The following is a 55,954-nucleotide window of genomic DNA, read 5'->3' as shown; positions in this document are numbered from 1 at the left end:
CGAGGACCGCTAGCTGCCGTGCGCAGCTAGCACCTCAGTTCCCCTCAATTCCATTTGCAGCCGGTTTCGGTATACGCCGCGTTGTCTTGCGCAAACGCGATTTCCTTGCCGGTGCGCCGATTCTTGTAGTCGAAACCATAGACGTTGGCGCCCTGGGTGGTGACACGGTATTCACCCGATATCTGCCCGTCCACCACCTCCAGCCACACCGATTCAAACTCCATCGGGCGACCAGGCGCAGTCTCGGTCGCCTTGGTTGAGCGCAACACCAGCGAAATGGGTTGCTTGGCGCCTTTGTACTTCACATAGCTCGCCGACCAATTGCTTTTATCCTCGGAAAACAACCGCCATTCAAGCCGGATGGGCTTGCTCCCTTCGGTGGCCAGGCAGCGGAAGTCGACAGACACCGACTCTGCGGCGGATGCCGACAGGGCCAGTGCCATGCAGGGTGCAAGTAGCAGTGCGCGCATCAAATGCCCGTTACACCAAACTCGCCAAAGCCGCCGGCGAAAAGTCCGACAACTCATCCATGCGGCCATCGCGCACCTTCAGTGCCCAGTCCGGGTCGCTGATCAGTGCGCGGCCCACGGCCACCAGGTCAAAGTCACCGCGGTCAAAGCGGCGCAGCAGTTCGTCCAGCGATGCGGGCTTGGAGCTTTCGCCACCAAAGGCCGCTATGAACTCGCCACTCAGGCCCACGGAGCCCACAGTGATGGTGGGGCGGCCGGTGAGCTTCTTGGCCCAGCCGGCAAAGTTCAGGTCGGAGCCGTCAAACTCCGGCTCCCAGAAACGGCGTTGCGAGCAGTGGAAGATGTCGGCGCCTGCGTCAGCCAGGGGTTGCAGCCAGGCAGCCATCTCGTCGGGGTTTTGCGCCATGCGCACGCTGTAGTCCTGCTGCTTCCATTGCGACAGGCGAATGATGACCGGGTAGTCGGGTCCTACTTCGGCGCGCACGGCTTTCAGGATGTCGGCCGCAAAACGTCCTCGCGCCACCAGGTCGCTGCCGCCAAAGCGGTCGTCGCGCTGGTTGGTGCCGTCCCAGAAGAACTGGTCGATCAAATAACCGTGGGCGCCATGCAGTTCGATGCAGTCAAAGCCCAGGCGCTTGGCCGCGCCCGCAGCCTTGGCAAAGGCGGCGATGGTGTCGGCGATGTCCGAATCGCTCATGGGCGCGCCAAACTGTTTGCCGGGACGCGACAGGCCGGAGGGTGAGTCCACGGGCGGTGGCGCTGTCCAGGTGGTGCGGGGGTTGCGCGCGGCACCCACGTGCCAGAGCTGCGGCGCCATCACACCACCGGCACTGTGCACGGTGTTGATCACGTCTTGCCAGCCGGCCAGGGCAGCGTCACCCCAGAAATGGGGCACGTTGGGATCATTGGCGGCCGACGGACGCTGGACCACGGTGCCCTCCGACACGATCAGCCCCACAGCCGATGCGGCGCGCTTGCGGTAATACTCGCTTACCGCAGGGGTGGGCACGCCACCCGGCGAGAACGACCGCGTCATGGGAGCCATGACAATGCGGTTGGCGAGCGTGAGGCCCTTGAAGGTGAGGGGTTGGAACAGCGGAGCAGCGTGGGACATACAGACAGGGATAGATAAGTTGCAAGACAAACCAGTTTACGGGGACGCGCCCGACCCATGGGGCCGCAGGGTCACCAAGGCTACAGCCCCCCAGGGCCGGGGCGACCGCGGGGTTTTGCACCGTCCCGCCAAGGCAATCGCTATATTTTTAATAGCCGCTTGCGCATATTCCACGGGGGCTGCAGCCACTTTTAATGAAGTAAAGGCCAACTACCAGTCGTCCGACACGCTGATTCTGGACCGCCACGGTGTGCTGCTGCACCGCCTGCGCACCAACGCCACGGTGCGCCGTGGCCAATGGGTGGCTCTGGCCGATGTGTCCCCTGCCCTGCGCACGGCGCTGGTGCTGTCAGAGGACAAGCGCTTTTACGAACACAGCGGGGTGGACTGGCGCGCCGTGTCCGCCGCGGCCTGGGGCAACCTGTGGAACACCAAAACCCGCGGCGCCTCCACCATCACCATGCAGCTGGCCGGCCTGCTGGACGAGGACCTGAAGCGCGGCAGCGGTGGGCGCAGCGTGGTGCAAAAGCTGGGTCAAACCTTCTCGGCCCAGAGCCTGGAGCGCGGCTGGCGCAAGGACCAGATTCTGGAGGCCTACCTGAATCTGGTGCCGTTTCGCGGCGAGTTGGTGGGCATCGACGCGCTGAGCCAGACCCTGTTTGGCAAGGCCGCCCACGGCCTGGACAACCGCGAGGCCGCCGTAGCAGCGGCCCTGGTGCGCGCACCCAATGCCAAAGAGCCGCAGGTGGTGCAGCGCGCCTGCAGCGTGATGAAGACCCTGGAGCCAGCGGGTGCGGCCAATTGCGACGCCATGGACCTGTTCGTGGCCGGCGCGCTGCAGCGGCGCGACTACGCGGCCAGCGAGGGCATTGCCCCACACGTGGCCAGCCAATTGGCAAGGTCTGCTGCCAGCAACACCCATCGCATCACCACCACCCTCAGCGCGCCGTTGCAGCGCTTTGCGGTGCAAACACTGCAAACCCATGTGCGCGAACTGGCCGGCCGCCATGTGGAAGACGCGGCCCTGTTGGTGCTGGACAACGCCACCGGTGAGGTGCTGGCCTGGGTCGGCTCCAGCGGGCCACTCAGCAACGCGGCCGATGTGGATGCGGTCACCGCACTGCGCCAGCCCGGCTCCACGCTCAAGCCCTTCCTCTACGCGCAGGCCATTGCGGAGCGGCACATCACGGCGGCGTCTCTTCTGGAAGACTCCGCCACGCAGATCCAGACCACAGGCGGCCTCTACATTCCGCAGAACTACGACCGGCATTTCAAGGGCTGGGTGTCGGCGCGCACAGCGCTGGGGGCCTCGCTGAACGTGCCCGCGGTGCGTACGCTGGTCATGGTGTCGCCCGACGCCTTCCAGAAACAACTGGTGCGCCTGGGCCTGCCGCTCAAGGAAAGCGGCGACTACTACGGCTACAGCCTGGCGCTGGGCAGTGCCGAGGTTTCGCTGTTGAACCTGACCAACGCCTACCGTGCGCTGGGCGATGGAGGCCGCATCAGCCCCACCACACTATTGCCCGGCAAAGCCGCACCTGCGACCCAAGTGCTGGACCCGCGCGCGGCCTTCATCGTGGGTGACGTGATGAGCGACCCGCTGGCACGTGCCCGCACCTTTGGCACCGACAGCGTGCTGGCCACGCGCTTCTGGACCGCGGTGAAAACCGGCACCAGCAAAGACATGCGCGACAACTGGGCGCTGGGCTACTCACAGCGCTACACCGTGGGCGTGTGGGTGGGCAACGCCAGCGGCGCCCCCATGTGGGACGTGAGCGGCACCACCGGGGCGGCGCCCATCTGGGCCGCGGTGATGAATTTTCTGCACGCCAAGCAGCCCAGCCGCGCGCCCAAGCCGCCCGCAGGCGTGGTGCAAAAGGCCGTGCAGTTTGCCAGCGCTGACAACGCGCCCAGCCTGGAGGCCGCCCGCACCGAGTGGTTTGTGGACGGCACGCAGCAAACCGCATTTGCTATGGATTCAGGAGCTGCTCGCGCAATGAATACGGGGGCTAGAGACCAAAAACCCTCAAAATCTGGCGCGGCACCCACGGCCCGCATCACCGCGCCCACCACGGGCACCATCATCGCGCTGGACCCCGACATTCCGCCCAACCGCCAGCGCCTGACGCTGCAGGCCGAGGGCAGCAACCTGCGCTGGCTCATGGACGGCAAACCGCTGGCCAGGGGCAACACTGCCCAGTGGGCCCTGTGGCCAGGCCGCCATGTGGTGCAGATTGCCGACGCCAAGGGCCAGGTGCTGGACGAGGTGCGCTTGGAAGTACGCGGCGCCGGAGTGAGAATGCGGCATGAATGAAGAACTGAAGGCGCTCGAATCCATGGGCCTGGTGCTGCCCAGCCCGGCTTACCTGGTGGGCGCGCTGCTGTTTGGCATCGTGGGCTACATCGCGTTTCGGCGCGGTCGCAAGACCACGCAGCCCGTGCTGGTCTGGGCCGGTGTGGCGCTGATGCTCTACCCTTATGCCGTGCCGCAGGTCTGGTTGTTGTGGGGCATAGGGCTGGTCCTCACCGCCTGGGTCTACCTCAAATGGAACTGACGCAGCCCGGCCCCTGCACGGGTGGTATGGTCAAACCATGAAAACACAAATCGATCATCTGGTGGTGGCCGCGTCCACGTTGGAACAAGGCGTGCAATGGTGTGAAGCCACGCTGGGCATCACCCCAGCCCTCGGCGGCGAACACCCGCAGTACGGCACCCACAACCGCCTCTTCAAAATCGCCACGCCCGCACACCCGCTGGCGTACTTTGAAATCATCGCCATCGACCCTGGCGCCAAGCGCGCGGCCAACGCGCCCACCCGCCGCTGGTTTGACCTGGACGATGCCGCCCTGCAAGCCGCCGTGGCCAGCGAGCCACGCCTGGTGCACTTTGTGGCCAACACCGACGACATGCGCGCCGCGCGCGCCGCGCTGAAAGCGCTGGAGATTGACCGTGGCCCCGCGATGCCCGCCAGTCGCCACTCGCGCCGCGGGCTGCTGCAGTGGCAGATCACCGTGCGCGAAGACGGGCAGCGCCTGTTCAACGGAACCCTGCCCAGCCTGATCCAGTGGGGCAAGCCAGACGATGCCGAGCCCCTGCGCCTGCACCCACGCAACAGCCTGCCGCGCTCCGGCGTGGCGCTGCATGGCATCTCCATCACCCACCCCACGGCCGCCAAGCTGCAAGCCGCCTATGACGCCGTGGGCCTGACGGGCATCGACATCACCACTGGCCCTGCCAACCTGACAGCGACGCTGAAGACCCCCAAGGGCCTGGTCACGCTGCACAGCCAGGGCGTTTAGCACCTGCAAGCCATGGCCACCCTCGCCTATGCCGTGTTTCCCACCCCGTTGGGCACCTGCGGCATTGCCTGGGGTGCGGCCGGATTGACCGGGGTGCAACTGCCCGAGGCGGATGAGGCCGCCACGCGGGCCCGCATGGCGCGACGCTTTCCGGGCTGCGCAGAAGCCCAAGCCCCGGCCGAGGTGCAAACCGCCATAGACGCCATCGTGGCCCTGCTGGAGGGCCACCCCACAGAACCCACCGATTTGTCCCACCTGCCGCTGGACATGGCGGGCGTTCCTGCGTTTCACCAGCGCGTGTACGAACTGGCACGCCGCATCCCCCCGGGCGAAACCCTGACCTATGGAGAACTGGCCCGCCTGATGGGGGAGCCCGGCGCGGCCCGCGCCGTGGGCCAGGCGCTGGGGGCCAACCCGTTTGCGCCGGTGGTGCCCTGCCACCGCATCCTCGCGGCACACAGTGGCGCAGGGGGTTTCTCGGCGCCAGGCGGGGTGTCCACCAAACTGCGCATGTTGCTGACCGAGCGCGCCCGTTTCAACGGCCCCGGCCTGTTTGACGACTGAAAAACTTACCCCGTATTCATGTGGGCCACGTTGTGGATAACCCACCGCACAACTGCCGGGAGCCGCGCCAGATGGGCCTTCCAACGCGGCGCCCAAAATTTAGACAGGTCGTGCTGCAGCGCCGCAAATAGTTGGCAGATTTGCCAATGGGAGAAAAATTTGTGGTATCGCTCATGACAAATTTGTGTATGTGGAGAAAACGATTTCCTTGACCAGCCAGTTACCCACCCAGACTGTGTGCCACTTTGTGGATAACTATGTTCACAAGCCTCAAAAACCGCGCCAGTACTGGGTTTGCAGACGGTGCCTCAGAAATGACCACTTGGGGAACCTTCCGCGCCCGGGCACACTCCACCAGCGTTGACCTTTTCATTGCCAAGCACCATGCCCCACACCCCTGCCTATCCCGCCACCAACCCCTCCCGCCGCCAACTCCTGGCCCTGCCCATGGCTGCCGCCTTGACCCTGAGCCTCGCCGCTTGCTCCCGGCAAGACGCCAGCCCCGCCAAAGCCGCGGCCACCGGTGTGCCACCGGCCCAGGCCTACGACAAGATAGCCGCCGAGGGCAAGGGCTTCACGGTCGGCGCGCTGATGAGCGCCAACCCGGTGTATGTGCTGTTTGACCCCCAGTGTCCGCACTGCGGCCACCTGTGGCAGGCCTCGCAGCCACTGCTGGGCAAGGTGAAGTTTGTGTGGGTGCCCGTGTCGTTCCTGAACGGCAAGAGCGCGCCGCAGGGCGCCGCCATCCTGAGCGCCAGCAGCCCGGCCGACTTCATGTCCGCGCACGAGGCGTCCATCCTCGCCGGCACAGGGGGAGCACCGCTGCCCGCCAGTGTCGCGCCCGAGCTGGAGGCCACCATCAAGGCCAACACCGTGTTGTTCAACAGTCTGGGGGTGGAGTCCGTGCCATTCGTTGTGGCCAAGAACAGCAAGACCGGCGCCGTAGTCAGCAACACCGGTGCCATGGACACGGCAGCGCTGGCCGATTTTGTGGGCGCGAACTAGGCAGGGGGCGCCTAGCGCAGGCCGTCCAGCAAGTCCTTTTGCAGTTCGGCCTGGGTGCCAATGCCATCATGCCGGCGCAGCAGCTTGCCGTCCTGGTAGGTCAGGAACACGGGCAGGCCACCCACGCCCAGTGCCTTGGCAAACGGGTCCTGGCCCACTCCCGTCCAGGGGCGGTACACCACGCGGATGAATTGCGCGTCGGCCGCGCTGTCCTTGGCCAATGCCTCATAGGTCGGATTGCCGCGGATGCAGAAGGAACAGGTGGTTTCGAACGAGGTGAGCTGCACCACCACCAGACCCGGCGTCTTGGCCAGGTGCGCTTCTACACGCGTGGGGGCAAAGAGGGCCAACGCCGGCACTGACTCCTGGCGCACAGCAACTGCTGCTACGGCTGGGGTTTCATTGGCCTGGGCCAGCATGCAGGCGCTGGCAAAGCAAGTCGCCAAAAGGGCTTGGCGCAGCCTTGGTCTGGTATGTTTCACGGTCCACTCCCTGTCTAGTCCAGTATGTTTGTTCTTATCTGGAGCGGCGAGTGTACGCATGCGCCCCGCCAGGTTCAAGAAAAAAACCCAAGGAGACCCCGTGAAACGCAAACTATTCCTCATTTTTGCCGTGCTGCTGGTCCTGGGCGCAGCGGTGTTCTTCACGCTGCCCGGCATCGTGGACCAGCGCATGAACGGTATCGCGCATGCCGCGCCCTATGCCGCCAGCGCCCGTGCCACCGCCCTGCACAACACGCTGTTCGTGGCCGACCTGCACGACGATGCCCTGCTCTGGTCGCGCGACCTGCTCACGCGCTACCGCTATGGCCACTCCGACCTGCCCCGCCTGCAGGAGGGCAAGGTCAGTCTGCAGGTTTTCAGCACCGTGACCAAAAGCCCCAAGGGCCTGAACTTCGAGCGCAACGCCAGCGATACCGACAGCCTCAACGCCTTGGTCATGGCCCAGCGCTGGCCGGTGCGCACCTGGAACAGCCTGCTGCAGCGCGCCCTCTACCAAAGTGAGAAGCTGCACACCGCCGCGACCAACAGCGGGGGCGCCATGCAGGTGGTGCACAGCCAGACCGAACTGGCGGCGCTCACCCAGGGGGCAGCACCCACCGGGGGCAAGCTCATTGCCGTACTGGCCACCGAGGGCCTGCACCCGCTGGAAGGCAAGCTGGAGAACATCGACACGATGTACGACGCGGGCTTCCGCATCATGGGCCTCACCCACTTCTTCGACAACGAGGTGGGCGGCTCCGCGCATGGCATGGAAAAAGGCGGCCTCACCCCGTTTGGCAAGCAGGTGGTAGCCCGTCTGCAAGAGAAAAGTCTGTTGGTGGACCTGGCCCACGCATCCCCCAAGGTAATTGACGACGTGCTGGCCATGACCCAACGGCCGGTGCTGGTCTCGCACACCGGCGTGCAGGGCACCTGCCCCGGCCCACGCAATCTCAGCGATGCCCATATCAAGGCCATTGCCGCTACGGGAGGTGTCATCGGCATTGGCTATTTCGAGGGTGCAGTCTGCGGGTTGAACACCGCCGCCATCGTGAAGGCCATCCGCTACGCGGTGAACCTGGCCGGCGTGAAGCATGTCGCGCTGGGTTCCGACTTTGACGGCGCCACCACCGCGGCGTTTGACACCACGGGCCTGGTGCTCATCACCCAGGGACTGCTGGAGGCGGGGTTTTCCGAAAGCGATGTGGCGGACCTGATGGGTGGCAACGTGCTGCGCCTGCTGCAGACCCAGTTGCCCGCCAAGTGAGGCCAGGCGCTACAGCACCGCATAGCGCCCGGGCCGGTGGTTGATGGCGATGAACAGGTTCATCACCACCGCGGCCAACACCGAATAGGCCACGCGCACCGGGTCCACCACGGTCAGGGCCAGCAGCACAATGGTGCAGTCCATGCCCATCTGCACCACGCCGGCGCGCCAGCCGCGCGACTGCTGCAAGTACAGCGACACGATGGTGGCCCCGCCCAGGCTGGCCCGATGCCGGGCCAGAAACAGACAGCCCGAGCCCAACAGCAATCCGCCCAGCACCGCGGCATAGGCCGGGTGCAGCCGCTCAATGGCAAACAGGCGTGGTGACCATTCGGCCATGGCAGACAGGAACGTGATGGCCACAAAAGTCTTGAGCGTGAACTCCCGCCCCATGCGCTTCCAGGCAAACCAGTAGAACGGCAGGTTGATGAGGAAGAACAGCTTGCCCAGGCTCACACCCGTGGCGTAGTGCAGCACAAAGGCCGCGCCGGCCGTGCCCCCGGTGAGCAGGCCCACCTGGCCAAACAGGATCAGCGCCAGGCTGACAAACAGGGTGCCGGTGAAGATGGCCTGAGCGTCTTCAAACAGCGTGTGCGTCTGCACGGGGGTGGTCGGAGCGTTCATGTCAGGCATGGAGCAAGCATTGTGCCGCGCCCTGCCCGTGGGCCTGACGGCTTACCAGGTAGCCGGGTCGACCTTGAAGTAGCCGCGCAGCTCGGCGTACAGCGCGGGGTACTCGGCGGCCAGCGCGCGCCCCTGCTCAAAAAACACCTCGGTCACCACGGCAAAGAACTCCGCGGGGTCCTGCGCGCCATAGTGGTTCAGCAGCCCCTGCTCATGCATGAAGACCTGGCCGCGCAGGTGCTCATAGGCATCCGAGAACACCTGTTTCCAGCGCCTAGCGTTGTGCTGAGCATCGCCCCAGGCTGGCAGGGGTGCTCCAATGGCCTGGCCGTTTTCCTGGTCCAGTTGGTGGGCAAATTCGTGGATCACCACGTTGCGGCCATCGTCGGGCGTGGTCGCCCCTTCCAGCACGTCCTGCCACGACAAAATCACTTGCCCCTGTGACCACGACTCGCCGGCCAGCGCCTGGCGCTGCTCCTGCTGCACGCCAGCAGCATCGGTGTGGCTGCGGTTGACCGCAAAGGGGCCGGGGTACAGGAGGATCTGCCGCACCTGGGGGAAATAGTTGGCCGCACCGGGACGGTTAAGCAGCAGCAGGCAGGCCTGGGCGGCCACCACCACGCGCATGTCTTCGGTCACCTGCAGGCCGGCGCAACCAATGAAGGTTTTTTCGGCCACAAACACCTGCATGTGTTTTTTCAGCTGCAGCTGCAGGTCCACCGGCAGACGCCCCACCAGCGGCACGCGGCGGCGCAGCACCTTGCGCCAGTGCGGGGGGAACGGCTGCTGTTGCAGACGCTGGCGACGCCAGCGCTGCCAGCGTGGATAACCCAGCAGGCCCACCACCAGCAGGAGCGCGGCGAGACACATCACGAAAAAGGCCACAGGGCTCCGATCACAGGCGTTGGTGGAACCCTGTAACTGGAGGCCTGGTGGCCTTTTTCAAGCGCTAGCGCCTAACGCGCCACCAACACCGGCACCGGGCTCTGCGTCACGACCTTGGTCGCCACACTGCCCAACACCAGGCGCGCCACGCCGGAGCGGCCATGGGAGCCGATCACAATGAGGTCCGCCCCTTCGGTCTGGGCCGTTTGCACAATGCCATTCACCGCCGTAGCGTCCTCCACCAGACGCGCCTGCAACGCCACCGGGGCGCCACCGGTTTGGCACAGGGCATCCACCTGTGCGTGGGCCTGCGCCGCCAGCTGCTGGCCTGCCGCCGCATACGCCTGCAGGCCCATAGGGTTGATTTCTCCCACGCCCATGTACGGATAGGGATCGGCCACGTACAGCGCGGTCAGCTTGGCACCATGGGTGCGGGCCAGGTCCACCGCCAGCGCCGCGGCGTGGGCGGAAGATGCCGATCCGTCGGTTGCCAAAAGAATGTGTTTGAACATAGGAGTCTCACAAGGTAAGGGGTTGAAACAAGCCTCCATGCTGCAACCCGGCTGCGATACAGTCTTTGATCTGGGTCAGCGAAGCAAGAGACACCCTCACCCTCGCTGTTTGCTACTTTTTGTATAGCGGCTGTCGCACATAGCGTGCGGGCCAGAGTCATTTTTTGTTACCAATCGTCACTATGAGCACTACCCTTCTGCGCGGCCTGATGATGACCGCCCTTCTGACCCACGGCGCCCTGGCGCTGGCCGTGCAAGACTGCGAATTCAACGGCAAGTCCATCGACACCAATAACGGCAACGCCACCAAAGGCCTGAACGGCATGGTGCGTTGCAAGGACCGCGACAGCGGCGAGATCGAGCGCGAGTACGAGTTGCGCAATGGTGATTCGGTGGGCCTGTCGCGCTACTACCGTAAGGGCCAGCTCTACAAGGAATTCACTATCACCGCCAACGGCCCGCACGAAGGGCTGGAGCGCGAATGGGCGCCCAACGGCAAGCTGGTGCTGGAGTTCACCAACGTCAACGGCAATGCCCGCGGTTTGCGCCGCACCTGGTATGACGATGGCACGCCCAAGAAAGTGGAATGGGTGGCCGAGAACGAGCGTGAAGGCGCCTCGGTGCAGTACACGCCCAGCAAGCAGCTGGCCGCCCTGCGCTGCGGCCCCAAGCCACTGCTGGCCCCGCATGTGGATGACGCCGCGCTGTGCGGCTTCGGCGGCAAGCCCAGCACCGTGTCCACCTACAGCACCGAGGGCGTGGTGCGCAGCACCCAGACCCTGCTGGCCGGCGTGGTGCAAAAGGCCACCAGCTTCTACAGCAACGGCAAACCCCAGGACGAAGAAGAGCGCCAGGGCAGCAACCGCATCGAGCGGTTCTTTGCCGACGACGGCAGCAAGCGGCGTGAAAAGCTGTGGACTGAGGCCGAGAAACCCGCGGCGCTGCTGCGCGACTCGGAATACCACGCCAGCGGCACCCTGGTGCGCGAGCGCCTGTACGCGCTGGTGGATGTGGGTGGCCGCAAACGCAGCCGGCTGGCCAGCGAGGCCAGCTTTTATTTGAACGGCCAGCCGCAGACCAAGGACGTCTACACGCAGGAAGGCAACACCGAGATGCGCGACGGCCAGCGCTTTTCCGACAAGGGCACGCTGCGCGTCCAGGGTCGTTACGCGCTGGACGGCCGCTATGGCGAGCGCCCCGTGGGGGTGCACAAGTCCTACTTTGACAGCGGCAAGCTCGAACTGGAAGAGCACTACGACGACAAAGGCAACGTCAAACGCCAGCGTTTGTGGGACGAGGCCGGAAAACTGCTCAGCGACGATGAGTTGTTTGAAGACGGCTCACGCAAGGCCTACGCCCGATAGAGGCGCCCGCCGCTTCTGGCCTACACTGGGTGGACTGCGGCACCTGAGACCGAAGCATGAACCTGTCGTTGCGATTCCGCGTGGCCTGTGCTCTGCTGGCCTTGGCCCTGCCATGGCTGGCAGCGGCCCAACCCATGCGCTATGTCTTTCCGCCCCCCGAGAGTGGCGCCGATGTGCGCATGAACTATTACTGGGAGCTGCTGCAGGCCGCGCTCGATGAAACGGCGCCCAAGTGGGGGCCCTATACCCTGGCGCCCTACGCCAAGCAGATGAATTCGGGGCGCGCCGAAATATTGCTCACCAGCGGCAACGACATCACCGTGATGGCGCGTACCACCAGCGTGGCGCGTGAGCAGGTGTTGCATCCGATCCGCATCCCGCTGGACAAAGGCTTGACCGGCTACCGCCTGTTCCTGATCAAGGCCGGCACCCAGCCACGGCTGGACACCGTACGCACGCTGGCACAGCTGCAAACCTTCTCCATTGGCCAGGGTGCGGTATGGGTGGACACCGAGATCCTGCGTGCGCAAGGGTTCACCGTGGTCACCAGCCCCACCTACGAGTCCTTGCTACCCATGCTGGATTCCAACCGCTTCGACATGTTCTCACGGGGCGTGAATGAAATCGGCCCGGAATTCGCGGCGGGCAACAAAGTGTTTCCCAGCCTGGCCATCGAGAACAAGCTGCTGCTGTACTACCCACTGCCGCGGTATTACTTTTTTCCCCGCACGCCGGAGGGTGACCGTCTGGCGCAGCGCGCGGAGGAAGGCCTGCGACAGCTGATGAAGAATGGCAAATTCGAGCGGCGTTACCAGGCCTTCAAAAAATCGCTGCTCAGCGACCTGAACCTGGCGGGCCGGCGCGTGTTTTTCCTGACCAACCCCTACCTGCCGCCGGAGACACCGCTGGCGGAGCGCGAGCTGTGGGACACCCTGGATGCGGAGCTGAAACCCCGGCCCTGAGCCGCTATATGATCCCCCTGAAAAACAGAGGGCTGCCACAGGCCCCATTCACATTCAAGGAGGATCCCCATGACCCACGACAACCTGGACGCGCCCCAAGCACTGGATGTGCCGGAGGCCCAAGACACCCTGGTGGCAGCGCCACCTTCCACCAACCTGCTGCACTTGCGCTTCACCGGTTCGGGCAGCGAGTATTTCCGCATCTGGATCGTCAACCTGCTGCTCACCATCGTCACGCTGACGCTCTACCTGCCCTGGGCGCGCGCGCGCAAGCTGCGCTACTTCATGGGCAACACGCTGGTGGACGACCAGCCGCTGGGCTTCCACGGCAAGCCCCTGAAGATGTTCAAGGGCTATCTGCTGGTGTGTGTGCTGTTTGGCTTGTATTCGGTGGCCGGCAAGTTCTCCGCCATGGCGGGCTTTATTGCGTTGCTGGTGATTGCACTGCTGTGGCCTGCACTGTTCAAGTCGTCCCTGCAGTTCCGCCTGGCCAACACCAGCTGGCGCGGGCTGCGCTTCAGCTTCCGCGGCTCGCTGGCAGGCGCCTACCGGGCCATGCTGCCCGTCTTCGTTCCTGGTCTGGTGCTGGTGGGGGCGCGCTTCTTCGGGGTCGATGAAATCAACAGCCCCCAACGCTACCTGCTGGTGGCGGGCGTTGTAAGCCTGAGCGCGTTGCTCGTCGCGCCCTGGATCTTCTGGAACATCAAGCAGTACCAACACAACCACTATGCGCTGGGCAATCTGCAAACCACGTTCAAGGCCAGCGTAGGTTCGTTCTACGTGCTGGCGCTGAAGGTGATTGGCGTAGTTCTTCTGGTCACCTTGCTGCCAGCCGCGGTGGTGGGCGTGGTGGGCTTCGGGTTGGCGTCCAACTTCAAAGACGGTGGTGTGGGCGCCATGATCGTGGGCCTTGCCGTTGGCTGGGTCTTCATGGTTGTGGCCATGGTGTGCATCCAGCCCTACAGCATCTCGCGCCTGCAAAACCTGGTGTGGACCCAAACCGGCAATGTGCAGCTGCGCTTTGTCAGCGCCCTGCGTTTCAAGTCCCTGCTGTGGCTGACGCTGAAAAACACGTTCCTGATCGTGATCACGCTGGGCCTGTACTGGCCCTTCGCCATGGTCGCACTGACCCGCCTGCGGCTGGAGGCGGTTACCGTCAAAACGCGTATCGACCCCGCCCTGCTGGTGGCCGACGCCCAGGCGTCGAATGTGGACGCTGTGGGCGATGCCGCCGGCGACTTTTTTGGCCTGGACGTGGGCCTGTAAGGCATGGAACTGGACGCTACGTACTTTGATGGCCAGAGCGGCCGCGCGCACCCGGTGCGCATCCGCGTGGTGGCGGGCCAGCTGCACATAGACGGCGCGGGCATCGCACTGCGCGTGCCGCAAAAGTCGGTGGACTGGCCCGAACGCACCCGCCACGGCATGCGGGTGGCGCACTTGCCCAGTGGTGGCCTGGTGCAAAGCGAAGACAGCGCGGCCTGGGACGCCTGGGCCCGGGCCCAAGGGCTGGGCGAATCCATCGTGGTGAAGATGCAGCAGAACTGGCGCTGGGTGGCTGGCAGCGTGGCGGTGCTGGTAGCGCTGGTGGTGGGCCTGCAGCAATGGGGCCTGCCGTTGGTGGCACAGGCCGTGGTGGCGGTCACACCCCACTCCGCGGACGTGGCGCTGGGGGAGTCCACCCTGCGTGCTCTGGACGGCATCATGGCACCGACCGAGCTGCCACAGGCAGACCAGCAGCGCATCCGCGAGGCCTTCGCCCAAGCGGCGGCACTGCAGCCCTCCAATAGCGTGCCCGCCTGGAACCTGGAGTTTCGCCATGGCCAGCGCATCGGCGCCAACGCCCTGGCCCTGCCCGGCGGCACCATCCTGCTGACTGACGAAATGGTGAAGCTGGTGGACGGCGATGCGGCCGTACTCACCGCAGTACTGGCACATGAACTGGGCCACGTGCAACACCGCCATGGCATGCGCATGGTGGTGCAAGCCGGGGTGCTGGGCAGCCTGGGCGCGCTGGTGTGGGGCGACTTCAGCTCGCTGCTGGCGGCGGTGCCGGTGCTCATGGGCCAGGCCGCCTACTCGCGCCAGGCCGAACATGAGGCCGATGTGCATGCCGTGCGCTTCCTGAAAGCCGCCCACCTGTCACCCGCACTGATGGTCACGCTGTTTGACAAACTGGAGGCTGCGCGTCACCCCAACCAGGATGGTGACAAGGACGCAGACAAGCGCAGCCCGGACGACTCATGGCTGGGCATCGCGTTCTCCTCCCACCCTTCCGACACCGCACGCGTGGCATTCTTTCGGGCTGCAGCCCTCTAGAAATAAGCACGAGCAGCTCCTCTTTCAATAGCAAATTACTCTCCATGGCGCACAGCACACTCCAGGTCCACGGCACCGAAGTCTGGGTAGAGGGTACCGGGGCCGACACCATCGTGATGATCCACGGCTGGCCCGACACCCGCCGCCTGTGGGACGGCATGGTGACCGCGCTGGCGCCGCACTACCGCTGCGTGCGTTTCACGCTGCCCGGTTTTGAGACCCCACCACCCAGCGCCACACGCAGCCTGGCGCAGATGACGGCACAGCTGCTGGCCATCGTGGACGCCGTGAGCCCAGGGCAGCCGGTCACGCTCATGCTGCACGACTGGGGTTGCATCTTTGGCTACGAACTGGCCGCCCGACACCCGCAGCGCGTGGCACGCATCGTGGGCATCGACATTGGCGACCACAACAGCAAGGCCTTCCTGCGTTCGCTCACCGGCAAGCAGAAGATGCAAATCCTGGGCTACCAACTCTGGCTGGCACTGGCCTGGGGAATGGGCACGCTGGGCGCCACCGGCCTGGCCAACCGCATGACGCGCTGGATGGCGCGCACGATGCGCTGCCCCACACCGCAGGCGTCCATTGGCTGGCAGATGAACACCCCCTACGCCATGGCCTGGCTGGGCGTGGCCGGCGGCCTGCGCCGCACGGCGCCCGTGCGCCTGCAATGCCCCACCTTGTATGCCTACGGCGCGCGCAAGCCCTTCATGTTCCATTCGCCCGAATGGCTGCACACGCTGAACATCACCCCGGGCAGCGCAGTGCAGGAATATGCCTGCGGCCACTGGGTGATGGTGGACCGCGCCGCTGCGCTGCAAGCGCAGGTGCTGGCGTGGCTCGTGAGCACGCCGTCCTCGCCCAAGGCTTGAAACTCAGGCCGCGCCGCGGCCCTGCTGGCTGACAAAGTACACCGCCTTGCGGGCGCGCATCACATCGCCCAGGGGGCGGTGTGCGGCCAGGGCGTGCCAAGGGTCGAACACTGCCGCCTCGGCCTCCTTGGCAAAGGCCTGGGCCGCGGCACTGCCCGTGTCCTGCACCGGCAGCGTGAGCCGTGCCACCGTGGTGTAGGGCGTGGGCCAGTCGACCGAGGCGTCCTCAATCGGCGTCAAGGTCTCGTTCACATAGGGCTGCAGCTGCAGGTCCCACTGCAAGGCATGTTGCTTCAGGCGGCCTGCAAACTCGGCGCCCCAGTCGCCTTGCGCGCCCTGCACCGCGGCGCCATTGGACGCGGCTGGCACCAGGCGCACGCGCACGGCATATGGCCCGCACGCAATGGGCGCAGCGCTGAACATAGGATGCGCCGCAAAGCCCCCAAACGGCTTACCAAAGGTTTTGGCCGTTTGCGCCAGTTTTTTCACGGCGCCCAGCACGCCATAGCGCTGGACCATGAACTTGAGCAGCGCGCCGCCGCCGTGCGAAGCTGCCACCACAAAGTCCACGAACTCACCGCTTTGGGGGAAGGCAAATTTCTCCTGGTTGATCAGGGCAAAGTCCTGGCTCTTGCACGGGCCACCCAGGGCCGAATCACCCTGCACGCCCAGCACGCGAATAGAAAAGCCCCGGATGTCGGGCTTGCGGTCACTGGCGTGGTCCATGCCGCCGTTGGACAGGCGCAGCCACACGGGGTAGCTGGCCGTCTTGGCAAACAGGCCCTGCTGTGCAAACGCGGGCAGGCCGTCCAGCACTTCCAGCGTGCCCTGGGCGGCGAGGAGCTGCTTGCGGTGCAGCGCGCGGCCGTTGCCGTACTTCTTCGACTTGCGCGCCTGCAGCTCGGCAAACTGCCGGCCGTAGCCCGCGTAAAGCTGGTCTTCGTTCGGGGCGATCTGTTCTTTCCAATCGGTGCTGGGCGTGAGGGACTGGGACATGGAAGGCCTTTCCTAAAAAAGCTGCAGGGTTTGCGGGGGGGCGGGGATATCGGGGTTCAACGGTGCGGGCACGGCGGTCAGCTCGCTGGCGGGGGCAGCACGCATCATCTCCAGCGCCTGCGCCGGGCTGGCGTTCAGCCAGTCGGCGTAACGTTCGGGCGGCACGATGACGGGCATGCGCTTCTCTTCATCCGGACGGTGCATGCGGCCAGCGACCGCGTGGCCATCGGCGTTGACGGTGAGCACCGTGAAGCTGCCAGCCTGTGCACCCGAGACCGGGTCGGTCCAGCGGTCCCACAGGCCGGCCACGGCAAAGGGCTGGCCGTCCGCGCGGCCTATGCGCCAGCGCGTGGGGCGGCCACCGTTGGCGGGCGCGTCTTCCCAGCAGGGTTCAAAAAAGCATTCCATGGGCACCAGCACCCACTGGCCGGCGGCCCAGGCACTGCGAAAGCTGGGTTTGCTGGCGGCGGTTTCGCTGCGTGCGTTGTAGGTCTTGCGACTGATGTCGCGGGCCTGCACGGCATCGGCACACCAGTGCGGCACCAGGCCAAACTGGGCCAGGCGCAGTGCGGCAGTGCTGGCGCCCTGCTTGCGGCGGCGCACGGCCACGGGTGCGACGTAACCGGGGTAGATATCCTCCGGCCACTGGCCTACCGGCGGCTCCAGCGGGCCCAGGCGCTCGGCCATGTAGGCGGAATTGACCGCGGGCTGGAAGTTGATGCACATGGGTTTGCTACCAATTCAGGAGCTATTGGTGCATAGTTCACGGGGGCTAGAGGCCATTTTCATCCTCACTCTCCACCCGCGGCGGTCGCGGAATCTTCTTGAAACGGATCTGGCGATCCAGCTCGATCGCGTCTTTCTTGAGCTGGCGCTCGGCGTCCAGCTTCTGGCCCGCGGCCAGCCACTGGGCGAATTCCTCGGGCGTTTCCAAGGTAATGCGGCCCAGCACGGCGGCGCGAAAGTCGTGGATCACGATTTCGGCGGCCTTCTGCAGATTGATCTTGCCGCCGCTTTGCAGTGCGCCGCGCTTGCGGCCCACGGCGTCCAGCAGTTGCTCGTCGGTCATCTCGGCCACACCGCTCAGCTTGTAGCGCACCTCCAGTTCGGTCGCGTAGTGCTGGCGCAAGTAGTCCAGCAGCTCCAGAGCAACCTCTTCCTCGTCAAACGCATTCTTGCCAATGGCGCCGCTGGCGGCCAGGTTGTAGCCGCTCTTGGCCACGATAATGCGCGGCCACAGCACACCGGGTGTGTCGTAGAGGTAGAAGTCGTCCGCAATGGTGATGCGCTGCTCCAGCTTGGTCACGCCGGCCTCGTCGCCGGTCTTGGCGGCGCGCTTGCCCTTGAGGGTGTTGATCAGCGTGGACTTGCCCACGTTGGGGATGCCGCAAATCAGCACGCGCATGGGCTTGGCCATGCCGCCGCGGTTGGGGGCCAGTTCATGGCAGGCGGCCACCAGCGCACGCGCGGGGGTGGTCATGCTGGCGTCCAAAGACAGTGCGCGCACGCCAGGCATAGCGTTGTAATGGGCCAGCCAGAGCGCGGTGCGTGCGGGGTCGGCCAGGTCTTGCTTGTTAAGCACCTTGAGCGCGGGCTTGCCCGCCGTCATCTCGGCCAGCATGGGGTTGGCACTCGATCCGGGCAGGCGGGCATCGAGCAGTTCGATCACCACGTCAATGGCCTTGATGCGCTCTTGGATCGCCTTGCGGGTCAGGTGCATATGCCCGGGGAACCACTGGATGGCCATGCGCGCGTTCTTTCTTGGGTTGGTAAAGGGTCAGGGCAGGATTGTCGGGCAGTTTGGGGGCAACTACGCATTCCCCCGTCTGGGGGAGCAGGCTACACTTTGACGGACCAGAAGAATATCTGGAGGCACCCAGCGCGTCGCCACGCTTTTTAACAGGGACTCCCGCACGTGAATTCACTTTTAAGCGCCAGCGTGCTGCTGGTGGAAGACATGGAAGAGATGCGCAACATCGTGCGTCGCCTGCTCGGTGCCATGGGGTTCACCAACATCACGCTGGCACGCAATGGCGAAGAGGCCTGGCAACTCATCCAGTCCCACTCGTTTGACCTGGTGCTTTGCGACTGGAACATGCCCAAGATGTCCGGGCGCGAACTGCTGGAGCAGGTGCGCCAGAACCCTGACTACGCCCTGCTGCCCTTCATCATGATCACCGGCGAGAACGCGCAGACATTTGTCCAAAGCGCGATCGACGGCGGTGTGACCGATTTCATCCTCAAGCCCTTTACCGCCGCCCTGCTGGAGCAACGCGTACACCACGCGCTGGGCCTGCCACCGGTGCCCACCCCATGAGCCTGCCTGAGACGCCTGAAGGCACCGCGCCGCTGAACCCTGCACAGCTGACCGAAACCCTGCGCGAGCTGCAGGCCCGCGAGAGCCACCTGCAGGGCCTGCTGGGCTCCGCGCCCGATTCCATCCTGGGCATGGACACCGAAGGCTTGGTCACCGACTGGAACCCCGGCGCTGAACGCGTGCTGGGTTGGACGCGCGAAGAGGCCCTGGGCCAGCGCATGTCTGAGCTCATCATTCCCCACCGATTCCGCGAGGCGCATGAAAGCGGCATGCGCCGCTTCCTGCGGACCGGCCATGCACAGGTGCTGAACCGCATCATCGAGATCACGGCCTTGCACAAGGACGGGCGTGAGTTTCCCGTCGAGCTGTCGATCTGGAACATCAACAACGAACGCGGCCAGGGCTTTGGTGCCTCCATCCGCGACGTGACCGAACGCCACAAGGCCCAGGAGTCGCTGCGCAACTCCGAAGAGCGCTACCGCTCGGTGGTGGAGCACCTGGGCGAAGGCATGTTTGTGGCGCAGTACAACCGCATCGTGTTTGCCAACCAGCAGGCCAGCGAGATCTTGCGCGTGCCCAACGAGGAAATCCTTGGCTCCGACCCGGTGGAGTGGATCCACCCCGACGACCGTGCCGACGTGCTGGCCCTGCGCCAACGCCTGGCCAGTGGCCAGGAAATTGCCCGCCACTACGAGGCACGTCACATTGGCCGCGATGGTGTGGTGCGCTGGCTCCACATCCGCCCCACGCCTGTGGCCTGGGAAGGTGGCATGGCCACGCTAACGTTCTTCTCCGAGATCACCGAGAGCAAGCAGATCGCGCAGGCTCTGCAACAGTCCGAAGAGCGCTACCGGGCCGTCATCGAGCATGTGGACTCCGGCATGGTGGTGTTGCAGGGCGATAAGCTGGTGTTTGCCAACCGCCGCGCGGCCGAAATCACGCGCATGGATCCGACGGAAATTCTCAACGTCGGCTTCTTGCACCGGGTACACCCGGACGACCACACGCTGATCCTGGAACGCCGCCGCCGCAGACTGGCTGGCGAGAACGTGCCCAGCAGCTACGAGATCCGCCTGCAGTTTGACGACGGCAGCGTGTGCTGGCTGGAGCTGGGCGTGTCCGTGGTGCCGTGGGGCGGAGAGCCGGCCACTATCACCTTCTTCTCGGATGTGACCGCGCGCAAGAACATGACGCTGGCGCTGCACCGGTCTGAAGAACGCTACCGCGCCGTGATCGAGCACTCTGGCGAAGGCATGCTGGTGGTGCAGGACGGCCGCTTTGTGTTTGCCAATTACCGCGCTGCTGAACTGGTGCAAATGACGCGCGAAGACATGCTGCGCGAAGGCTACCTGCACCGCATCCACCCCGACGACCGCGCCATGGTGGACGACCGGCGCAAGCGCCGACTGGCGGGCGAGGATGTGCCCAACCGCTACGAGATCCGCCTGCTGCTGCCGGGCAATGTGGTGCGCTGGATCGACATCGGCGTGACCGTGGTGCCCTGGGATGGCGCACCGGGCACGCTCACCTTCTTTTCTGACATCACCGAGCGCAAGCAAGCCGAGGAAGACCTGCAGCGCACGTCGTCGGAGCGCGAAGCCATCCTGCACAGCGCACTGGTCGGCATCGTGCTGTCGGTAGACCGCAAGCACCAATGGGTGAACGACAAGTACGCCGAGATGGTGGGCTACACCCGCGAAGAACTGCTGGGCCAGTCCACCGCCATGGTGCACACCGACCTGGAAGCCTGGGCGCGCTGGGGTGAAGAACAACGCGTGGCACTGCAAGCTACCGGCAGCTTTTCCAACGAACGCCAGTTGAAACGGCGCAACGGCGAGGTATTCTGGGTGCAGATGGCGGGCAGCCGCGTGCGTGCGGACGACCCTGATTCGGGCGTGATCTGGACGCTGCTGGACATTACCGAGCGCATCAAGGCGGAACAAAGCACGCGCTTTGCCCTGGAGCAGCAAAAGGAGCTCAACGAGCTGCGCAGCCGCTTCGTGGCCATGACCAGCCACGAGTTCCGCACGCCGTTGGCCACCATCCTGTCGTCGGCAGAGCTGCTGAAGTACTATGGCGACCGCATGCCCGCGGCCGACAAGATCGACGTCATCCAGACGATCGAAAACGGCGTGCAGCGCATGACGCGCATGCTGGACCGCGTGTTGCTGCTGGGCAAGGCCGAGGCCCAGATGCTGGATTTCAAACCCACGCTGTTGGACCTGGTGGCGCTGGGCCACACCCTGGTGGAAGACGCCAAGACCCAGCAACCCGACTGCCGCTGCACCCTGGTCACCGACTTTGATGTGCACCCCCCCACGGGCCTGTACGACGAAAAACTGCTGGGTCACATTTTTGGCAACCTGCTGTCCAACGCCATGAAGTACTCGCCCCAAGGCGGTGAGGTGCGCTTCAGCATGCGGCGCGAGTCGGACCAGGTGGTACTGCAAGTGTCCGACCAAGGCATCGGAATTCCAACCGAAGAGTTGCCGCACCTGTTTGAGTCCTTCCACCGGGCCAGCAATGTGGGTGAGATTCAGGGTACGGGCCTGGGCCTGGCCATCGTCAAAAACTCCGTGGACCTGCATGGCGGCAGCATCCACGTGACCAGTGCAGCAGGACAGGGCACCAGCTTCACGGTGCGCCTGGGCTACACCAGTGGTGCTGAAGGAACGTCGGCATGAGCGCGAGGATCGTGATCGCGGAGGATGAAACCGATATCCGCAACAACCTGAGTCTTCTGCTGCGCCTGGAAGGGTTCACCGTGTTCGCAGCCCCCAATGGGCGTGAGGCGCTGGAGTTGATCCGCACCGAACAGCCCGACATGGTGCTCAGCGATGTGATGATGCCGGAGATGACCGGCCACGAACTGGTGCGTGCGCTGCGTGCCGACGCAGCGGTGGCCCACACGCCCATCGTGCTGCTGACGGCCAAGGCCGACCGCGGCGATGTGCGCCAGGGCATGAACCTGGGCGCAGATGACTACCTGACCAAGCCCTTCCAGCGCGACGAGTTGCTGACCTGCATCCAGGCGCAACTGGAGAAGGCAGCGGCCCAGCAAACGGCCAGCCAGCGCCGCGTGGAACAGGCCCACCATCTGCTGCACTATGACGCGGCAACGGACCTGCCCAACCGCGCGCATTTCTTGCTGCTACTCAACGACGCACTGCAAGCGCCGCCGGAGCCAGGGGTGGCGCCCGTGCTGCTACTGCTGGGGCTGGACAACCTCGCGCAAATGGCCCAGGTACTGGGTGCCGGGCCGATGGACGCCTGCGTGGGTGCGCTGGCACGGCGACTGGCTGCGCTCACACTGAGCGAACCCATGGCCGAGGCCGGGCGCTGCGTGCTGGCGCGGCTGGGCGATGACCGGCTGGCCGTGCTGGCACCACGCTGGCCAGAGGGCCTTTCGCACCACGCCATCGCCACGCACCTGTTGGGTGCCATGGCGCAACCCGTGGCGGTAGGTGACGAGGAACACTTCCCCACCATCTCGGTGGCCGCGTGCACCCAGATTGCTGCGGGCGACCGGCCCGAGGTGGTGCTGGCCCGGTTGGACTTGGCGCTGGCTGCGGCCCGCGCACAAGCCGGTCAGCGTATCGTGGTGCATGACGCGAGTACGGCGCCCGACCTCAGCTCGGCCTTTCGCCTGCACAACGACCTGCACCGCGCCGTGGACCGACAAGAGCTGGCGGCTTTCTTCCAGCCCCAGGTGCTGGCGATAGGCGGCGCGGTCAAAGGCTTTGAGGCCCTGATGCGCTGGCAGCACCCCACGCTGGGCCTGGTTTCGCCGGCCAAATTCATCCCCATTGCCGAAGACAACGGCCAGATCGTGGGCATGGGTGCCTGGATGCTGCAACACGCCTGCCAACAGGCCGTGGCCTGGCAGGCCCTGCGCCCCGCAAGCGCGCCGCCACTGCGTGTGGCGGTCAACCTCTCGCTGCGGCAGTTTGGCGACCCGCTGCTGCTCCGCCACGTGGAGGCTGCGCTGGAAACCTCCGGCCTGCCGCCGGAGCAGTTGGAGCTGGAGATCACCGAAGGCACGGCCATGCTGGACCTGCACCACACGCTGGAGCTGCTGCGCCGATTCAAGGCCATGGGGCTGAAGCTGGCGATTGACGACTTCGGCACTGGCTATTCCAGCCTGGCCTACCTCAAGCGCTTTCCGCTGGATGTGTTGAAAATCGACCAGTCCTTTGTACGCCAGATCTGCACCGACCGCGATGACCAAGTGATTGCCCAGGCCATCATCTCGCTGGCGCACAGCCTGGGCCTCTCCGTGATTGCCGAGGGCGTGGAAACCCAGGCCCAGCACACGCTGCTGCAGGACATGGGCTGCGAGGAAATCCAAGGTTATCTTCATGGTAAACCCATGCCAGGCAACGAGGTGGCGGGCTGGCTACACGGCCACGCCGCGGGCTGAAGGACTGCACAACTTAGGCAGTTGGCTCTAGGAAAGAGGCAGGTTTTAAGGTGCCTTCACTAGGGGGCCTTTGGAGAATGCAAGGCAGTGTTTCTCCATTCAACCTACCCTGCAGGAGTTTTCCATGGCTAACAAGAAGCTGTCCACCGTGACCAATGAACTGATCGAGTCCTACGGCAACACCGCCAAGAACGTGATCAACGCCTACCGTGTGGGCAACGCCCGTGCCGTGGGTTATGTAGACCAGTCCTGGGCCAATGCCGTCAAGAAAGCAGGCAACCGCATTAGCGCCGAAGTGCGCACCAATGCCGTGGCTGCCCAGAAGAAGATCACCTCGCTGTATACCCAGGGCGTGACGCTGACCACCGACAGTGCCGACACTGCCGTGAACAAGGCCGTGGAACTGGCCGGCAAGGGCTTGGAACAAGTGGCCGCCAACGCCAGCCGCTTTGAAAAGAGCACGGGCCTCACCACACTGAACACCATCGCCGTGGCCGCCGTGCCTGCGGCTGTGGCCGTGACCAACGTGGCTTCCAAAATCGAAGCCAAGAGTGGCGCCCTGGTGAGCAAGATCGCCGGCTCCAAGGTGAAAGCCAAAGCAGCGACGGCCAAGCGCGCCGTGGCCAAGAAGGCCACGCGCGCCCGCAAAGCCGCTTAATTCAGCGGCAGCGAAAGCCGGTCAGGCCAGTGCGGCTTTGACCGGCTGGGCCTGCAACCTGCGTGGGGCCAAGTACTCCTGCAGGTAGATGCCAAAGGGCATGGTGTCGGCCGCCTCAATGGCGCGCTGCGCATCCCACGACTTTTGGGACTCCTCAGCAAACCCAGTAGCAGCCTCGGGCGCCAGCGGGAGCTCCAGCATGGCCGCGCGCGTCTGTTCGGACTGGCTGCGCACAAAAGACACGAACGAACCGTCGTGGCGCTCGGTGATCTCGCGCAACACGCGGGCCGATGGCAAGGTGTCCGGATGCTGCAAACCGTGCTCTGCGGCGCGCAAGGCATCCTGGTACTGGCTGCCACCGTGGGTGGCGTCCAGTGCCTGTGCAAAGGGCAGCATGCCATGCAGCAGTTCCTCGCCCCAGGCCTTCAATTCCACCATGGCATCACCGCGCTGCAGCTGCAAGCCAGGCTCGCGGCCGCGCTCGGCCACGGCATGCTGGTTGCGCGCCACGGCGGCAATTTCCTGCGGCGTATCGGGCGCGCTGGCGGACGACAGGCAGTGCAGCAGGAACACATCGAGAAAGCGCATGGTCTGGCTGTTGATGCCCACCAGCTCGAAGGGGTCCAGGTCCATCAGGCGCACTTCCACATACTCGACACCGCGCTCACGCAGGGCGTGCAGCGGGCGCTCACCCGCAAAGGTGACGCGCTTGGGGCGGATGGTGCCGTAGAACTCGTTCTCGATCTGCAGTAGGGTCGTGGCCAATTGTTTGTAGCTGCCATCAGCCGCCTTGACGCCAATCGCCTCATACGGTGCGTAGGGCTGGGTCAGCGCGCCGTGCAGTGAATGGGCGTAACCCTCCAGGCTGTTGTAGCTCACGGCGAGGGAAGACTGCGCATCGCTCTGATAACCCAGGCGCCCCATGCGCAACGAGGTGGCGTAGGGCAGGTACATGGTGCCGCTGCTGAGCGACTGCAACTGGTGCTGGCGCCCAGCTACAAACGATGAACACACCGCAGGCGATGCGCCAAACAAATAGAGCAGCAAAAAGGCGTGGCGACGGAAATTGCGGATCAGCCCAAAGTACTGCTCGCTGGACACATCGGGCAGCGACCAGTTGTAGTGGATGCCCGAGATGGTTTGCATGCGCCGGCCATAACGATGGCCCAGACCCATGCGGTACACGCTCTTGGACTGCCCCACGTTGGAGCTGCCGTACTGGCCAATGGGAATGGCATCGTCTTCGGGCAGACAACAGGGCATGCTGGAGACCCACAGACGCTCGTCACCCATGGCGCTCAGCGTGAATTGCTGGACCTGGGTGAGTTCGTCCAGACAGGCATCGGGGTCGGCGTGGACGCCCGTGATCAGCTCCACCTGGGATTCGCTGAAGTCCGTGGTGATGTGCGGATGCGTGAGGGCCGAGCCCAGGGCCTGGGGGTGCGATGTCATGGCCAGCATGCCGCTGGGCAGCGCGCGCAGGCTTTCCTTCTCCACCCCACGGCGGATTCCGCGCAAACGCGATGCTGTCAGGGCGCTCAAGGCCACTTGATTACTGTCCATGCCTACGGGCCCTTCCTCTTTCTGTGGGGCGCAAAGGTACCACAGGCGGCCGTTTGCTGCTGACCAGTGGAATAATGCCGCCCATGGAAACCTCGGAACTCATCGTCTGGTCCTGCATGCTGGGGGGATTCCTCACGCTGGCCCTGGTGGCGGTATCCGACTTGGTGATCAATCCTACTGTAGGTGCCTGGCGTGCGCTGGTCTTTGTCCTGCTGACCGGCTGGAGCTGCGTGATCATGTCGGGCCTGGCGGGCCAGCTTTTCCCGGAAATTCCGGCTCTGACCATGCAGGTCATGAAAGTCAGCATGGCACCGCTAAGTGGTGCGCTCGCGCTGACCTACCTGGGCCTCTGGCTGGGGGTGAAGCGGGATGACCGCACGGTCTACCGCAGCATGGTGTTTGTGTCCATGGGACTTATCACAACCTCGGTGGTAGCGACAGCCTGCGTCTTGTATGGCGAGGATCCCCAAAGTTCATCGCCCTTGCTGGTCACCGGGCTGTTGAGCGTGGTGGGCGCGCTGGTGGGATTGGTCATCACCATCCGCGCAGCCTTGCTGGGGGATGATCTGGCGCGCTGGATGGTGCTGGCCTGTCTGTTCCTGGTGGCCATGGTGGTGGGCATGTTTGGGCAGGCCCTGTCGCCCGGTGCGCTGGACTGGCCACTGATGGCCTTGATTGCATTCTGCACGCTCTGCCACTTCTTGCTGATCACGGCGCTCACCGTGCAGCGCAACCGCATCAACAAGCAGCTGATCCGCCTGACCAAAAAGGCCTCTAACACCGACCCGGCCACGGGCCTGCACACCGGCTCGGTCCTGGTATCCAAAGTGGACGATGCGTTTTGGCGCAGCGCCCGCCTGAAGCGGGAATGTGCGGTGGTGTGCCTGCACCTGGGCAATCTGTATGAGCTGGGGGAGTCTGCCGGCCATGGCGTGGAGCAACAAATCCTGCAGGCCATGACGGCGCGCATCCGGCGTGCTGTGGGTTTTCGCTATGTGGTGGGCCTGTACCACCCGCGCTGCTTTGTGGTGGTGATCTCTGCTGCGAAGAATGCACAGGAAGTGGAGCGCATGGTGCTGCGTTTGCGCACCGTGCTGAACCGGCCGCTAAAGATATTGGGCCTCAAAGAGGCCAGCCACACCTTCCAGCCGCGCTTTGGCATTGGTATTGCGCACAAAAGTGCGGTAGAAACCGACCCTACTGCGGTGATGGATGTGGCCGAACGGCGTGCGTTGGCGCAGTCTGGCGCGCCCCGCACACCGGAAGAATCTGCGCCCACCGCAGCAGGCGCACTGTAGAGCCGCTCAGCCCGCCAGCCGCGCAGACGCTCTGCTCACCTCTTGCGCCCCTTGGGCTGCACCGCTTTGCGGCACGGCTTCACCCACGCGGTCCATGGCCTCTTGCAGTTGTGCAGCCAGGCGCTCGGGGCTTTGCGCATCCAGCCCTATCCAGGTGCCCTGGGTCAAGGTGATGTGGGCGGCCTCCACACTGCCAGCACCCGCACACAGCGTAGTACGTGTGGGCGCATCTTCACTCACCAGCACCAGCATGGCGGGCACCACGGCTTCGGGCTTCAAGGCCTCCAGCACCGCAGGCGGCATCAGGTCTTCGGTCATGCGTGTGGCGGCCGTGGGAGCCAGGCTGTTCACACGGATATTGTTCTTGGCGCCCTCAATCGACAGGGTTTGCATCAGCCCTACCAGCGCGAGCTTGGCCGCGCCATAGTTGCTCTGGCCAAAGTTGCCATACAGCCCCGAGCTGGAGGTGGTCATGAGGATGCGGCCGTACTTCTGCTCGTTCATGTAGGGCCACACGGCCTTGCAGCAGTGCACGGCACCCATCAGGTGCACGTCTACCACCAGGCGGAAGTCGGCCAGCTCCATCTTGGCAAAGCTCTTGTCACGCAGGATGCCGGCGTTGTTCACCAGAATGTCCACGCGGCCCCAGGCATCTACCGCCTGCTTCACCATGGCCTGCACGGCCTCAAAGTCGGTAACGGACGCACCATTGGCCATGGCCTCGCCGCCGGCCGCGCGAATCTCGGCCACCACCGCTTCGGCAGCCGACAGGGAGCCGCCCGAGCCATCGCGTGCGCCACCCAAGTCGTTCACCACCACCTTGGCGCCACGTGCGGCCAGGGCCAGCGCGTGCTGGCGGCCCAAACCGCCGCCAGCGCCCGTTACGATGGCCACACGGCCTTTGAAATCCAGATGCATTGCTTATCTCCTTGGGTGATTGAAAGGCTAAGGGCTTGTGCGTATGGCCCCGACCTGCTGCACGTACTTTAATTCAAGCAATTGCTCACTAAAAAACAAAACAGAAAAGACAGTCCCATGCACGACATGCTTGAACCCGCCACTGGTGCACCGCGTGATGCCGCCACCGTAGTGTTGCTGCGCGACCGACCCCAAGGTCTGGAGGTGTTTTTAATGAAACGCAGTGGGCTGTCGGATACCTTTGGCGAAGCCTATGTCTTCCCGGGCGGCAAGCTCGACGCCCATGACAGCTCCCCCGCCGCCGTGGCCGCACTGGATCTCCCGGTTGACACGTTGGCCCGGCAACTGGGCGAGCCCGGTCTGGGTGGCGATATCGCCGCAGGTCTGTATGTGGCTGCGCTGCGCGAGCTGTTTGAAGAAGCCGGCGTGCTGCTGGCCACTGGCGGCACGCGCCCCGTGAGCCCGCAACCCGATGACTGGCAGGCCTGGGTAGCTGCTTCTCGCGCCACGCTGCAAGGCAGCGCGCTGCTACCCTGGAGCCGCTGGATCACACCCCGCATGGCAGCCCTGAGCAAAAAACGCTTCGACACACGCTTCTTTCTGGCGCTGGCTCCCGGCGACCAGGAGGCCAGCCACGACAACTTCGAAACCACAGCCAGCATCTGGCTTGCCCCCAAAGAAGCCTTGCTGCGCTACCACCGTGGCGAGATCGAGATGGCGCCACCCCAGATCATGAGCCTAGCCCATCTGGCGCGCTATGCCAGCACGGCAGAGGCGCTGCAGGCCGCACAGCACCAGCCGCCGGCCTGCATTTGCCCGGAAAATTTCACCGACAGCGGCGAAGTGATCCTCTGCTACCCCGGCGACCCGCGGCATTCGGTGCCCACCCGCGCCCTGCCCGGTCCCACGCGCCTGGCCATCCGCGATCGGCGCTTTGTGCCGGTGGACGGACTGGAGAGTTTGTGGGCCTAGCGCCCGCTGCAAATTGCTATTAATTCAGGAGCTACTAGTGCAATACTGACGGGGGCTAGAGGCCTATTTTCTTCTAAACCGGGATGGCGGATCGTATCCAGGCATCCACATCGCTAGGTATGACCAGCGTGCGCACCTCATCAAACGCGGTCTGCGCTTGCGGGTAGTGGCGGCGCAGCAGGTTGAGCCATTGCTTCACGCGGCCGGCCTGCTGCTTCCGCTCCAACCGTGTGCTGGCCACCTGCCAGAAGGCGTGCATCAGCGGCCCCAGAGCCTCCCAGCTCCAGTCGTCGCCCGGCTGGGCAATACTGCCCGGCACCGTGCCCATGGCCGCCAGCACACTGCGCCCCAGCGCGGGCCGCGCCACGATGCCACGGCCCAGCATGAGGATGTTGCAACCACTCTGCGCGACGGCGGCCTGCGCGTCTTCCACGCTCCATATCTCGCCATTCACCGCCACCGGCACACGCACGGCTTCGCGCACATCGGCCACACGGTCCCAATACGCCGGGGGCCGGTAGCCCTGGGCCTTGGTGCGGGCGTGCACCACAATCTCCGCCGCACCACCCGCCTCCAACGCCCGCGCGCAGTCCAGCGCCAGGCTGTCGTCGTTGTAGCCCAGCCGCATCTTGGCCGTGACCGGAATGTGGGCCGGCACCGCCGCGCGCACTGCAGCCACGATGGTGTGGAGAATCTCCGGGTCTTGCAGCAGCGTGGCACCGCCGCCGTGGCGGTTCACCACCTTGGCGGGGCAGCCAAAGTTCAGGTCAATGCCGGGCGAACCCATCTCGGCCAGGCGGGCCGCGTTCTCTGCCATACACACCGCGTCTGAGCCCAGCAACTGAGGCCACACCGGCACACCCGCATAGGTTCGCGCGCCAAAAGCCAGCTCGGGCACCGTGCGCAACAGCGCCTTCTCCGACATCAGCGTGTGCGTGATACGGATGAACTCCGACACGCATTTCTCCACCCCGCCCACACGGGTCAGGATGTCGCGCAAGACAAAGTCGAGAAGCCCCTCCATGGGGGCCAGGTAGATACGAACTGGCACAGAAGTAAATGCAAATGGGTGGACGAGCGATTGTCCACCGGAAGCCCAGGGGGGCAGGCGGGGCCAAGTGGCGCAGTGTGGCAAAAGACACAGGGTGCCGCAGCACCCTGTGTTATCAAGGCCCAACGCCGCGCCTGCGCGCCACGCTCAATGGCGAATCAAGTGGTCAAACGCACTCAGCGCCGCCTTCGATCCCTCGCCCGCTGCGATGACGATCTGCTTGAACGGCACCGTGGTGCAGTCGCCCGCCGCAAACACGCCCGAGGCGTTGGTGTGGCCCTTGGCATCCACGATGATTTCGCCAAATTTGCTGAGTTCAATCGTGCCCTTGAGCCATTCGGTGTTGGGCACCAGGCCGATTTGCACGAACACGCCTTCCAGCTCCACGTGGTGTTCCACGCCGGTCGCACGGTCCTTGTACTTGAGGCCGTTGACTTTGCCCTCGGCACCGGTGATCTCGGTGGTTTGGGCGTTGGTGTGCACGGTCACGTTGGGCAGGCTGTTGAGCTTCTTGATCAACACGGCATCCGCCTTCAGCTGCTCGGCAAACTCGATGACGGTAACGTGGGCCACGATGCCGGCCAGGTCAATCGCCGCCTCAATGCCCGAGTTGCCACCACCGATGACCGCGGTGCGCTTGCCCTTGAACAGGGGACCATCGCAGTGCGGGCAATAGGCCACGCCCTTGTTTTTGTACTCCTGCTCACCAGGCACGTTCACATTGCGCCAGCGCGCGCCGGTGGACAGGATCACCGTCTTGGCTTTCAGCGTGCCGCCATTCGCCAGCACCACTTCGGCCAGACCACCAGCCTCTGTCGCGGGCACGATCTTGTCGGCGCGCTGCAGATTCATGATGTCCACACCGTAGGAGCGCGTTTGTGCTTCCAGCGCCGCGGCAAACCTGGGGCCATCGGTTTCCTGCACCGAGATGTAGTTCTCGATGGCCATGGTGTCGTTCACCTGGCCGCCAAAGCGTTCGGCCGCCACACCCACACGGATGCCCTTGCGGGCGGCGTACACGGCGGCCGCAGCACCTGCAGGGCCACCACCGACGATCAGCACGTCGTACGGGTCTTTGGCGGACAACTTGGCCGCATCCTTGTCAGCCGCGCCGGTGTCCAGTTTGGCCACGATTTCTTCCACCAGCATGCGGCCGGAGCCAAACACCTGGCCATTGAGGAACACGATGGGCACGGCCATGATTTCGCGTGCGTTCACCTCTGCCTGGAAGGCACCACCTTCAATCACCGTGGTCTTCACCTTGGGATTGAGAATGGCCATGAGGCTCAGCGCCTGCACCACGTCCGGGCAGTTGTGGCAGGTCAGGCTCATGTAGACCTCAAAACTGAAGTCACCGTCCAGGCTCTTGATCTGGTCAATCACGTCCTGCTCCGCCTTGGGTGGGTGGCCACCGCTCCACAGCAGGGCCAGCACCAGCGAGGTGAATTCGTGGCCCAAGGGCAAGCCAGCAAAACGCAGGCTGGTGGCAGTGCCAGCACGTTGCAACGTGAACGAAGGCTTGCGGGCGTCCGTACCATCGGTGCGCAGGCTGATCTTGTCGCTGCGCAGAGCTTGAATCGTCTGCAGCAAGTCCAGCATTTCGGCAGAGGTGCTGTCATCGCCCAGGGAAGCCACCAACTCAATCGGCAGCGTCACGCGCTCCAGGTAGGCCGCGAGTTGGGCTTTGAGTGTGTCGTCGAGCATGGTGGTGTCCTTTTCTCAATTCTTTCGGGAATAAAAAAGCCGGACGGCCTGGCGCACATGCACCAGGACGCTGTCCGGCGTCCTACGTCAGAACCTGTTTTGCCGCAGGACCGCCCCAAGGCGAAACGCGGCCCCTCGGGGGGCAGGAAGCTACACGTAGTGAGCGACCGTGGGGGCTATCAGATCTTGCCGACCAGGTCCAGGGAAGGCGTAATGGTCTTGGCGCCGTCGTTCCACTTGGCAGGACACACCTCGCCGGGGTGGGCAGCGGTGTACTGGGCAGCCTTCAGCTTGCGCACGGTTTCCTTGACGTCACGGGCGATTTCGTTGGAGTGGATTTCCAGCGTCTTGATCGTGCCAGTGGGGTCAATGATGAAGGTGCCGCGCAATGCCAGGCCTTCTTCGTCGATATGCACGTCGAACGCGCGGGTCAGGGCATGGGTGGGGTCACCGATCAGGGGGAACTTGGCCTTGCCCACAGCGGGGGAAGTTTCGTGCCACACCTTGTGGGCGAAGTGGGTGTCGGTGGTCACAATATAGACCTCGGCACCAGCTTTCTGGAATTCTGCGTAATGCTCAGCAGCGTCTTCCACTTCGGTGGGGCAGTTGAAGGTGAACGCTGCGGGCATGAAAATGAACACGTTCCACTTGCCCTTGAGGGTCTCGTTGGTCACGGTCACAAACTTGCCGTTGTGGAAAGCTTCGTTCTTGAATGGGACGACTTGGGTGTTGATCAATGACATGGTGGTTTTCCTCTAGAAGTTGCTGTTCTGAACATGAACAGCCTGAATCTTAGGGCCTGCGCACCATGTTTTGGTTTGATTGATCCAATCAATCGAATTGGCTTTTCCTATGACGACCGAAATACCCGGTGGTGCAGGCGACGCAGGGACCACCACACGCTGACCCCCGCCACCGGAATGGCGACCGCAGCCGTCATCTCCGGGCTCCAAGGCCAGCCCCAGTGTGTGGCGCCCTTGGCCAAGTAGCTCACCAGTCCCACGATGTAGTAGGTGATGGCCGCCACAGAAAGTCCTTCCACCGTGGACTGCAGCTTGAGCTGCATGTCCTGGCGGCTGTTCATGGTGGCCAGCAGGGCCTGGCTGCTTTGCTGCTGCTCAATCTCCACCCGTGTGCGCAACAGGTTGCTGATACGGGAGACGCGCTGCGACAGCGCATCCTGACGCCGGCTGGACCACGCGCAGGTGCTGCGCGCAGGCGTGAGGCGGCGCTCCATGAATTCGCCAATGGTTTGCATGCCGGCCAGACGCGACTCGGCAATGTCCTCGATACGCTTGTCCACCAGCTCGAAGTAGGCCGCGCTCGCGGAAAACCGGGAGTGCGTGGCCGCGTGCTGGCTCTCCACCTGCCCTGCCAGGCGGGTGAGCCGGTCCAGCAGCGCCGGTTCGTCGTCCCGCGTAGCACTGCGGATGGCTTCGGCCAGCTCCGCCAGCTCGCGCTCGGCCGATGCCAGCACCACCGAGGCCTCGCGCGCAGCGGGCAGGCCCAGCAGGGCTGCCATGCGGTAGGTTTCAATCTCCAGCAGGCACTGCACCAGCCGGCCCAGGCGGCGCGGGGTAACACCGCCGGCCAGCAGCACCATGCGCGAGAAGCCATCGGCGTGCACCGCAAAGTCGGTGTACACCTCGCCAAAACCATCGGCTACGGTGGAGGCCACCAGCGTGTCCTCATGCAGCAGCTGGCGTATCCAGGGGCCGGTGTCCACTTCGTTGGTGGACAACACCCACAGGTGCAGGCTTGCCAGGCAGCCGCCCGGCAGATTCGCCAGCCACTGCTGGGGGACTGCGTTCAACGCCAGTTCGGGCTCGCGCTCTGCCCCCACCTGGTTGCTGATGGGGCGCATGAAGGTCCAGGTCACAAACTCGGTATGCAACTCCCAGCGCAGGCGGTACAGCCCCAGGTCCATGCGGATATGGATGGAATCTGCATCGGGCGCAGCCAGATGGTGGTCGCGCGCCAGCGCAGCGATATGGGCGCGGCTGGCCTCTCGCTGCTCGGCATTGCAAACCATGACCACATGCGAGAGCGCCATGGGCGCGGCCATGGACTCCGGCGGGCGGGCGTGAACTTCGTTGTGAAGCGAGAGGCGTTGGGGGTGCTGCGCGGTCTGGATGTTCAAGGGATGGAGGGACTCAAAAATTAATCTTCAACAAACGCCTCTTCGCGCTTGGCCTTGATCGATGGCATGAGCACTACGATGAGCAGCAGCACGGCCGCAGCCAACAGGCCAGCGGAAAGCGGACGGGTCAGGAACACGCTCCAATCACCCCGCGAAAGCAACAGCGCACGGCGCAAATACTCTTCCATCATGGGCCCCAGGATAAAGCCCAGCAACAGCGGAGCAGGTTCTGTGCCCAGCTTGATGAACAGATAACCGATGACGCCGAACAGGCCCACCATCCAGATATCGAAGGTGTTGTTATTGGTGGAGTACACGCCAATGGCACAGAACAGCACGATGGACGGGAACAGCCAGCGGTAGGGCACGGTCAGCAGCTTGATCCAGATGCCGATCAGCGGCAGGTTCAGGATGATGAGCATCAGATTGCCGATCCACATGGACGCAATCAACCCCCAGAAAAGCTCGGGGTTGCTGGTCATCACCTGAGGGCCGGGCTGGATGTTGTGGATAGTCATCGCCCCGACCATCAGCGCCATCACGGCATTGGGCGGAATGCCCAGGGTGAGCAGCGGAATGAACGAAGTCTGGGCGCCCGCGTTGTTGGCTGACTCAGGCGATGCCACACCGCGGATATTGCCTTTGCCAAACGGAACTTCACCGGGGCGCAGCCTGGTCTTCTTCTCCAGGGTGTAGGCTGCAAACGATGCCATCACAGCGCCGCCACCTGGCAAGATGCCCAGAATCGAGCCCAGCGCCGTGCCCCGCAAGACCGCGGGGATCATGTTGCGGAAGTCTTCCTTGGTGGGCCACAAGCCGGTGACGTTGGCCACGAACACCTCCCGCTCACTCTCATGTTTGGAGAGGTTGCTGATGATTTCGCCGTAGCCAAACACACCCATGGCGATGACGATGAAGCCAATGCCGTCCGTGAGCTCCGGAATGTCAAAGCTGTAGCGGGCCACACCGGAGTTCACGTCGGTGCCCACCATTCCCAGCAGCAGGCCGAGCACGATCATCGCAATGGCCTTGAGGATGGAGCCCGAGGCCAACACCACCGCACCCACCAGGCCCAGAATCATGAGCGAGAAGTACTCTGCCGGGCCAAACTTGAAGGCGAGTTCGGTCAGCGGCCCGGCAAAGGCGGCCAGGATCAGCGTTCCCACGCAGCCGGCAAAGAAGGAGCCCAGACCTGCGGCCGCCAACGCGGGGCCGGCCCTGCCATTGCGTGCCATCTGGTAGCCGTCAATCACCGTCACCACCGAAGACGACTCGCCGGGCAAGTTCACCAGAATGGCGGTGGTGGAGCCACCGTACTGGGCACCGTAGTAAATGCCGGCCAGCATGATGAGCGCGGCCACAGGGGGCAGCGCATAGGTAGCGGGCAGCAACATGGCAATCGTGGCCAACGGGCCAATGCCGGGCAGCACACCGATGAGCGTGCCGAGCAGACAGCCGACAAACGCGTAAATCAGGTTCTGGACCGTGAAGGCCACACCAAAACCGAGCGCGAGGTTGTTAAACAAGTCCATGGTCAGTTTTCCTCAGACGGGGATCAGGCGGCCAGGAAAGCGGGCCAGACGGGGAACTGCAACTTGAGCAGGACGATAAACGCCAGGTAGCTGAGGACGGCCAGGATCGTGGCGAGAATGACCACCTCCTTGAACTTGAACTCATCGCCAGCGTTGCTGGAAATGAAGGTGAGCAGGTAAATCCCCACCACCATCCCCAGAGGGGGCAGGCCCACGCTGGGCAGGCCGCCAATGGCAGCGCCAAAGGCCAGGTTGGCCAAAATGATGAACACCAGAGGCTTCCAGGCAAAGGCACCAATCTTGTCGCCGTCCTGGGTTTCCACCACCAGCGATTTGAAGGTGATGACACCCCCCAAAATGCTGAGCAGAATGCCTAATACCAGAGGGAAGTAGCCTGGGCCCATGCGCGCACCATTGCCGATGGTGTAGCTGCTGGCGCCCCACGCAAAGGCCACGCCAACGCACATGAACATCAGGCCCGAGAAAAAGTCTTTTTGGCTTTTTATATTCATCGTCTGTCTCCTGGTTTTCAACCGGTTTCGCATTCTGCCTGCAAATGCAGGCGCTTCTCTCACCCCATTCTTCACCCGTTCAGTGGTGGTGTGGAGGACAGAACTTCCTCCATCACCGTCAAGCCTTCGGCCACCCGCAAAGCCCCTGCCAGCCGCAGAGGCCGCATTCCATCGGTCACCGCTTGGCGGCGCAAGGTGTCAATACCTGGCTCCCCGCTGACCCGTGCCTTGAAGCCCTCGGATACCACCAGCAACTCATACAGCCCCATGCGCCCCATGAAACCTGTCATGCGACAGTCCACGCAGCCCACGGCCTTGTAGGGTTTGTAGCCGCCGTTGATCTGCCAAGGCTTGACCATTTCGCTCAGGGCATCCCGGCTGGCCTCTTCGTCACGCACCTTGCACTGTTTGCACAGCGTGCGCACCAGACGCTGAGCCAGCACGCCCAACAAGGTCGCGTTGATCAGGTAAGGCGGGATGCCCAGCTCCATGAGACGCGTGACCGCTGACGGCGCATCGTTGGTGTGCAGGGTGGAGAACACCAAGTGACCCGTGAGCGCAGCCTGCACCGCCATCTCGGCGGTTTCCAGGTCGCGGATTTCGCCCACCATGATGATGTCCGGGTCCTGCCGCATCAGGGCGCGCAGGCCCTGCGGAAACCCGAAGTCCAGCTGCGGCTGCACCTGAGTCTGGTTGAAGGACGGCTCGATCATTTCGATCGGATCCTCCACCGTGCTGACATTCACCTCTTCCGTGGCGACACGCTTCAGGGTGGAGTACAGCGTGGTGGTCTTTCCCGAGCCGGTGGGCCCCGTCACCAGAATGATGCCGTGCGGCCTCTGCACCAGTTGCTCCCAACGCGTCGCGTCGTGGCTGGAGAAGCCCAGTGCGTCCAGGTCTTTCACCGCGTTGTCGGGGTCAAAGATCCGCATCACCATCTTCTCGCCAAATGCGGTGGGCAGTGTGGAAATCCGCATTTCGATTTCATCACCGCGCGGGTTGCGCGTCTTGATGCGGCCGTCCTGGGGGCGGCGCTTCTCGATCACGTCCATGCGGCCCAGCAGCTTGATGCGCGCCGTCATCGCGTTGAGCACCCCCATGGGCATCTGATAGACCGGATGCAGCACGCCATCGATGCGGAAGCGGATCACGCCCTGTTCGCGGCGCGGCTCCAGATGGATATCGCTGGCGCGCTGGTCAAAGGCGTACTGCCACAGCCAGTCCACCACCTGCACCACGCCCTGGTCATTGGCGTCGAGTTGCTTGTTGCTCTTGCCCAGCTCCACCAGCTGCTCGAAGCTGGCGCCATTGTTCACGCCCGACTTGGTAGCCGCTCGCACCGACTTGGCCAGGGCATAAAACTCGGCGGTGTAGCGCGTAATCTCCTGGGGACTGGCCACCACGCGCTTCACACTGCGGCGGCTCTGGCGCTCCACCTCGGCCACCCAGTCGGTGATGAACGGCTCAGCGGTGGCCACGGTGATTTCACTGGGCGTCACCGCCACCGGCAGGATGCGGTGGCGTTCGGCATAGGCCGCGCCCATGGCGTCCGCCACCTTGCCCACGTCCACCTTGAGCGGATCAATGCGCAGATAGTCCAGGCCAGCGCGCTGCGCCAACCACTGGGTCAGCATTTCAATATCCAGCGGCTTCTGGTCGGAGGCGCGGCGCATAGATACGGCCGCCAGCCGCACCAGCGGATGCTGCGCGCTCTCGGCCTGGGAACAGCGGCTGATCGTGCGCTGCGCCTCGTCATCCGCAATCACCTTGTCGTGCTGCAGCCACTCCACCAGGCGGCGCCAATCCACTGGGCCGGAGTGCGGTACGGGTCTTTTGGAGGTTGTGCTCATGCTTGCACCGGTTTGAAAACACGCACCCACTTGTCGGCAGGCAGCCCCCATTGCGACTGGATGAAATCAGCGCGTTCCATCAGCACGGCGCGATTGGGTTGGCTGGGGGTGCGCTGGGCCAGCACCACGGTATTGCCCTCGCGCGTGGCCTTGAAGGCCCAGATGGCATCGGCACCAAAAGCCTGGGCAATCTTGTCCACACTCTTTTGAAAGCTGGAGCTGCGCCCAAACAGGTTCACCGTCATGCAGCCTTCCTCAGTCAGCGTGGCACGGCAATCGGCATAAAACTCAGCACTGTCGAGTACAGGTGCAGCGGCCTCTTCGTCGTACAGGTCTACCTGCAGCGCGTCCACCGCGCCCAGCCAGTGGGCTTGCTTGATTTCTTGGGAAGCATCGGCCAGCACCACTTGCATGCGGCTGTTGTCGGCCGGCAGCTTGAACCAGCCGCGGCAGGCGTGCAGCACCTGGGGGTTGAGTTCGATGGCCGTGGTTTTCATCTTCAGTTCTTTATGGCAGAACTTGGTGAGTGACCCCGCCCCCAGGCCCAGCTGCAAGGCCTGGCGCTTGGGCACCGTAACGGGGTCTACAAACAGCAGCCACGCCATCATGCGCTGGATGTATTCGTGCACCAGCGCTGTAGGTGCATCCACCTGCATGGAGCCCTGAATCCACTGGCTGCCCAGGTGCAGGTGACGGATATCGCCTTCTTCGGAAAAATTGACTTCGGGGAGGGAGAGAGATGCTTTTCGTGCCATGGGGATTTATACCAGCAGCGCGGCCAGCTTCGGCAAGGCATCGCAGGCGTTCTGCGTGGTGGCGTCGGCCAGCTCGACCAAGGGCATGCCACGCAACTCGGCAATGCTTTGGGCGATGCGTGGCAACTCGGCCGGGGTGTTTCGGCCCTGGGGCGTGCCGGCTTCACGCTCCGCGGCGGTGGCGTACAGCCAATGCGGCGGAATGTCGGGCGCGTCGGTCTCCAGCACCAGGGCGTCCAGCGGCAGGGTTTGGGCCAGACGGCGCAGCTGGTGGGCGCGTTCAAACGTCACCGCACCGCCAAAGCCCAGCTTGAAACCCAGCTTGATAAATTCCTGCGCCTGCACCTCACTGCCATTGAACGCATGGGCAATGCCCTGCCAGCGGCCGCCGGGGCCGGCCACCTCGCGCAAGTGCTTGAGCAGGCGGTCCGCCGAGCGTCGCACATGCAGCAGCACGGGGAGGTCAAACTGGCGCGCCAATTTCAGTTGGGCGCGGTAGACAGCCTCCTGCCTCTCGCGCCAAGGACTCTGCGTGAGCTGGGGCACAAAGTAATCCAGCCCGATCTCCCCCACAGCCACCAGACGTGGATCCGTGTGGTGGGTGTTTAGTTGCTGCTCCAGCACGACCAGCGCGTCGTCCTGCGCCGTGGGCACGTACAGCGGGTGGATGCCCAGGCCGTAGCTGTGGCCGCCGCCTTGGGCCAGACCGCGCACGGCATCCAGATTGGCGACCTCCACGGCCGGAATCACGCAATGCACCACATTCGCCTGCCGCGCGCGCTGCGCAACGGACTCCCGTTCCGGGCCCGCGGCAAAGGCGTCAAGGTGGCAGTGGGTGTCGATCCAGCGCATGCCCCCATTGTCGGGGCTCTGGAGGGGTCTACCGTTTGCGCTGCACAAACAGGTTGCGCGTGCGGTCTTCGGGGTAGGCGAAGGTCACCAACCCGTTCTTCACCATGCCCATCACCAGCATATTGCTGGTAATGGCGTCTTTGTCGTCCTTGCTGAACGGCCGTTCGTGGGTGGCGGTGACGCCGTAGTAGACGCGGGGCATGTTCTCCAGCGCGTTCTTGACGGAGGGGCCGGACAGGTTGCCGTCACGGATGGAGAGCACGGCGTAGGTCAACAGGTAGACCGTGTCATAGGCCTGGGCTGCGGCCATGGGTACGGAGATCTTCTTGGTGTTGAACTTGCGGGCATAAGCGCTCAGAAAGGAAATGCGCCGCTCGTTGCTGGGTTCGGCAATGAAGGTCTGGGCCATCAGTGCACCTTCGGCGGCTTCCTTGGCACCATCAATGAAGAAGGGGAACGACAACGGCCAGGCACCGACCTGTGGCACGGTCCATTTGAGGGCCTGGCGGCCCTTGGCGATCACTGCGTTCTCAGGCCCTACGGTATAGCTGAACACCACATTGGCCCCCGCGGCCTGCGCGGCTTTCAGCTCGGCCTGCAGGTCTTTCACACCCAGGTCGAAACGCGCAACAAACACGGGTTGCAGGTTCTTGGCCGCCAACGCTTTCACCACGTCGTTCATGCCGCCTTCCCCGTAAGGCGTCTTGTCGGCAAAGATCGCGACCTTGGTCCACCCGCGCGAGACGATGTCATCCACCACAAAGGGGGCCTGGATACCGTCACGTGCCGAGGTGCGAAAGATGTAGCTCTCAGGCGCCGGGTATTTGGTGGTGATGGGGGTACCGGTAGCGCAGGGAACAATGAGTGGGGCCTTCGCAGCCTGGAAGGTTTCCAGTGACTTCATCGCCACCCCGGTGTTGCAAAACCCGATGGTGCCCACCACGCCTTCTTTCAGCACCTCTTGGGATTGCTGCAAACCCACGTCCGCGTTGGCGGTGTCGTCCCTGATCACCAGTTCCAGCGGCCGGCCCAGGTAGCCACCCGCCGCATTGATTTCGTCCACCGCCAACTTGGCGCCATTGAGCATGGGCAGGCCAAAGTCAGCAGACGGGCCGGTGAACGGACCAATGAGCCCGATGCGCAGCGGCTTGACCTCCTGGGCGGCCACGCCCCAGGACAGGCCCATACCCACCAAACACCCCACAACGAAAGACCAACGACGGCTCATAGTGCTTCTCTGAAAACTGGATGTGTCCAGCTTAGGACGCACCGCGCCTGCGCGTCATCCGCGGGAACCCTCGAACCGAGGGCTTGGAACCGGCACCGTCAGCAAACCGCAAGCCAGGCGCCCTGCCCGGCCAGCCCGGCGAACCTAGGTTGCGAAGCGGCCCGACACCAGCTGCAACTGACGGCGGCAGCGCGCGGCCAGCGTGGCGTCGTGCGTGACCAGCACAAAGGCCGTGCCTTGGTCCCGCGCCAGCGCCAGCATTAGGTCAAAGACACCATCAGCCGTGCTGCGGTCCAGGTTGCCCGTGGGCTCGTCGGCCAGCACGCAGTCGGGGTTGGTCACCAGCGCGCGGGCGATGGCCACCCGCTGGCGTTCTCCACCCGACAGCTCGGCCGGGCGGTGGTGCAGGCGGTGCTCCAGACCCACCAACGCTAGCATTTTTGTAGCTGCTTGCACAGCACCTACGGGGGCTACACGTCGAATTGTCAATGGCATGGCAACGTTGTCGAGTGCGCTGAACTCGGGCAGCAGGTGGTGAAACTGGTAGACAAAGCCCAAGTGCTGGTTCCGCAGGCGCCCCTGTGCTGCGGCATCCAGTCCCGCCAGTGCCTGGCCGCACAGCGTCACACTGCCGCCACTGGGTGCATCCAGTCCGCCCAGCAGGTGCAACAAGGTGCTCTTGCCAGAGCCCGAGGCGCCGACGATGGCCAGTGTCTCGCCGCGGCGCACCTCCAGATCAACACCGTGCAACACGGTGACATCGAGGCGACCTTCTTGGAAACGCTTGGTCAGGCCGGTAGCTTGCAGCAATACATCACTCATAGCGCAGGGCCTCGGCAGGGTTCACTTGGCTGGCGCGCCAGCTGGGGTACAGGGTAGCCGCAAAGGCCATGATGAGCGCGATCACCGCAATCGGCACGATGTCACCTTGCTGCGGCTCACTGGGCATGCGGCTGATCAAGTAAATGTCTTTGGGCAAGAAGCTGGCGCCTAGTGCGTGCTCCAGCGCGGGCACGATCACATCAATATTGAACGCCACACCCAGTCCCAGCAGCAGGCCGGCCAGCGTGCCGATGACGCCCACCATGGCGCCCTGCACCACGAAAATGCCCATGATGCTGCTCGGGCTGGCACCCAGGGTGCGCAGGATGGCGATGTCGGCGCGCTTGTCGGTCACCGTCATCACCAGCGTGGACACCAGGTTGAAGGCGGCGACGGCCACGATCAGCGTCAGGATGATGAACATCATGCGTTTCTCCACCTGCACCGCGGCAAACCAGGTGCGGTTCTGGCGCGTCCAGTCGCGCAGCAGCAGGTCGCCGGTCATGGTGTGGCTGAGTTCCTCGGCCACCTCGCGCGCCTGGTGCAGGTCCTTGAGCTTCAAGCGCACGCCCGTGGGACCTTCCAGGCGAAATATCCTGGCGGCGTCTTCCCATTGCATAAACACCAAGGCAGAGTCGTATTCGTAGTGGCCCGAATCAAAGGTGCCCATGACCGTCATCTGCTTGAGACGCGGAACCACGCCCGCCGGCGTGACCTGGCCGCTGGGCGCCACCAGCGTGACCTTGTCCCCCTTGGCCACCCCCATGCTGCGCGCCAGCTCACCACCCAACACCACACCAAACTCGCCGGGTACCAGCTGTGCCAGCACGGCCCCCTGGGCACCGGTGGCCACGTCGGACACCTGGGGCTCCAGCGCGGGGTCGATGCCGCGCACCAGGGCGCCCTTCATTTCTTCACCGCGCGCCAGCAGGGCCTGCGCGGCAATGAATGGCGCCGCGCCCACCACCTGCGGATTGGTCTTGGCCTGAGCAATGGTTTGGTTCACATCGGGCAGGGCCACGCCGCCCGCGGCATAGACCTCGATGTGCGAGACCACGCCCAGCATGCGGTCACGCACTTCCTTCTGAAACCCGTTCATCACGCTGAGCACGATGATCAGGGCCGCCACACCCAGCGCGATGCCCAACATGGACACGCCCGAGATGAAGGAAATAAAGCCGTTGCGCCGGGTGGCACGGCCGGCGCGGGTGTAGCGCCAGCCAATGGTGAGCTCGTAAGGCAGTTGCATTAATACGTGACAAAGTGCTGGGGTGCCCGGATTGTGGCATCCATGCGGGACAATCCTCCCATGCACACCGTTATTCCCCACGCTGCCCCGGCCGGACCCCAGTGCCAGGCGGCCATTGCGCAGCTGAGTCTTCCCAACCTGGGCGAGCTCATCAGCCTGCTGGACCCGACGCCACCCTTGCTGGGCTCGGTCGAGTCGCTCACGCCACTGCACGAGCGCGTGCGCGCCAAGAGCCTGGGCCTGCAGGGTGCCGATGGCCTGATCCCCTGGGCGGCGCTGGACGCCGAGCACTTGGGCCTGACCAAGGTGCACGGGGCCACCGGCTGGGCCTGGATCACGCCCTGCCACTGGCAGATCAACGCCGACCATGTGGCCATGGACTACCCCGACACGCTGGCGCTGGGTGCCCACGCATCAGACGCACTGCGCGCCACCATGCAGCCCTACTTTGCCGAAGACGGCATCAGCCTGCACGCCCTGTCCAACAGCACTTGGCTGGCGCACGGTGCGGTGTTCACCGACCTGCCCACCGCATCGCTGGCACGCGCCTGCGGTACCCAGGTAGACAACTGGATGCCCCGCCAACCCGAAGCCCAAGGCCTGCGCCGCCTGCAAAACGAGATGCAGATGTTGCTCTACACCCACCCGGTGAACGACGCGCGCAGCGCCCAGGGTCAGCCCACGGTCAACTCCTTCTGGATCAGCGGCACCGGCCGCCTGCCGGCCCACACCCCGCTGGCCCCCGAAGAGCGTGTGGACATGGTGCAGGCACTGGAAACTGCCGCGCTGCGCGACGATGCCTACCAGTGGCTCAAGGCCTGGCACACGCTGGACAGCACGCTGATTGCCACGCTGCTGCAACGCGCCAAGGCCGGCCAGCCCCTGCAGCTCACGCTGTGCGGCGAGCGCCTGGCCCCTACGTTTGAACTGAAGAAGGGCGCCTGGTGGAACCGCCTGCAACGCCGTTTCACCGCGCCCCCACCGCAAGAATTGCTGCTCACGCTATGAACATCGTCCACCGCGACATCCCTCCCCGCTCGGTCTGGGCCCTGGAACAGGCGGGCGTGCACCCGCTGCTGGCGCGCCTGTACGCCGCCCGCGGTGTACTCGGCCCCGATGAGCTGGACGATGCGCTGGCGAAGCTGCTATCCCCCGCCACCCTGCTGGGGGTGGACCGCGCCGCCGTGCTGCTGGCCGATGCCATCGCGCAGAACCTGAAACTCTGCGTCGTGGCCGACTACGACTGCGATGGCGCCACCGCCTGCGCCGTCGCCGTGCGCGGCCTGCGCTTGCTGGGTGCGCAGCGCGTGGACTACCTGGTGCCCGACCGCGTGGTGGACGGCTATGGCCTGACCGCCCCCATCAGCGATCGCGTCAAAAAGTCCGGCGCCGATGTGCTCATCACCGTGGACAACGGCATTGCCAGCGTGGACGGCGTGGCCCGCGCCAAGGCCCTGGGCCTGCAGGTGCTGGTGACCGACCACCACCTGCCCGCCGCCGAGTTGCCCAACGCGGATGTGATCGTGAACCCCAACCAGCCCGGCTGCACATTCGAAAGCAAATCGATTGCCGGTGTGGGCGTGATGTTCTACACGCTGCTGGCCCTGCGCGGCGAGCTGCGCAAGCGCGGCGTGTTTGACGCCGCCACCCAGCCCAAGCTGGATGCCCTGCTGCCCCTGGTGGCGCTGGGCACCGTGGCCGACGTGGTGAAGCTGGACGCGAACAACCGCCGCCTCGTCGCCCAAGGCCTCAAACGCGTGCGGGCCCTTGCCATGCCTGCGGGACTAGCTAGCCTTTTTATAGCAGCGGGACGCAAGGCCGAAGTCGCCACCACCTTCGACTTTGGGTTTGCCCTGGGCCCTCGCATCAACGCGGCGGGCCGCCTGTCGGATATGACTTTAGGCATTGAATGCCTGCTGACCGACGACCCGGCCCGCGCCGACGAGTTGGCCAAAACGCTGGATGGCATCAACCGCGAGCGCCGCGAGATTGAGGGCGATATGCGTGAGCAGGCCATGATGATTGCGGAAAGCCTGTTTGACGAAGGCGACGAACCGCCGCCCGCCATCTGCGTGTTCGACCCCGACTTCCACGAAGGCGTGGTCGGCATCGTGGCCAGCCGCATCAAGGACAAGCTGCACCGCCCCACTTTTGTATTTGCCGCCAGCGCCGCTGAAGGCAAGGAGCACGAACTCAAGGGCTCAGGCCGCAGCATCCCCGGCTTCCATTTGCGCGACGCGCTGGACCTGGTGTCCAAGCGTTACCCCGGCGTCATCCTTCGTTTTGGCGGCCACGCCATGGCCGCGGGCTGCACGGTGGCCGAAGAGTTTTTTGACGACTTCGAGAACGGCCTGAACGAAGTGGCCCAGGAGTGGCTGGACGCCGCCACGCTGACGCGCCGCCTGGAAACCGACGGCCCGCTCAACCCCGAATACCGCCGCGTGGACCTGGTGGACACGCTGCACAAAGAGGTCTGGGGCCAGGGCTTCGCGGCCCCCACCTTCAGCGAAGAGGTGGAGGTCGTCTCCCAACGCCTGGTGGGCGAGAAACACCTGGCCCTGAAGCTCAAACACCAGGGCCAGCCCGTGGACGGCATCTGGTTCGGCCACACCGAACCGCTGCCCCCCAAAGTGACGCTGGCGTTCCGCCTGGATGCCGATGAATGGAACGGCGTGCGGCGCGTGCGCTTTCTAGTGGAGGGGGCGGAGCTTTAAACGGCCTGTCACAGGCCTTGGGTACCATGGGCATCCCTCTCTTCCACGGCGGATGACCCTGACTACCACCCCTTCCCTGCCCTCTGGCGCCACTGCATTTCTGGGGCAACTCAGCGCTGCCGAGCGTGGCGTTTTGACGCAGCAGCCTTGCGAGCAACCGCAGCCCGTCGGCTGGACCGAGTGGCGCACCCCATCGCGGCCCCTGGGATGGCTGCGCACAGCGCGGGCACAGCAACTATCGAATCAGCTGCAGGCCTGCCGCTGGGAGCATGACCACCTGGTCTGGGACAGTGATTCCTGGAGCAGCGATCAGCGCAGCACCGTACTGCAAGACTTGCTGGAATACCACCACGCCCAGGGCCTGCTGCCGGGCTGGCGCGGCGAGGCTTTTGCGTTTTGGCATGACGGCTGCAGCGCACCTCTGCCGGACCAGGCGCCTTTCTTCAGCGCAGAGCGCGCAGGGTTTCGTTACCTGGGGCTCATGAGCCACGCGGTGCACATCAATGGATTTACCCCTGACGGTCGGCTGTGGTGTGGCCGCCGCGCCGCCGACAAGGCCACCGACCCGGGCCTGCTGGACAACGTGACGGCGGGTGGCCTGCCAGCGGACGAATCGGTGCTGGGCTGTGCGCTGCGGGAGTTGCAGGAGGAAGCCGGACTGCGACTACCTGTTGAAGCACTGGTGGACGCCGGTGCGCGGCGCACTGCTCGCCCCGAAAAGGAAGGCTGGCACGACGAGACCCTGCTGGTATTCAACCTCACGCTGGCGCCTGCGCTGGTGCCACACAACCAGGATGGCGAGGTGCAGGAATTCTTGTGCCTGCCCCCAAGCGAAGTGGTGTGTCGGGTACAACAGTGGGAATTCACGCCGGATGCCGTAGCCTCGCTCGCGCAGGGCCTGGGGCTTTTGTCCACCCAACCACACAACCATTCATGAGCACGACCCCACCCACCCCTTACGGCGCAGATTCCTCCGGGCTGATTTACGGCTTCCAGTTCGGCGCGCAGGGCCAGGGTATTCCAGTCGATACCGAGCAGGCCCTGCAGTGGCTCAACGCCCGGGAAGGTGAAGGCCCAGAGGAAGGTTTTGTCTGGCTGCATTTCAACCTGTCACAGGCCGCGACCGCACAGTGGATGCAAACCCATTTGCAGCTGTCCGATCTGTTCTACGAGTCCCTCAAAGACGGATCCCGCTCGACCCGCGTAGAACTGGACGACGAGATGTTGGTCGCCGTGGTGAACGATGTGCACTACGACTTTGCCTTTGAGCCCGCCGACATCTCCACCCTCTGGCTGTCGGTCGGCCCCCGGCTGGTGGTCAGCGCACGCCTGCAACCCCTGCGCTCCATCGACCGGCTGCGTGATGCCGTGCGGCGTGGCACCCGGCTTGCGTCATCGGTGGCCCTGCTGGTGCACCTGATGCATGACCAGGGCGATGTACTGGTGTCCATCGTGCGCAACACCACCACCCGTGTGGACGCCATCGAAGACCAACTGCTGGCGGGGCGGCTCAACACCAAGCGCGCAGGGCTGGGCAGCCTGCGCCGCCTGCTGGTGCGCTTGCAGCGGCTGCTGGCCCCCGAGCCCGCTGCCCTGTTTCGGCTGCTGCACAAGCCGCCCGTGTGGATCGCCGAGGACGATTTGCAGGACCTGCGCCAATCCACCGAAGAGTTCACCGTGGCGCTCAGTGACATGGCCGCGCTGCAGGAGCGCATCAAATCCCTGCAGGAAGAAGTGGCGGCCCAGGTGGCGGAGGCAAACAACCGCAGCCTGTTTGTGCTGACCATCGTGACCGTGCTGGCGCTGCCCATCAACATCATTGCGGGCTTGCTAGGCATGAATGTGGGGGGCATTCCGTGGGCGGACCATCCGCATGGCTTCTGGATCGTGGTGGCCATCATCGTCAGCTTCACCGCGGTGGCCGGCTGGTTCGCGCTGCGCAAACAGCGCGAGTAAATCTCACCTGCGCAGCTTGCGCTCCAGCACATCAATGCGCTTGGTGCGCTGCAGCTCGCGGTAGCCAGCGTCAAAGGCGTCCATGAGCTCCTGCGCATTGGGCACCTTCTTGGACACCACAAAGTGAATGGGTACGGTCCAGAACGGCTTGTCCTGCACCACCAGTTGCGACGCCTCGCCGGCGTCCAGCTTGGTGTTGATCAAATAGCGGGCCACCGACTCTTCCAGCGGAAACAGGTCCACGCGTTTGCGCAGCAGCTTTTTCAGATTGCCAATATCGTCACTCGCCTCATCCACCGCCAGCACGCCTTGGGTTACCAGATCGGCAAAGGGCTGCGAGTAAAAGTTACCCCTGGTCACGCCAATGCGCAGCTTGCCCAAGTCGGCCAGCGAGGCCCAATCCAGCCGCTCCCCCACCCGCTGCACAAACACCATGCGGTACGTGTAAATGGGTTTGCTGGAGAACAGCAAGGCTTCATCGCGCTCTGCACTGTGGGCCCAGCCAAAGCTGCCGTCAAAATGGCCCGCCATGACCCCTGCAATGGCGCGGTTGTTGGGTACCCAGTCCACGGATGCACTGATGTTCCTGGCTTTGAAGGAGTCCACCACGATCTCGGTCAACGGCCCGCCGCCCAGTTCGGCTTCCACTTTGAACGGCGGATACTCACCAATGCCAAGACGCACGGAGCTCGTGGCAGCCCAAGCCCACGGCATCGCGCAGGCCACCACAAGGGTGACCACCAGGGCGTACAGACACGGGCGTGCAGAAACTTGCATAGGCCCATATTACGCCGGTCACGCTAAAGTGCAGCCCTCATCTGTTTGATTGACACCGCCCATGCAACACCACCTCACCATTCTCACCGGCGCATCCCGTGGCATGGGTCTGGCCATGGCCCAGCAATTGCTATCACCCCAAGCCTTGCTGCTGTGCATCTCCCGCCAAACCAATCCCGCCTTGGCCGAACTGGCCCAACACCTGGGCGCCACAATGGTGCAATGGCCGCTCGACCTGGCAGATGGCGCGACCGCCGCCGCGCAGTTGGGCGTCTGGCTGGCGCAGCAACGGCCAGGGACACTGGCCAGCGCGACACTGATCAACAACGCAGGCGTCATTCCCGCGCTGGTGCCGCTGCGCGATGCGGCCCCTGTTGACCTGGTCCAAGCGCTGCGGGTCGGCCTGGAGGCCCCCATGCTGCTGACCGCTGCGTTTCTGGGCGCCACTCGCCACTGGACGCTGCCACGCAAGGTGCTCAATATCTCGTCAGGGTTGGGGCGGCGTGCGATGGCCTCCCAGGCCGCTTACTGTGCCGCCAAGGCGGGCATGGACCACTTCACACGCTGCCTGGCCTTGGATGAAGCCTTGCAGGCCCATGGGGCCCGGGTGTGCGCATTGGCGCCCGGGGTGATTGACACCGACATGCAACTGCAACTGCGCAGCGCCGATGCCGCGCAGTTTCCAGACCACGGCAGCTTCGCAGACCTGCACCGCCAACAGCAACTCACCTCGCCCGAGGAAGCGGCGCGGCGCGTGCTGGCCTACCTTGCACGCAGCGACTTTGGCGACCAGCCCGTGGCAGACGTGCGTGGCTAATAGACCTCAGGGACGATGATGTCCTGCGGCACCGGCTGGCGCTCGTAGTCGTCGTGTCGCACCCGCTGTGGCAAAGTCACCGGCGGGTGCTCGGTTTCTTCGTAAGGCATCTGCTGCAACAGGTGGTGAATGCAGTTCAGGCGGGCCTTCTTCTTGTCCACCGCCTGCACCACCCACCAAGGCGCTTCGGCAATATGGGTGCGCTCCAGCATCACTTCCTTGGCGCGGGTGTAGTCTTCCCAGCGGGCGCGTGACTCCAGGTCCATGGGGCTGAGCTTCCACTGCTTCAGCGGGTCGTGGATGCGCCCCAGAAAGCGGCTGTGCTGTTCTTCATCCGAGATGGAGAACCAGTACTTGATGACCTGGATGCCCGAGCGCACCAGCATTTTTTCAAACTCGGGCACAGTGCGGAAGAACTCTTCCAACTGTTCGTCATTGCAGAAGCCCATGACGCGCTCGACCCCGGCGCGGTTGTACCAGCTACGGTCAAACAGCACGATCTCGCCCGCCGCGGGCAGGTGGCTCACATACCGCTGAAAGTACCACTGCGTGCGCTCGCGGTCGTTGGGGGCTGGCAATGCCGCCACGCGACACACGCGCGGGTTCAGGCGCTGGGTGATGCGCTTGATGGCGCCGCCCTTGCCGGCCGCGTCGCGCCCTTCAAAAATCACCACCACCTTGTGGCCTGTTTTCACGACCCAGTCCTGCAGCTTGACCAGTTCACCTTGCATGCGGAACAGTTCTTTGAAATAGGTACGGCGCGCCACGCGGGCGTCGGCACTCAGGTCACGTGGGGCGCCATCGTCCAACTCCATTTCCAGCTCTTCGTCGTAGCTGTCCAGCATGTCGCTCTGGATACGGCGGATCAATTCGTCTTCACTGGAACTCACGGGCTACTCCTGAATGGGCGGGTGTTTACCCCCTGAGACTAGGCAAGTCTTGTGTCAAATGTGTGAACAATCTATGGCATCTCCCGGTCGTAAGATGGCATGTATTTGCCAACAGGAGCCCTCCATGTCCCGTGAAGTCGTCGTCGTCAGCGCTGTGCGCACCGCCATTGGTACCTTTGGCGGCAGCCTCAAAGACATTCCCCCTACCGAACTGGCCGCCCAAGTGGTGCGCGAGTCGCTGTCGCGCGCCAGCGTGGATGGCAAGGACGTGGGCCACGTGGTGTTCGGCCATGTGGTCAACACCGAGCCCAAGGACATGTACCTCAGCCGCGTGGCAGCCATCAACGGCGGTTGCGCCGAAGGCACCCCGGCCTACAACGTGAACCGCCTGTGCGGCTCGGGCCTGCAGGCCATCGTCAACGCGGCACAGACCATCGCGCTGGGCGATGCCGACATTGCCATTGGCGGCGGCGCCGAAAACATGAGCCGCGCGCCCTTTGCCAGCCTGAACATGCGCTGGGGCGCCCGCATGGGCGACACCAAGATGGTGGACATGATGATTGGCGCCCTGCACGACCCCTTCCACACCATCCACATGGGTGTGACGGCAGAGAACATTGCCGCCAAATGGGGCATCAGCCGCGAAGAGCAGGACGCCCTGGCCGTGGAAAGCCACCAGCGTGCCCAGAAAGCCACCGAGGCCGGCTACTTCACCAGCCAGATCCTGCCCGTCATGCTCAAAAGCAAGAAGGGCGACGTGGCCTACGCCACAGACGAACACTTCCGCGCCAACGCAACGCTGGCCGACATGGCCAAGCTCAAGCCCGCCTTCTTGAAGGAAAACGGCACAGTGACTGCGGGCAACGCCTCCGGCATCAATGATGCCGCGGCAGCCGTGGTACTCATGGACGCGGCCACTGCCAAGGCGCGTGGCTTAAAGCCGATGGCCCGCCTGGTGGCCTACGCCCATGCCGGCGTGGACCCCAAGTACATGGGCATTGGCCCGGTGCCTGCCACGCAGTTGGCCTTGAAAAAGGCGGGCCTGACCGTGAACGACCTGGATGTGATTGAGGCCAACGAAGCCTTTGCGGCGCAGGCCTGCGCCGTGACGCGTGACTTGGGCCTGGACCCGGCCAAGGTCAACCCCAATGGCTCCGGCATTTCACTGGGTCACCCCATCGGAGCGACCGGGGCACTCATCACCGTGAAGGCGCTGTACGAGCTGGAACGCGTCAATGGCCGCTACGCGCTGGTGACTATGTGTATTGGCGGCGGCCAGGGCATTGCCGCCATTTTTGAGCGCACGCGCTAAGGCTACGTTCCGTGGGCCTGTCTAGAACAGGTCCACATCCATGCTCTCGGCGGCCTGCTCCACGATCATGCCCGACGCTACCAACGATTGGTAGTTGCAAACCTGGTTGCGGCCGTGCTCCTTGGCGTGGTAGACCGCCTTGTCAGCCCGGCCAAACGCACCGCTGGGCGTGTCATTGGGCAGCAGCACCGAGCAGCCGATACTGACCGTGATCGTGCCTACCTGCGGAAAGGCGTATTCCTGCACCCGCTGGCGCAGTCGCTCCAAAGCGGCGTGGGCGTGGTCCACGCTGTCGCAGCGCATTAGGATCACAAACTCCTCACCTCCAAAGCGGTACAGCTGGTCATGGAACCGGAAGCTCGCACGCATCAACCGCGCCAGCAACAGCAACACTTCGTCGCCGATCAGATGGCCAAAGTTGTCATTCACCCGTTTGAAGTGGTCAATGTCCAGCACGGCCAGCCATACGCCTTCATCGGGCAAGGACACGCGGCGGTCAGGGCCCTGGTTGTCGTCGTCCGTACGGTGATCGGCCGTGGCCTTGAAAAAGGCGCCGTCAAAGGTTTTCCGGTTCAACAGCTCGGTCAGGGCGTCTTTTTCGCCATAGTCCAACAGGCCCAATAAATTGTTGTATGTTTGCAACACACCTTGTACCAAATCCAGCGTGTGGTCGCTCAAGGTGTGGGTGGAAGTGATCTCCAGCAACGCAGCAGCGCCCGGCACCCCTGGCAGCGGCAACACACCGGTAAACGGAGCGGCCTTGGAATGGACGGCACGTACACGCTCCAGCGCCTGCTGGCGCATGGGGTAATCCGTCACATGGGGAAGCAGCGTCCAGTCGGTCCAGACCACATCCCGTGTGGGCTGGTCCTGCCCGACCTCCAACCGTGCCAGCGTCAGGCAGCGGCGGTCATCCCCCTCCCCGACCACACGCACCAAGCAGGCGGACTGCACAGCGCCGTCGCTGCATTCGAGCACCAGTTGCACCAAGGCGAAGTCCAGCGCGTCACGGTCACGCAGACCGCTCATCTTCGCCAAACTTTGCACAAGTGCATTCATTCTCGGTGTCTACCTATTTTTTTGTAGTGAACGGAGTCCAACTCCCGATTGTCGGTCAACTTGACCCAACTCAAAGCACTGCCCGCGGCCGCGCCCTAAGCTGTGTGACCCGCTAACAATGCCCCATCTTAGAGCAGACCATGATCTACGCAAGTACTGAATCCCCGTATTTACCCCCTGATTCCAGTGATTGGCTGCGCCAAAGTGGCCTGCAATCGTTGCGCCTGGCCGGGCGTACGCTGCTGCCCATCGTGCAGGGTGGCATGGGCATCGGGATCTCGGGTAACCGGCTAGCTGGCAGCGTGGCCGCACTGGGTGGGGTCGGCACGCTCTCCAGCGTGGACCTGCGGCGACACCACGAGGATTTGATGGACCAAACGCGGGAACTCGCACCAGGCGAAGCAGCCAAGGCTGGCATCAACCAGGCCAACCTGGAGGCCATCGGCCGCGAAATAGCGGCCGCACGGGCACGCACCGGTGGGCACGGCCTGCTTGCGATCAATGTCATGCGCGCCGTGAGTGAATACGCCGCCAACGTGAAGCGGGCGCTGGAGTGCGGCATCGACGCGGTGGTGGTGGGCGCGGGCCTGCCGCTGGACCTGCCGGACCTGGCCCAGGACCACCCCAAGGCGGCCTTGATACCCATCTTGTCAGATGCACGCGGCGTGCAATTGCTGGTGAAGAAATGGGAGCGCAAAAAGCGCCTGCCCGACGCCATCGTCATCGAGCACCCGCGACTAGCCGGCGGCCATCTTGGCGCAGCGAAGATTGCCGACCTGCAGGACCCGCGCTTCGACTTTGAAACCGTGGTGCCGCAGGTGCGCCAGTTCTTCAAGGACGCGGGCTACGAGCAGCACATCCCGCTCATCGTGGCTGGCGGCATCCGCAGCTTTGAGGACATTGCGCGCCTGCAAGCACTGGGAGCAGACGCGGTGCAACTGGGCACGGCATTCGCCGTCACCGAAGAAAGCGATGCACACGCAGAGTTCAAGCGCGTGCTGGCCGAGGCCCGCCAAGAAGACATGGTGGAATTCACCAGCGTGGCGGGCCTGCCCGCACGGGCCGTGGGCACCCCATGGCTGCGCGCCTACCTGAAGATTGAGCCCAAGCTGCAAGCGGTCGCCCACGCAAAGACACGCTGCACCAAAAGCTTTGACTGCCTGGCCCAGTGCGGCCTGCGCGATGGTCTGCCGGGCTGGGGCCAGTTCTGCATCGACAACCAGCTGGCCGCAGCCCTGCGCGGCGACACCAAGAAGGGCCTGTTCTTCCGCGGTGCGGGTGAGCTGCCTTTTGGCAGCCAGATCAAAACCGTGCGCGAGTTGGTACAGCGCCTGCTGACCCCCGGCGCAGCCCTGGCAACTGCCTGCTAGGCGGTCCCCAGGGCCACCTGGTTGCGGCCCGCGCGCTTGGCCAGGTAGAGGGCTTCGTCGGCGCGCTTGAGCAAGACCTCGGCGTCCAGGTCGGCATTCCACTGCGCAATGCCGCCAGAGAAGGTGCAGGAGAACCAGCCATCCTCCACCGGTTGCCGAATGTGCGAAAAGTCTGTGCGAATGCGGTCCAACACGGCATGTGCCTGCTGCGCGTTCGAGCCCGGCAACAGCACCACAAACTCTTCGCCCCCATAGCGCCCCACCGAATCGGTTTTGCGTACGCGCTGCCGAAGCAACCAGGCCACGTTGCGGATCACCTGGTCGCCCATGGGGTGGCCGTAGGTATCGTTCACCGCCTTGAAGTGGTCGATGTCTATCATGGCCACACAGAGCTGGCCGCCCTGCTGGCGCGCCGCGTTGATGGCGGCTTGCAAATGCTGCTTGGAGGTGGTGTGGTTGAACAAGCCGGTCAGGCTGTCGTGCAGCATGGTGCGGCGCAGCGTGCGGTAGCGGTCGATCTTGCTTTTCACCACCGCGTTGAGGATCACGGGGTTGAAGGGCTTGGTCAGGAAGTGGTCGCCGCCCAGGCGCAGGGCATCCACCTGCAGCGCGACGTTACTGTCCCCCGAGAGGTACACCACCGGCGTGGACAAGAACTCGGCGTGCTGGCGGATCACGCGCGTCACCTCCACCCCCGTGCAACCGGGCATGTACATGTCCATCAGCACCAGATCGGGCTGGAACTGGGCCAGCGCGGTCAGCACCTCCTGCGGGCGCGTGATGGCCAGCGACTCCATGCCACTCTCTGACAAGGTGCGCCGAATCAGGGCACCCGCGGTTTTGGAGTCTTCCACCACCAGCACGCGGTAAGGCGGCTCCTGCTCATTGCTGCACAGCTTGATGATGCGCGCGATGATGGCCGAATGCTGGGTTCCCGCTGCAAAGCAGGCATCACAGCCCGCACCCAGCGCGTGCTGCAGGCTTTCAAAATCGCTGCCCAGGTTCAGTCCCATGATGGTACTGGCCGAAAACTGCCCGCGCAGGGCCTGTACTCGGGCGACAAAGTCCGGCAGCGCCAGCCCCACCGCATCCACCAGCACGATGGAGGGTTCGGGCGCAGCTGGCAAAGCCTGCACTGTGGCAAACAACTCCACCTGCACGTTGAAGTACCCCACTTGGGCTACCAGGTCTTTCCAAGGTGCCGGTTGGGTGGTGACAAACGCCACTTTGTGCACGGGTACCAAGCTGGCAGTCTGCGGAGCGTCGGGCTGGTTGCGCCGTTCTTCTGCCGGGGCCACCTGGCCGCGGGCAAACGCCTGGGCACGGTCCAAAAACTCCTGCACCTGCTGGCTCAGTGCCTGCAAGGCCTCGGCTCCCAAGGCCGACCCCGCCGAGGTCTGGTCAAACAGCGAGAGCACCTTTTGCTCCAACGCATGGGCGCTCTGGTGCAAGCCCGAGAGACCGCGCGCCTCCAAAAATTCGGTGAGGCTGGAGACGGTGACCGCAAATTCCACCAGCCCGTCAAAGCCCGGCTGGGCCTGGCAAGCCTGCCACTTGGCCAGCAACTCCTGGCCTTTCTTCTGCAGCTCTTCGGGCGAACAGGACATCATGGGTTCAGCTCTCCGCGTCGCCCTGAAAACCGCCACTGCGCAGCGTAACCACCAGGGTATCGCGGTGCCCGCCCTCCGCCTCAGGCTGAATGGGTGTCGATTCGTGGATGACCCGCGCATCGTCCAGCAGCAACAAGGACCAGGGCTGCGTCAGCGTGAAGCGCTGGCCGTTGGGGCCGGCCGCATCAAACACGCGGGTCTCCCCGCCTTTGATGCCCTCACGATTCACCAAGAACACGGCCACCAGATCCACGCCATCACGGTGCGCACCTTCGGGCGTGGGGCGGCCAATGCCGTCGGTGGTGTCAATACGGAACTGGTGCGCTTCGGCGTACCAGGTGTGCTGGCCTTTGAGCGCACTGGCCACCTGGCCCAGCCAGGCCAGCAACTGCTGCCAGACCGGCTGGCTGACCATAGTCGGCTGCATGGGTTCAAAGTGGCGCTGCATGCCTCCATGCAAGGCGTTGTAAGCCACGGGCTGCCAGTGGGGTCGATGGGGGGCTTGGGTTACCGCAGAGCCCTGAACCACAAAGCAGCTATGGCGGCGGCGGCGGTAGCGGCCACCATCGCGCAGGTAGGCGTCGGGAGGCAGATCGCCCCAGAGCGGGCGCCAGGCCATCAAGGCTGCCAAATTGATCGCGGCCAGAGTCCCGACCTGCTCCGCAGCCAGCACTGCATAGCCCTGGCGTTGCAAAGTGGCATCCAGCGCATGGGGATCGGCAATGGCGGGGGGCGGAAAGGAAATGGTCATGTTGGCAACAAGCACAGAGGGCGCCGCAGGTTCGGCTGCGAGGCATTATCAACCCAGAAGAGTGCACGCTGCCTGATGTGGGTCAATGCCGCCGGGGCCGCTGCGGGCTACTCTGACGCAC

Annotated in this window: 52 protein-coding genes; 24 read left to right on the top strand and 28 right to left on the bottom strand. The window is 64.2% G+C overall.

The window, feature by feature from the left end; all coding sequences use genetic code 11:
- Nucleotides 1-44: 44 nt before the first annotated feature.
- Together AC07OE_RS01940 and AC07OE_RS01935 are read right to left on the bottom strand one after the other, a co-directional pair.
- Nucleotides 45-470 carry a hypothetical protein gene (locus tag AC07OE_RS01940; RefSeq protein ID WP_495068874.1) on the bottom strand — a complete coding sequence of 142 codons (426 nt, stop codon included), beginning with the start codon at nt 468-470 and terminating at the stop codon, nt 45-47.
- Nucleotides 471-480: 10 nt separating this feature from the next.
- Complete coding sequence (locus AC07OE_RS01935) at nt 481-1,584, bottom strand: NADH:flavin oxidoreductase (protein WP_495068873.1); 1,104 nt, start codon at nt 1,582-1,584, stop codon at nt 481-483.
- 115 nt (nt 1,585-1,699) lie between these two features.
- On the opposite strand from AC07OE_RS01935, the gene pbpC reads away from it, so the two are divergent.
- From pbpC to AC07OE_RS01910, 5 genes are all read left to right on the top strand, one after another.
- On the top strand, nt 1,700-3,898 hold the full coding sequence (gene pbpC / locus AC07OE_RS01930) for a penicillin-binding protein 1C (RefSeq protein WP_495069129.1): 2,199 nt from the start codon (nt 1,700-1,702) through the stop codon (nt 3,896-3,898).
- On the top strand, nt 3,891-4,139 hold the full coding sequence (locus tag AC07OE_RS01925) for a hypothetical protein (protein WP_495068872.1): 249 nt from the start codon (nt 3,891-3,893) through the stop codon (nt 4,137-4,139). The genes pbpC and AC07OE_RS01925 overlap by 8 nt, the downstream gene beginning before the upstream one ends.
- A gap of 37 nt (nt 4,140-4,176) precedes the next feature.
- Entirely contained in the window at nt 4,177-4,884 is a 708-nt protein-coding gene (locus AC07OE_RS01920) for a VOC family protein (RefSeq protein ID WP_495068871.1), read from the top strand.
- Nucleotides 4,885-4,896: 12 nt separating this feature from the next.
- A complete protein-coding gene (locus AC07OE_RS01915; protein WP_495068870.1) occupies nt 4,897-5,448 on the top strand; it encodes a methylated-DNA--[protein]-cysteine S-methyltransferase in 552 nt (183 codons plus the stop codon).
- Nucleotides 5,449-5,832: 384 nt separating this feature from the next.
- Nucleotides 5,833-6,453 (top strand): DsbC family protein, encoded by a 621-nt coding sequence (locus AC07OE_RS01910; protein WP_495068869.1) that lies wholly within the window; start codon nt 5,833-5,835, stop codon nt 6,451-6,453.
- Nucleotides 6,454-6,464: 11 nt separating this feature from the next.
- Here AC07OE_RS01910 and AC07OE_RS01905 read toward each other — a convergent pair whose 3' ends face one another.
- Nucleotides 6,465-6,935 carry a thioredoxin family protein gene (locus AC07OE_RS01905; protein WP_495068868.1) on the bottom strand — a complete coding sequence of 157 codons (471 nt, stop codon included), beginning with the start codon at nt 6,933-6,935 and terminating at the stop codon, nt 6,465-6,467.
- 100 nt (nt 6,936-7,035) lie between these two features.
- Here AC07OE_RS01905 and AC07OE_RS01900 point away from each other — a divergent pair, with 100 nt between their 5' ends.
- The gene (locus tag AC07OE_RS01900; RefSeq protein ID WP_495068867.1) at nt 7,036-8,202 is read left to right on the top strand and encodes a dipeptidase; all 1,167 of its coding nucleotides are present in this window, start codon (nt 7,036-7,038) and stop codon (nt 8,200-8,202) included.
- Nucleotides 8,203-8,211: 9 nt separating this feature from the next.
- Here AC07OE_RS01900 and AC07OE_RS01895 read toward each other — a convergent pair whose 3' ends face one another.
- The 3 genes from AC07OE_RS01895 to AC07OE_RS01885 form a co-directional block, all read right to left on the bottom strand.
- Nucleotides 8,212-8,835 (bottom strand): YitT family protein, encoded by a 624-nt coding sequence (locus AC07OE_RS01895; RefSeq protein WP_495068866.1) that lies wholly within the window; start codon nt 8,833-8,835, stop codon nt 8,212-8,214.
- Nucleotides 8,836-8,877: 42 nt separating this feature from the next.
- Nucleotides 8,878-9,696 (bottom strand): M90 family metallopeptidase, encoded by an 819-nt coding sequence (locus tag AC07OE_RS01890; protein WP_495069128.1) that lies wholly within the window; start codon nt 9,694-9,696, stop codon nt 8,878-8,880.
- Between the two features lie 86 nt (nt 9,697-9,782).
- A complete protein-coding gene (locus AC07OE_RS01885) occupies nt 9,783-10,223 on the bottom strand; it encodes a universal stress protein (RefSeq protein WP_495068865.1) in 441 nt (146 codons plus the stop codon).
- A 182-nt stretch (nt 10,224-10,405) separates the two neighbouring features.
- On the opposite strand from AC07OE_RS01885, the gene AC07OE_RS01880 reads away from it, so the two are divergent.
- From AC07OE_RS01880 to AC07OE_RS01860, 5 genes are all read left to right on the top strand, one after another.
- Nucleotides 10,406-11,587, top strand: coding sequence for a toxin-antitoxin system YwqK family antitoxin (locus AC07OE_RS01880; RefSeq protein WP_495068864.1), 1,182 nt, complete (start codon nt 10,406-10,408; stop codon nt 11,585-11,587).
- Between the two features lie 56 nt (nt 11,588-11,643).
- On the top strand, nt 11,644-12,549 hold the full coding sequence (locus AC07OE_RS01875) for a hypothetical protein (RefSeq protein ID WP_495068863.1): 906 nt from the start codon (nt 11,644-11,646) through the stop codon (nt 12,547-12,549).
- 69 nt (nt 12,550-12,618) lie between these two features.
- The gene (locus tag AC07OE_RS01870; protein WP_495068862.1) at nt 12,619-13,815 is read left to right on the top strand and encodes a YjgN family protein; all 1,197 of its coding nucleotides are present in this window, start codon (nt 12,619-12,621) and stop codon (nt 13,813-13,815) included.
- Nucleotides 13,816-13,818: 3 nt separating this feature from the next.
- Nucleotides 13,819-14,868: a M48 family metallopeptidase gene (locus AC07OE_RS01865; protein WP_495068861.1), complete on the top strand. Its 1,050-nt coding sequence runs from the start codon at nt 13,819-13,821 to the stop codon at nt 14,866-14,868.
- 44 nt (nt 14,869-14,912) lie between these two features.
- On the top strand, nt 14,913-15,740 hold the full coding sequence (locus AC07OE_RS01860) for an alpha/beta hydrolase (protein WP_495068860.1): 828 nt from the start codon (nt 14,913-14,915) through the stop codon (nt 15,738-15,740).
- 3 nt (nt 15,741-15,743) lie between these two features.
- Here AC07OE_RS01860 and AC07OE_RS01855 read toward each other — a convergent pair whose 3' ends face one another.
- From AC07OE_RS01855 to ylqF, 3 genes are read right to left on the bottom strand one after another with little or no spacing between them, the layout of a single operon-like run.
- On the bottom strand, nt 15,744-16,736 hold the full coding sequence (locus AC07OE_RS01855; protein ID WP_495068859.1) for a catalase family protein: 993 nt from the start codon (nt 16,734-16,736) through the stop codon (nt 15,744-15,746).
- A 12-nt stretch (nt 16,737-16,748) separates the two neighbouring features.
- Entirely contained in the window at nt 16,749-17,462 is a 714-nt protein-coding gene (locus tag AC07OE_RS01850; protein WP_495068858.1) for an SOS response-associated peptidase, read from the bottom strand.
- 46 nt (nt 17,463-17,508) lie between these two features.
- Nucleotides 17,509-18,483, bottom strand: coding sequence for a ribosome biogenesis GTPase YlqF (gene ylqF, locus AC07OE_RS01845; RefSeq protein WP_495068857.1), 975 nt, complete (start codon nt 18,481-18,483; stop codon nt 17,509-17,511).
- Between the two features lie 168 nt (nt 18,484-18,651).
- On the opposite strand from ylqF, the gene AC07OE_RS01840 reads away from it, so the two are divergent.
- From AC07OE_RS01840 to AC07OE_RS01825, 4 genes are all read left to right on the top strand, one after another.
- Nucleotides 18,652-19,053 carry a response regulator gene (locus AC07OE_RS01840; protein ID WP_495068856.1) on the top strand — a complete coding sequence of 134 codons (402 nt, stop codon included), beginning with the start codon at nt 18,652-18,654 and terminating at the stop codon, nt 19,051-19,053.
- Complete coding sequence (locus AC07OE_RS01835; RefSeq protein ID WP_495068855.1) at nt 19,050-21,737, top strand: PAS domain S-box protein; 2,688 nt, start codon at nt 19,050-19,052, stop codon at nt 21,735-21,737. The genes AC07OE_RS01840 and AC07OE_RS01835 overlap by 4 nt, the downstream gene beginning before the upstream one ends.
- A complete protein-coding gene (locus AC07OE_RS01830) occupies nt 21,734-23,473 on the top strand; it encodes a putative bifunctional diguanylate cyclase/phosphodiesterase (protein ID WP_495068854.1) in 1,740 nt (579 codons plus the stop codon). Before AC07OE_RS01835 ends, AC07OE_RS01830 begins: the two co-directional genes overlap by 4 nt.
- 124 nt (nt 23,474-23,597) lie before the next feature.
- On the top strand, nt 23,598-24,131 hold the full coding sequence (locus tag AC07OE_RS01825; RefSeq protein ID WP_495068853.1) for a hypothetical protein: 534 nt from the start codon (nt 23,598-23,600) through the stop codon (nt 24,129-24,131).
- A gap of 21 nt (nt 24,132-24,152) precedes the next feature.
- On the opposite strand, the gene gshA is transcribed toward AC07OE_RS01825, so the two are convergent.
- Entirely contained in the window at nt 24,153-25,694 is a 1,542-nt protein-coding gene (gene gshA / locus AC07OE_RS01820; protein ID WP_495068852.1) for a glutamate--cysteine ligase, read from the bottom strand.
- 83 nt (nt 25,695-25,777) lie between these two features.
- Here gshA and AC07OE_RS01815 point away from each other — a divergent pair, with 83 nt between their 5' ends.
- Nucleotides 25,778-26,992, top strand: a complete 1,215-nt coding sequence (locus AC07OE_RS01815; RefSeq protein ID WP_495068851.1) for a GGDEF domain-containing protein — start codon at nt 25,778-25,780, stop codon at nt 26,990-26,992.
- 6 nt (nt 26,993-26,998) lie between these two features.
- On the opposite strand, the gene AC07OE_RS01810 is transcribed toward AC07OE_RS01815, so the two are convergent.
- Entirely contained in the window at nt 26,999-27,910 is a 912-nt protein-coding gene (locus AC07OE_RS01810; protein WP_495068850.1) for an SDR family oxidoreductase, read from the bottom strand.
- 117 nt (nt 27,911-28,027) lie between these two features.
- On the opposite strand from AC07OE_RS01810, the gene AC07OE_RS01805 reads away from it, so the two are divergent.
- Nucleotides 28,028-28,882 carry an NUDIX hydrolase gene (locus AC07OE_RS01805; protein WP_495068849.1) on the top strand — a complete coding sequence of 285 codons (855 nt, stop codon included), beginning with the start codon at nt 28,028-28,030 and terminating at the stop codon, nt 28,880-28,882.
- 73 nt (nt 28,883-28,955) lie between these two features.
- Here AC07OE_RS01805 and AC07OE_RS01800 read toward each other — a convergent pair whose 3' ends face one another.
- From AC07OE_RS01800 to AC07OE_RS01745, 12 genes are all read right to left on the bottom strand, one after another.
- Complete coding sequence (locus AC07OE_RS01800; RefSeq protein WP_495068848.1) at nt 28,956-29,906, bottom strand: tRNA dihydrouridine synthase; 951 nt, start codon at nt 29,904-29,906, stop codon at nt 28,956-28,958.
- Nucleotides 29,907-30,080: 174 nt separating this feature from the next.
- Nucleotides 30,081-31,637 carry an alkyl hydroperoxide reductase subunit F gene (gene ahpF / locus AC07OE_RS01795; protein WP_495068847.1) on the bottom strand — a complete coding sequence of 519 codons (1,557 nt, stop codon included), beginning with the start codon at nt 31,635-31,637 and terminating at the stop codon, nt 30,081-30,083.
- 179 nt (nt 31,638-31,816) lie between these two features.
- Nucleotides 31,817-32,380, bottom strand: coding sequence for an alkyl hydroperoxide reductase subunit C (ahpC, locus tag AC07OE_RS01790; RefSeq protein WP_495068846.1), 564 nt, complete (start codon nt 32,378-32,380; stop codon nt 31,817-31,819).
- Between the two features lie 107 nt (nt 32,381-32,487).
- A complete protein-coding gene (locus AC07OE_RS01785) occupies nt 32,488-33,777 on the bottom strand; it encodes a DUF3422 family protein (protein ID WP_495068845.1) in 1,290 nt (429 codons plus the stop codon).
- 20 nt (nt 33,778-33,797) lie between these two features.
- Nucleotides 33,798-35,309: a tripartite tricarboxylate transporter permease gene (locus tag AC07OE_RS01780; RefSeq protein ID WP_495068844.1), complete on the bottom strand. Its 1,512-nt coding sequence runs from the start codon at nt 35,307-35,309 to the stop codon at nt 33,798-33,800.
- A 23-nt stretch (nt 35,310-35,332) separates the two neighbouring features.
- Nucleotides 35,333-35,821: a tripartite tricarboxylate transporter TctB family protein gene (locus AC07OE_RS01775; protein ID WP_495068843.1), complete on the bottom strand. Its 489-nt coding sequence runs from the start codon at nt 35,819-35,821 to the stop codon at nt 35,333-35,335.
- A gap of 71 nt (nt 35,822-35,892) precedes the next feature.
- Nucleotides 35,893-37,671 (bottom strand): type IV pilus assembly ATPase TfpB, encoded by a 1,779-nt coding sequence (tfpB, locus tag AC07OE_RS01770; protein ID WP_495068842.1) that lies wholly within the window; start codon nt 37,669-37,671, stop codon nt 35,893-35,895.
- Nucleotides 37,668-38,426, bottom strand: coding sequence for a class I SAM-dependent methyltransferase (locus AC07OE_RS01765; RefSeq protein WP_495068841.1), 759 nt, complete (start codon nt 38,424-38,426; stop codon nt 37,668-37,670). Before AC07OE_RS01765 ends, tfpB begins: the two co-directional genes overlap by 4 nt.
- 6 nt (nt 38,427-38,432) lie before the next feature.
- A complete protein-coding gene (locus tag AC07OE_RS01760; RefSeq protein WP_495068840.1) occupies nt 38,433-39,278 on the bottom strand; it encodes a TatD family hydrolase in 846 nt (281 codons plus the stop codon).
- Between the two features lie 28 nt (nt 39,279-39,306).
- On the bottom strand, nt 39,307-40,464 hold the full coding sequence (locus AC07OE_RS01755; RefSeq protein ID WP_495069127.1) for an ABC transporter substrate-binding protein: 1,158 nt from the start codon (nt 40,462-40,464) through the stop codon (nt 39,307-39,309).
- A 186-nt stretch (nt 40,465-40,650) separates the two neighbouring features.
- Nucleotides 40,651-41,328 (bottom strand): lipoprotein-releasing ABC transporter ATP-binding protein LolD, encoded by a 678-nt coding sequence (gene lolD / locus AC07OE_RS01750; RefSeq protein WP_495068839.1) that lies wholly within the window; start codon nt 41,326-41,328, stop codon nt 40,651-40,653.
- Nucleotides 41,321-42,577, bottom strand: coding sequence for a lipoprotein-releasing ABC transporter permease subunit (locus tag AC07OE_RS01745; protein WP_495068838.1), 1,257 nt, complete (start codon nt 42,575-42,577; stop codon nt 41,321-41,323). Before AC07OE_RS01745 ends, lolD begins: the two co-directional genes overlap by 8 nt.
- A gap of 60 nt (nt 42,578-42,637) precedes the next feature.
- On the opposite strand from AC07OE_RS01745, the gene AC07OE_RS01740 reads away from it, so the two are divergent.
- Genes AC07OE_RS01740 through AC07OE_RS01725 form a run of 4 tightly spaced genes read left to right on the top strand, consistent with a single transcriptional unit; the run spans nt 42,638 to nt 47,247 of the window.
- Nucleotides 42,638-43,585 (top strand): phosphoglycerate mutase, encoded by a 948-nt coding sequence (locus AC07OE_RS01740; RefSeq protein WP_495068837.1) that lies wholly within the window; start codon nt 42,638-42,640, stop codon nt 43,583-43,585.
- Nucleotides 43,582-45,291, top strand: coding sequence for a single-stranded-DNA-specific exonuclease RecJ (recJ, locus tag AC07OE_RS01735; RefSeq protein WP_495068836.1), 1,710 nt, complete (start codon nt 43,582-43,584; stop codon nt 45,289-45,291). The genes AC07OE_RS01740 and recJ overlap by 4 nt, the downstream gene beginning before the upstream one ends.
- A 52-nt stretch (nt 45,292-45,343) precedes the next feature.
- Nucleotides 45,344-46,228, top strand: coding sequence for an NUDIX hydrolase (locus tag AC07OE_RS01730; RefSeq protein WP_495068835.1), 885 nt, complete (start codon nt 45,344-45,346; stop codon nt 46,226-46,228).
- Entirely contained in the window at nt 46,225-47,247 is a 1,023-nt protein-coding gene (locus tag AC07OE_RS01725; protein WP_495068834.1) for a transporter, read from the top strand. Before AC07OE_RS01730 ends, AC07OE_RS01725 begins: the two co-directional genes overlap by 4 nt.
- A 3-nt stretch (nt 47,248-47,250) precedes the next feature.
- On the opposite strand, the gene AC07OE_RS01720 is transcribed toward AC07OE_RS01725, so the two are convergent.
- Nucleotides 47,251-48,024 (bottom strand): substrate-binding periplasmic protein, encoded by a 774-nt coding sequence (locus AC07OE_RS01720; protein WP_495068833.1) that lies wholly within the window; start codon nt 48,022-48,024, stop codon nt 47,251-47,253.
- A gap of 61 nt (nt 48,025-48,085) precedes the next feature.
- Between AC07OE_RS01720 and AC07OE_RS01715 the strand changes: the two genes are divergently transcribed.
- The gene (locus tag AC07OE_RS01715) at nt 48,086-48,841 is read left to right on the top strand and encodes an SDR family NAD(P)-dependent oxidoreductase (protein WP_495068832.1); all 756 of its coding nucleotides are present in this window, start codon (nt 48,086-48,088) and stop codon (nt 48,839-48,841) included.
- On the opposite strand, the gene ppk2 is transcribed toward AC07OE_RS01715, so the two are convergent.
- Nucleotides 48,838-49,686 carry a polyphosphate kinase 2 gene (gene ppk2 / locus AC07OE_RS01710; RefSeq protein ID WP_495069126.1) on the bottom strand — a complete coding sequence of 283 codons (849 nt, stop codon included), beginning with the start codon at nt 49,684-49,686 and terminating at the stop codon, nt 48,838-48,840. The two genes, AC07OE_RS01715 and ppk2, sit on opposite strands and share 4 nt — an antisense overlap.
- Nucleotides 49,687-49,855: 169 nt before the next feature.
- On the opposite strand from ppk2, the gene bktB reads away from it, so the two are divergent.
- Nucleotides 49,856-51,043 carry a beta-ketothiolase BktB gene (gene bktB, locus AC07OE_RS01705; RefSeq protein WP_495068831.1) on the top strand — a complete coding sequence of 396 codons (1,188 nt, stop codon included), beginning with the start codon at nt 49,856-49,858 and terminating at the stop codon, nt 51,041-51,043.
- Nucleotides 51,044-51,064: 21 nt separating this feature from the next.
- On the opposite strand, the gene AC07OE_RS01700 is transcribed toward bktB, so the two are convergent.
- Nucleotides 51,065-52,102, bottom strand: coding sequence for a GGDEF domain-containing protein (locus AC07OE_RS01700; RefSeq protein WP_495068830.1), 1,038 nt, complete (start codon nt 52,100-52,102; stop codon nt 51,065-51,067).
- 140 nt (nt 52,103-52,242) lie between these two features.
- On the opposite strand from AC07OE_RS01700, the gene AC07OE_RS01695 reads away from it, so the two are divergent.
- Nucleotides 52,243-53,472 carry an NAD(P)H-dependent flavin oxidoreductase gene (locus tag AC07OE_RS01695; protein WP_495068829.1) on the top strand — a complete coding sequence of 410 codons (1,230 nt, stop codon included), beginning with the start codon at nt 52,243-52,245 and terminating at the stop codon, nt 53,470-53,472.
- Here the strand turns inward: AC07OE_RS01695 and AC07OE_RS01690 are convergent.
- Together AC07OE_RS01690 and AC07OE_RS01685 are read right to left on the bottom strand one after the other, a co-directional pair.
- Nucleotides 53,469-55,082 carry a GGDEF domain-containing protein gene (locus AC07OE_RS01690; RefSeq protein WP_495068828.1) on the bottom strand — a complete coding sequence of 538 codons (1,614 nt, stop codon included), beginning with the start codon at nt 55,080-55,082 and terminating at the stop codon, nt 53,469-53,471. The two genes, AC07OE_RS01695 and AC07OE_RS01690, sit on opposite strands and share 4 nt — an antisense overlap.
- Before the next feature lie 4 nt (nt 55,083-55,086).
- Nucleotides 55,087-55,833, bottom strand: a complete 747-nt coding sequence (locus AC07OE_RS01685; RefSeq protein WP_495068827.1) for a 2OG-Fe dioxygenase family protein — start codon at nt 55,831-55,833, stop codon at nt 55,087-55,089.
- Nucleotides 55,834-55,954: the final 121 nt, after the last annotated feature.

The organism is Rhodoferax sp. GW821-FHT09E07 (assembly GCF_059416145.1).
Note: the sequence above shows the minus strand (reverse complement) of the source record. Positions and strands in the feature narration are given on the sequence as shown.

Coding starts and splice junctions, on each gene's coding strand:
- AC07OE_RS01940 (WP_495068874.1), bottom strand. CDS start 470: ATGCGCGCACTGCTACTTGCACCCTGCATGGCACTGGCCCTGTCGGCA.
- AC07OE_RS01935 (WP_495068873.1), bottom strand. CDS start 1,584: ATGTCCCACGCTGCTCCGCTGTTCCAACCCCTCACCTTCAAGGGCCTC.
- AC07OE_RS01925 (WP_495068872.1), top strand. CDS start 3,891: ATGAATGAAGAACTGAAGGCGCTCGAATCCATGGGCCTGGTGCTGCCC.
- AC07OE_RS01920 (WP_495068871.1), top strand. CDS start 4,177: ATGAAAACACAAATCGATCATCTGGTGGTGGCCGCGTCCACGTTGGAA.
- AC07OE_RS01915 (WP_495068870.1), top strand. CDS start 4,897: ATGGCCACCCTCGCCTATGCCGTGTTTCCCACCCCGTTGGGCACCTGC.
- AC07OE_RS01910 (WP_495068869.1), top strand. CDS start 5,833: ATGCCCCACACCCCTGCCTATCCCGCCACCAACCCCTCCCGCCGCCAA.
- AC07OE_RS01895 (WP_495068866.1), bottom strand. CDS start 8,835: ATGCCTGACATGAACGCTCCGACCACCCCCGTGCAGACGCACACGCTG.
- AC07OE_RS01890 (WP_495069128.1), bottom strand. CDS start 9,696: ATGTGTCTCGCCGCGCTCCTGCTGGTGGTGGGCCTGCTGGGTTATCCA.
- AC07OE_RS01885 (WP_495068865.1), bottom strand. CDS start 10,223: ATGTTCAAACACATTCTTTTGGCAACCGACGGATCGGCATCTTCCGCC.
- AC07OE_RS01880 (WP_495068864.1), top strand. CDS start 10,406: ATGAGCACTACCCTTCTGCGCGGCCTGATGATGACCGCCCTTCTGACC.
- AC07OE_RS01875 (WP_495068863.1), top strand. CDS start 11,644: ATGAACCTGTCGTTGCGATTCCGCGTGGCCTGTGCTCTGCTGGCCTTG.
- AC07OE_RS01870 (WP_495068862.1), top strand. CDS start 12,619: ATGACCCACGACAACCTGGACGCGCCCCAAGCACTGGATGTGCCGGAG.
- AC07OE_RS01865 (WP_495068861.1), top strand. CDS start 13,819: ATGGAACTGGACGCTACGTACTTTGATGGCCAGAGCGGCCGCGCGCAC.
- AC07OE_RS01860 (WP_495068860.1), top strand. CDS start 14,913: ATGGCGCACAGCACACTCCAGGTCCACGGCACCGAAGTCTGGGTAGAG.
- AC07OE_RS01855 (WP_495068859.1), bottom strand. CDS start 16,736: ATGTCCCAGTCCCTCACGCCCAGCACCGATTGGAAAGAACAGATCGCC.
- AC07OE_RS01850 (WP_495068858.1), bottom strand. CDS start 17,462: ATGTGCATCAACTTCCAGCCCGCGGTCAATTCCGCCTACATGGCCGAG.
- ylqF (WP_495068857.1), bottom strand. CDS start 18,483: ATGGCCATCCAGTGGTTCCCCGGGCATATGCACCTGACCCGCAAGGCG.
- AC07OE_RS01835 (WP_495068855.1), top strand. CDS start 19,050: ATGAGCCTGCCTGAGACGCCTGAAGGCACCGCGCCGCTGAACCCTGCA.
- AC07OE_RS01830 (WP_495068854.1), top strand. CDS start 21,734: ATGAGCGCGAGGATCGTGATCGCGGAGGATGAAACCGATATCCGCAAC.
- AC07OE_RS01825 (WP_495068853.1), top strand. CDS start 23,598: ATGGCTAACAAGAAGCTGTCCACCGTGACCAATGAACTGATCGAGTCC.
- gshA (WP_495068852.1), bottom strand. CDS start 25,694: ATGGACAGTAATCAAGTGGCCTTGAGCGCCCTGACAGCATCGCGTTTG.
- AC07OE_RS01815 (WP_495068851.1), top strand. CDS start 25,778: ATGGAAACCTCGGAACTCATCGTCTGGTCCTGCATGCTGGGGGGATTC.
- AC07OE_RS01810 (WP_495068850.1), bottom strand. CDS start 27,910: ATGCATCTGGATTTCAAAGGCCGTGTGGCCATCGTAACGGGCGCTGGC.
- AC07OE_RS01805 (WP_495068849.1), top strand. CDS start 28,028: ATGCACGACATGCTTGAACCCGCCACTGGTGCACCGCGTGATGCCGCC.
- AC07OE_RS01800 (WP_495068848.1), bottom strand. CDS start 29,906: ATGGAGGGGCTTCTCGACTTTGTCTTGCGCGACATCCTGACCCGTGTG.
- ahpF (WP_495068847.1), bottom strand. CDS start 31,637: ATGCTCGACGACACACTCAAAGCCCAACTCGCGGCCTACCTGGAGCGC.
- ahpC (WP_495068846.1), bottom strand. CDS start 32,380: ATGTCATTGATCAACACCCAAGTCGTCCCATTCAAGAACGAAGCTTTC.
- AC07OE_RS01780 (WP_495068844.1), bottom strand. CDS start 35,309: ATGGACTTGTTTAACAACCTCGCGCTCGGTTTTGGTGTGGCCTTCACG.
- AC07OE_RS01775 (WP_495068843.1), bottom strand. CDS start 35,821: ATGAATATAAAAAGCCAAAAAGACTTTTTCTCGGGCCTGATGTTCATG.
- tfpB (WP_495068842.1), bottom strand. CDS start 37,671: ATGAGCACAACCTCCAAAAGACCCGTACCGCACTCCGGCCCAGTGGAT.
- AC07OE_RS01765 (WP_495068841.1), bottom strand. CDS start 38,426: ATGGCACGAAAAGCATCTCTCTCCCTCCCCGAAGTCAATTTTTCCGAA.
- AC07OE_RS01760 (WP_495068840.1), bottom strand. CDS start 39,278: ATGCGCTGGATCGACACCCACTGCCACCTTGACGCCTTTGCCGCGGGC.
- AC07OE_RS01755 (WP_495069127.1), bottom strand. CDS start 40,464: ATGGGCCTGTCCTGGGGCGTGGCCGCCCAGGAGGTCAAGCCGCTGCGC.
- lolD (WP_495068839.1), bottom strand. CDS start 41,328: ATGAGTGATGTATTGCTGCAAGCTACCGGCCTGACCAAGCGTTTCCAA.
- AC07OE_RS01745 (WP_495068838.1), bottom strand. CDS start 42,577: ATGCAACTGCCTTACGAGCTCACCATTGGCTGGCGCTACACCCGCGCC.
- AC07OE_RS01740 (WP_495068837.1), top strand. CDS start 42,638: ATGCACACCGTTATTCCCCACGCTGCCCCGGCCGGACCCCAGTGCCAG.
- recJ (WP_495068836.1), top strand. CDS start 43,582: ATGAACATCGTCCACCGCGACATCCCTCCCCGCTCGGTCTGGGCCCTG.
- AC07OE_RS01730 (WP_495068835.1), top strand. CDS start 45,344: ATGACCCTGACTACCACCCCTTCCCTGCCCTCTGGCGCCACTGCATTT.
- AC07OE_RS01725 (WP_495068834.1), top strand. CDS start 46,225: ATGAGCACGACCCCACCCACCCCTTACGGCGCAGATTCCTCCGGGCTG.
- AC07OE_RS01720 (WP_495068833.1), bottom strand. CDS start 48,024: ATGCAAGTTTCTGCACGCCCGTGTCTGTACGCCCTGGTGGTCACCCTT.
- AC07OE_RS01715 (WP_495068832.1), top strand. CDS start 48,086: ATGCAACACCACCTCACCATTCTCACCGGCGCATCCCGTGGCATGGGT.
- ppk2 (WP_495069126.1), bottom strand. CDS start 49,686: ATGCTGGACAGCTACGACGAAGAGCTGGAAATGGAGTTGGACGATGGC.
- bktB (WP_495068831.1), top strand. CDS start 49,856: ATGTCCCGTGAAGTCGTCGTCGTCAGCGCTGTGCGCACCGCCATTGGT.
- AC07OE_RS01700 (WP_495068830.1), bottom strand. CDS start 52,102: ATGAATGCACTTGTGCAAAGTTTGGCGAAGATGAGCGGTCTGCGTGAC.
- AC07OE_RS01695 (WP_495068829.1), top strand. CDS start 52,243: ATGATCTACGCAAGTACTGAATCCCCGTATTTACCCCCTGATTCCAGT.
- AC07OE_RS01690 (WP_495068828.1), bottom strand. CDS start 55,082: ATGATGTCCTGTTCGCCCGAAGAGCTGCAGAAGAAAGGCCAGGAGTTG.
- AC07OE_RS01685 (WP_495068827.1), bottom strand. CDS start 55,833: ATGACCATTTCCTTTCCGCCCCCCGCCATTGCCGATCCCCATGCGCTG.